The sequence below is a fragment of the Streptomyces sp. NWU339 genome (genome assembly GCF_003143855.1).
Classification (GTDB): domain Bacteria; phylum Actinomycetota; class Actinomycetes; order Streptomycetales; family Streptomycetaceae; genus Streptomyces.
On sequence record NZ_QFRK01000051.1, the window covers coordinates 1 to 42,229 of the forward strand.

General features: G+C 71.3%; 39 protein-coding genes, 1 tRNA gene, 1 rRNA gene, 2 pseudogenes and 1 riboswitch. Of the genes and pseudogenes, 24 read left to right on the plus strand and 19 right to left on the minus strand.

Features of this window, described 5'->3' with window-relative positions:
- The 5 genes and pseudogenes from DIZ27_RS35960 to DIZ27_RS48550 form a co-directional block, all read left to right on the plus strand.
- Window positions 1-287, plus strand: a 287-nt coding sequence (locus DIZ27_RS35960; RefSeq protein ID WP_146229051.1) for an integrase core domain-containing protein, incomplete at its 5' end; no start/stop codon positions are given.
- 238 nt (window positions 288-525) lie between these two features.
- Window positions 526-969 (plus strand): DUF6214 family protein, encoded by a 444-nt coding sequence (locus DIZ27_RS46605; protein WP_375232040.1) that lies wholly within the window; start codon window positions 526-528, stop codon window positions 967-969.
- Between the two features lie 238 nt (window positions 970-1,207).
- Window positions 1,208-1,591: pseudogene (locus tag DIZ27_RS47795) on the plus strand (transposase); the annotation flags it as partial.
- Window positions 1,592-1,787: 196 nt separating this feature from the next.
- Window positions 1,788-2,045, plus strand: a complete 258-nt coding sequence (locus DIZ27_RS48545) for a transposase (RefSeq protein ID WP_309074944.1) — start codon at window positions 1,788-1,790, stop codon at window positions 2,043-2,045.
- 15 nt (window positions 2,046-2,060) lie between these two features.
- Window positions 2,061-2,264 carry a transposase gene (locus DIZ27_RS48550; RefSeq protein ID WP_309074942.1) on the plus strand — a complete coding sequence of 68 codons (204 nt, stop codon included), beginning with the start codon at window positions 2,061-2,063 and terminating at the stop codon, window positions 2,262-2,264.
- A gap of 16 nt (window positions 2,265-2,280) precedes the next feature.
- Here the strand turns inward: DIZ27_RS48550 and DIZ27_RS35980 are convergent, their stop codons facing one another.
- The gene (locus DIZ27_RS35980; RefSeq protein ID WP_181383853.1) at window positions 2,281-2,757 is read right to left on the minus strand and encodes a transposase; all 477 of its coding nucleotides are present in this window, start codon (window positions 2,755-2,757) and stop codon (window positions 2,281-2,283) included.
- 473 nt (window positions 2,758-3,230) lie between these two features.
- Between DIZ27_RS35980 and DIZ27_RS47800 the strand changes: the two genes are divergently transcribed.
- Window positions 3,231-3,464: a hypothetical protein gene (locus DIZ27_RS47800; protein ID WP_109382240.1), complete on the plus strand. Its 234-nt coding sequence runs from the start codon at window positions 3,231-3,233 to the stop codon at window positions 3,462-3,464.
- Here DIZ27_RS47800 and DIZ27_RS46140 read toward each other — a convergent pair.
- Complete coding sequence (locus tag DIZ27_RS46140; protein WP_181383854.1) at window positions 3,455-3,829, minus strand: hypothetical protein; 375 nt, start codon at window positions 3,827-3,829, stop codon at window positions 3,455-3,457. The two genes, DIZ27_RS47800 and DIZ27_RS46140, sit on opposite strands and share 10 nt — an antisense overlap.
- A gap of 305 nt (window positions 3,830-4,134) precedes the next feature.
- On the opposite strand from DIZ27_RS46140, the gene DIZ27_RS48555 reads away from it, so the two are divergent.
- From DIZ27_RS48555 to DIZ27_RS45310, 3 genes are all read left to right on the plus strand, one after another.
- A complete protein-coding gene (locus tag DIZ27_RS48555; RefSeq protein ID WP_309074943.1) occupies window positions 4,135-4,929 on the plus strand; it encodes a helicase associated domain-containing protein in 795 nt (264 codons plus the stop codon).
- A 163-nt stretch (window positions 4,930-5,092) separates the two neighbouring features.
- Window positions 5,093-5,440: a hypothetical protein gene (locus DIZ27_RS36000; RefSeq protein WP_109382620.1), complete on the plus strand. Its 348-nt coding sequence runs from the start codon at window positions 5,093-5,095 to the stop codon at window positions 5,438-5,440.
- Window positions 5,441-5,677: 237 nt separating this feature from the next.
- Entirely contained in the window at window positions 5,678-5,986 is a 309-nt protein-coding gene (locus DIZ27_RS45310; protein WP_146229052.1) for a hypothetical protein, read from the plus strand.
- Between the two features lie 293 nt (window positions 5,987-6,279).
- Here DIZ27_RS45310 and DIZ27_RS36005 read toward each other — a convergent pair whose 3' ends face one another.
- From DIZ27_RS36005 to DIZ27_RS36015, 3 genes are all read right to left on the minus strand, one after another.
- Window positions 6,280-6,486, minus strand: a complete 207-nt coding sequence (locus DIZ27_RS36005) for a cold-shock protein (protein ID WP_109382621.1) — start codon at window positions 6,484-6,486, stop codon at window positions 6,280-6,282.
- A 440-nt stretch (window positions 6,487-6,926) separates the two neighbouring features.
- Window positions 6,927-7,226, minus strand: a complete 300-nt coding sequence (locus tag DIZ27_RS36010; RefSeq protein WP_109382622.1) for a hypothetical protein — start codon at window positions 7,224-7,226, stop codon at window positions 6,927-6,929.
- A 419-nt stretch (window positions 7,227-7,645) separates the two neighbouring features.
- Window positions 7,646-8,014 (minus strand): S8 family serine peptidase, encoded by a 369-nt coding sequence (locus DIZ27_RS36015; RefSeq protein ID WP_109382623.1) that lies wholly within the window; start codon window positions 8,012-8,014, stop codon window positions 7,646-7,648.
- A 176-nt stretch (window positions 8,015-8,190) separates the two neighbouring features.
- Between DIZ27_RS36015 and DIZ27_RS36020 the strand changes: the two genes are divergently transcribed.
- Both DIZ27_RS36020 and DIZ27_RS36025 read left to right on the plus strand, forming a co-directional pair.
- Window positions 8,191-8,910 carry an IS6 family transposase gene (locus DIZ27_RS36020; RefSeq protein WP_109382624.1) on the plus strand — a complete coding sequence of 240 codons (720 nt, stop codon included), beginning with the start codon at window positions 8,191-8,193 and terminating at the stop codon, window positions 8,908-8,910.
- A gap of 222 nt (window positions 8,911-9,132) precedes the next feature.
- Window positions 9,133-10,149 carry a DNA-directed RNA polymerase subunit alpha gene (locus DIZ27_RS36025; protein ID WP_109382625.1) on the plus strand — a complete coding sequence of 339 codons (1,017 nt, stop codon included), beginning with the start codon at window positions 9,133-9,135 and terminating at the stop codon, window positions 10,147-10,149.
- Window positions 10,150-10,362: 213 nt separating this feature from the next.
- On the opposite strand, the gene DIZ27_RS36030 is transcribed toward DIZ27_RS36025, so the two are convergent.
- Window positions 10,363-11,565, minus strand: coding sequence for an IS110 family transposase (locus DIZ27_RS36030; protein ID WP_109382626.1), 1,203 nt, complete (start codon window positions 11,563-11,565; stop codon window positions 10,363-10,365).
- 748 nt (window positions 11,566-12,313) lie between these two features.
- Between DIZ27_RS36030 and DIZ27_RS36035 the strand changes: the two genes are divergently transcribed.
- Both DIZ27_RS36035 and DIZ27_RS36040 read left to right on the plus strand, forming a co-directional pair.
- Window positions 12,314-13,033, plus strand: coding sequence for an IS6 family transposase (locus DIZ27_RS36035; RefSeq protein WP_109382627.1), 720 nt, complete (start codon window positions 12,314-12,316; stop codon window positions 13,031-13,033).
- A gap of 969 nt (window positions 13,034-14,002) precedes the next feature.
- Entirely contained in the window at window positions 14,003-14,341 is a 339-nt protein-coding gene (locus DIZ27_RS36040) for a MerR family transcriptional regulator (RefSeq protein ID WP_109376423.1), read from the plus strand.
- 328 nt (window positions 14,342-14,669) lie between these two features.
- On the opposite strand, the gene DIZ27_RS36045 is transcribed toward DIZ27_RS36040, so the two are convergent.
- Window positions 14,670-15,503 (minus strand): hemolysin III family protein, encoded by an 834-nt coding sequence (locus DIZ27_RS36045; RefSeq protein WP_109382628.1) that lies wholly within the window; start codon window positions 15,501-15,503, stop codon window positions 14,670-14,672.
- 661 nt (window positions 15,504-16,164) lie between these two features.
- Between DIZ27_RS36045 and DIZ27_RS36050 the strand changes: the two are divergent.
- Window positions 16,165-16,296: pseudogene (locus tag DIZ27_RS36050) on the plus strand (DNA-binding response regulator); the annotation flags it as partial.
- 56 nt (window positions 16,297-16,352) lie between these two features.
- Here the strand turns inward: DIZ27_RS36050 and DIZ27_RS36055 are convergent.
- From DIZ27_RS36055 to DIZ27_RS36075, 5 genes are all read right to left on the minus strand, one after another.
- On the minus strand, window positions 16,353-16,718 hold the full coding sequence (locus tag DIZ27_RS36055; RefSeq protein ID WP_109382629.1) for a hypothetical protein: 366 nt from the start codon (window positions 16,716-16,718) through the stop codon (window positions 16,353-16,355).
- A 1-nt stretch (window position 16,719) separates the two neighbouring features.
- Entirely contained in the window at window positions 16,720-17,208 is a 489-nt protein-coding gene (locus tag DIZ27_RS36060; protein ID WP_109382645.1) for a TetR/AcrR family transcriptional regulator, read from the minus strand.
- Between the two features lie 97 nt (window positions 17,209-17,305).
- A complete protein-coding gene (locus DIZ27_RS36065; RefSeq protein WP_109382630.1) occupies window positions 17,306-17,731 on the minus strand; it encodes a DUF4118 domain-containing protein in 426 nt (141 codons plus the stop codon).
- Between the two features lie 112 nt (window positions 17,732-17,843).
- Window positions 17,844-19,061, minus strand: coding sequence for a cation:proton antiporter (locus DIZ27_RS36070; RefSeq protein ID WP_258308692.1), 1,218 nt, complete (start codon window positions 19,059-19,061; stop codon window positions 17,844-17,846).
- Between the two features lie 627 nt (window positions 19,062-19,688).
- On the minus strand, window positions 19,689-19,979 hold the full coding sequence (locus DIZ27_RS36075) for a DUF3040 domain-containing protein (RefSeq protein WP_109382631.1): 291 nt from the start codon (window positions 19,977-19,979) through the stop codon (window positions 19,689-19,691).
- 498 nt (window positions 19,980-20,477) lie between these two features.
- On the opposite strand from DIZ27_RS36075, the gene DIZ27_RS36080 reads away from it, so the two are divergent.
- Window positions 20,478-21,479: a histidine kinase gene (locus DIZ27_RS36080; RefSeq protein ID WP_109382632.1), complete on the plus strand. Its 1,002-nt coding sequence runs from the start codon at window positions 20,478-20,480 to the stop codon at window positions 21,477-21,479.
- Window positions 21,480-21,481: 2 nt separating this feature from the next.
- On the plus strand, window positions 21,482-22,180 hold the full coding sequence (locus DIZ27_RS36085; protein WP_109382633.1) for a response regulator transcription factor: 699 nt from the start codon (window positions 21,482-21,484) through the stop codon (window positions 22,178-22,180).
- 36 nt (window positions 22,181-22,216) lie between these two features.
- On the opposite strand, the gene DIZ27_RS36090 is transcribed toward DIZ27_RS36085, so the two are convergent.
- Window positions 22,217-23,524 carry a cation:proton antiporter gene (locus DIZ27_RS36090; protein WP_109382634.1) on the minus strand — a complete coding sequence of 436 codons (1,308 nt, stop codon included), beginning with the start codon at window positions 23,522-23,524 and terminating at the stop codon, window positions 22,217-22,219.
- A gap of 347 nt (window positions 23,525-23,871) precedes the next feature.
- Here DIZ27_RS36090 and DIZ27_RS36095 point away from each other — a divergent pair, with 347 nt between their 5' ends.
- The 3 genes from DIZ27_RS36095 (at window position 23,872) to DIZ27_RS36105 (ending at window position 26,684) form a co-directional block, all read left to right on the plus strand.
- Window positions 23,872-25,005, plus strand: a complete 1,134-nt coding sequence (locus DIZ27_RS36095) for a dihydrofolate reductase family protein (RefSeq protein ID WP_109382635.1) — start codon at window positions 23,872-23,874, stop codon at window positions 25,003-25,005.
- Between the two features lie 74 nt (window positions 25,006-25,079).
- Window positions 25,080-25,153 (plus strand) — tRNA-Met (locus DIZ27_RS36100).
- Window positions 25,154-25,480: 327 nt separating this feature from the next.
- Window positions 25,481-25,638: riboswitch (cyclic di-AMP (ydaO/yuaA leader) on the plus strand.
- Window positions 25,639-25,649: 11 nt separating this feature from the next.
- Window positions 25,650-26,684: a M23 family metallopeptidase gene (locus tag DIZ27_RS36105; protein WP_109382636.1), complete on the plus strand. Its 1,035-nt coding sequence runs from the start codon at window positions 25,650-25,652 to the stop codon at window positions 26,682-26,684.
- 64 nt (window positions 26,685-26,748) lie between these two features.
- Here DIZ27_RS36105 and DIZ27_RS36110 read toward each other — a convergent pair whose 3' ends face one another.
- From DIZ27_RS36110 to DIZ27_RS36125, 4 genes are all read right to left on the minus strand, one after another.
- Window positions 26,749-28,089, minus strand: a complete 1,341-nt coding sequence (locus DIZ27_RS36110) for a PrsW family intramembrane metalloprotease (RefSeq protein ID WP_109382646.1) — start codon at window positions 28,087-28,089, stop codon at window positions 26,749-26,751.
- 91 nt (window positions 28,090-28,180) lie between these two features.
- Complete coding sequence (gene trmB, locus DIZ27_RS36115; protein WP_375232039.1) at window positions 28,181-29,041, minus strand: tRNA (guanosine(46)-N7)-methyltransferase TrmB; 861 nt, start codon at window positions 29,039-29,041, stop codon at window positions 28,181-28,183.
- Window positions 29,042-29,078: 37 nt separating this feature from the next.
- Window positions 29,079-30,362 carry an L-2-hydroxyglutarate oxidase gene (gene lhgO, locus DIZ27_RS36120; RefSeq protein ID WP_258308694.1) on the minus strand — a complete coding sequence of 428 codons (1,284 nt, stop codon included), beginning with the start codon at window positions 30,360-30,362 and terminating at the stop codon, window positions 29,079-29,081.
- A gap of 88 nt (window positions 30,363-30,450) precedes the next feature.
- Window positions 30,451-31,875: an MFS transporter gene (locus tag DIZ27_RS36125; RefSeq protein ID WP_109382637.1), complete on the minus strand. Its 1,425-nt coding sequence runs from the start codon at window positions 31,873-31,875 to the stop codon at window positions 30,451-30,453.
- A 716-nt stretch (window positions 31,876-32,591) separates the two neighbouring features.
- Between DIZ27_RS36125 and DIZ27_RS36130 the strand changes: the two genes are divergently transcribed.
- Complete coding sequence (locus DIZ27_RS36130; RefSeq protein WP_109382638.1) at window positions 32,592-34,715, plus strand: asparagine synthase-related protein; 2,124 nt, start codon at window positions 32,592-32,594, stop codon at window positions 34,713-34,715.
- A gap of 265 nt (window positions 34,716-34,980) precedes the next feature.
- Here the strand turns inward: DIZ27_RS36130 and DIZ27_RS36135 are convergent, their stop codons facing one another.
- Window positions 34,981-35,739 carry a TetR/AcrR family transcriptional regulator gene (locus DIZ27_RS36135; RefSeq protein WP_109382639.1) on the minus strand — a complete coding sequence of 253 codons (759 nt, stop codon included), beginning with the start codon at window positions 35,737-35,739 and terminating at the stop codon, window positions 34,981-34,983.
- Between the two features lie 377 nt (window positions 35,740-36,116).
- Between DIZ27_RS36135 and DIZ27_RS36140 the strand changes: the two genes are divergently transcribed.
- Complete coding sequence (locus tag DIZ27_RS36140) at window positions 36,117-37,499, plus strand: NAD(P)/FAD-dependent oxidoreductase (protein WP_109382640.1); 1,383 nt, start codon at window positions 36,117-36,119, stop codon at window positions 37,497-37,499.
- A 173-nt stretch (window positions 37,500-37,672) separates the two neighbouring features.
- Entirely contained in the window at window positions 37,673-39,364 is a 1,692-nt protein-coding gene (locus DIZ27_RS36145) for a SpoIIE family protein phosphatase (RefSeq protein ID WP_109382641.1), read from the plus strand.
- A 39-nt stretch (window positions 39,365-39,403) separates the two neighbouring features.
- Here the strand turns inward: DIZ27_RS36145 and DIZ27_RS36150 are convergent, their stop codons facing one another.
- Window positions 39,404-40,681: an MFS transporter gene (locus DIZ27_RS36150; protein ID WP_109382642.1), complete on the minus strand. Its 1,278-nt coding sequence runs from the start codon at window positions 40,679-40,681 to the stop codon at window positions 39,404-39,406.
- A gap of 136 nt (window positions 40,682-40,817) precedes the next feature.
- Between DIZ27_RS36150 and DIZ27_RS36155 the strand changes: the two genes are divergently transcribed.
- Together DIZ27_RS36155 and DIZ27_RS36165 are read left to right on the plus strand one after the other, a co-directional pair.
- On the plus strand, window positions 40,818-41,375 hold the full coding sequence (locus DIZ27_RS36155; RefSeq protein ID WP_109382643.1) for a MarR family winged helix-turn-helix transcriptional regulator: 558 nt from the start codon (window positions 40,818-40,820) through the stop codon (window positions 41,373-41,375).
- Between the two features lie 704 nt (window positions 41,376-42,079).
- Window positions 42,080-42,229: ribosomal RNA gene (locus tag DIZ27_RS36165) — 16S ribosomal RNA — on the plus strand; the annotation flags it as partial.

The following is a 42,229-nucleotide window of genomic DNA, read 5'->3' on the forward strand; positions in this document are numbered from 1 at the left end:
CCTCCGATGAACTCCGAGGTGAAATAGGCCGGTTGGGACTGCGGCAGAGCATGGGCCGCACCGGCTCATGCTTCGACAACGCCGCCGCCGAGTCATTCTTCGCACTGCTGAAGGAGGAGATCGGAACCCGCCGCTGGCCCGATCGGTCCAGCGCCCGCGCGGACATCTTCGCTTTCGTCGAGACCTTCTACAACCGACAGCGCCTACGCCGCCATCCACGCTGGGGCTACCTCACCCCGCTGGAGACCCGGCAGCGCCTCGAACAAGAACACGCCCTCGTGGCGTAAGCATCGAGTGTCCAAGATCACGGGGAAGCTTCAGCGGAACTCCTCACCCCACGGACCGACAGGAGATCGCTGATGTCTCCAGCATCGCACCACCGGTGCTCCGCTGACAGGGTGCCGTCCGCCACGAGGGGTGCGTGTTCGCTCGCCTGGAAAGTGACCACACGCTTACGTTGCGTGTGCGCTTGAGGCATCCTTCCTTCATCTTTCCGATCGTTCTCCGGCGGACGGCGCGGTGTCCGTGTGGCCCGCGTGGGAGATGCGGGAGGGCGAGCGCGTGACGCGCTGGTTGCATGTGCGGCTGGCCTTCGCCGACGGGGCGTCGGTCGAGGCGCTCGCGACGGTGTCCGAGCAGTGCGTCTGTGTCGAGGACGTGCGGGCCCGCCCCGCGCTGTCCCTGGACGACCTGGCGCTGTTCGCCGACTGGATCGAGGGACCGCTGGCGCGGGCGTGCGGTGCCGGCGCCGAGCCCGGCCCCGAGGACCGGGCCACGGCGGCGGGGCGTGGTCGACGGGCGGCTCGCCCTCGCCCGCATACGGGTCGGGTATCCGGTACAGAGGCCGCGGGCCGGTCTCACGCACCGCACGCCACCAGCCCCAGCTCGGCTTGCCTCCCGCATCTGGGGCGACCGAGGGACGGGCTCCCCACCCCCGCTCGGAACGTGGGTCGTAGACCTCGCCGGTGAAGTCTGGGCGTGCGGGGGTTGTCCCGCGCTGGTGGATTCGCTCGAGGATCCGCCGAGTGTCGCAGCGCTGGTAGCGATCGGTGATCTCAGCCAGGTACATGTACCTGCGGCCTGCGCCGATGGCCTTCCCGCTGTTTACTGACTTCGGCGTTTTGGGGTCTGGCTGGGGCTGACCCTGTTGGCGTCCCCCGGATGCGGCGGTAGACCGGGAGGTATGAGGTACGCAGACGGCGGCGGGATGAACGCCAAAGAGCGTGCACGACGCGAGGCGGTGCGCCTGCGGGCGGCCGAGCTGTTCGCGGCCGGGGTCGGCGTCCCGGAGGTGGCCCGACAACTGCGGGTGCCGCCGAAGTCGGCCTACCAGTGGCGGCGGGGCTGGGCCGCCGGCGGCCCAGCGGCCCTGCCCTCCACCGGGCCGGGCGGGCAGCGCTGCAAACTCGGCCCGGCCCTGCGCGAGGAACCGGCCGCCATGCTGGACCAGGGCCCGGCCGCACATGGCGGGGACGAGGACCAGGTGTGGACCGGTGCCCGGATGGCGACCCTGATCGGCCGGACGTTCCACATCGCCTCCAGCGTCTCGGGGGCGACCCGGCTGATGCGCCGACTCGGCTTCACCCCGCAGATGTCCGGGCGGCGGGCCGCCGAGCGCGACGAGGCGGCGGTGACCGTCTGGAAGGAAGGCACCTGGCCGGAGGTGAAAGGACCCGGGCGGCCACCGGCGGCTGGATCTGCTTCGAGGACGAGGCCGGCCGGCAGCAGCGGCCGCCCACCGGGCACACTCCCCCAGGGGCCGGCGGGGCCGCACCCCGGTGGTGACGGTGTCCGGCCGCCGGTCGGGGCGGATCTCCCTGGCGGGCCTGATCGCGCTGCGGCCCGGTTCTCGGACCCGGCTGTGCTACCGGGGCCGTGTCCACCACGGTCGCCGGGGCGAGCGGCGCAGCCTGTCGGAGGCCGACTACCTGCGGCTGGTCGACGGCACCCACCAACTGCTGCGGGCGCCGATCGTGCTGGTCTGGGACCGGCTCGGCACCCATGTCTCGAAGGCGATGCGGCACCTGGTGGCCGCCCGCCCGTGACTGACCGTCTTCCTGCTGCCCGCGTACGCACCGGAGTTGAATCCGGTGGAGGGTGTGTGGGCGCACTGCCGGCACAGGCTGGCCCATCTCACCGCCGGGACGGTCGACCGGCTGGAGGTCCTGGTCCGCAACCGGCCCAAACGCCTGCAGTACCGGCCCGCGGCCCTGGACGGCTTCGTGGCCGAGACCGGACTCCAACTCGAGTCACCACCACCCTGACCACAAAACACCGAAGTCAGTAAAGGGCCCGGTCGATGACCACCCGCGCCGAGTCGGTCACCGCGGCCAGGTGCACGGCGACCTGGCAGAGCCCGACGCCCCTGATCGCGCCGGAGTACTGGCGGCCGGCACCCACGCAGCCGGTCGAGGATTTCGCGTCCCCGGTCTCGTCCGCGACCAGCACCACGTCCTGACCTGCGAGTTCCCGCACCACCAGGCGGGCGATCTCCTCCCGGGCCCGGTCGTGGTCAAACCGCGCGCGTGACAGCAGGTGCTGCAGCCGGTGGGGGCCTGGGTGCCCCAGCGCCTGAGCCAGGGTCCAGCAGTTCCGGGTGTCCACCTCCGTCAACAAGCCCATGATCATCTCCGCCGCCGTCGAGCGGGTCTCAGGCCGTGCGAAACAGTCTGCGATCGCCTTCATCGCCGCTTCGAACACCCGGTCCCAGACAGCCTGGGCTATCGTGACCTCCACGGCCACTTGCTCTTGATACATCGTCACAAACATTCATGACCATGGTGGCCGTACCCATGCCCGCACCCACCCTCACGAGCTGCTGACCAGCACAGACGTCGGAACTACAGCTGCCGTGACTGACATCACCATGCCGAACCCCCACCGAAAAAAATTACAGATCCTCAGGCGGCGGTCGAGCTGGTGGCGGGGAGGCGGATGCCGCGCTCGGGAGGCACCCATAGCCCCGCGATGTCGGCGCCACAGCGCCGGCCGGCGCACTGCTGTGGTCAGCAGATACGCCGCGTCATGGATGGACGACGGGCTGCCAGGCCGAGGCGGAGCGGCCGCCACACCCATAGCGTCTTCCCGCGCCCAGCAGAGTGATTTCGGGTATGCCGGTCGGGCRCGGGCCGACGTGCCGCCCGAAGCGCTGTGCGCCTTGTCGCTACCTTCCAGTGACGCCGAGGCAGGCACTCCGGCTTGTCCATGCAACAACGAGGAGTTGACCATTCATGGCCGTGTGCGAGGTTTGCCAAAACGACTACGAGAGCTCGTTCGAAGTGCACGCCGCAGGAGCAGTCCACACCTTCGACAGCATCGAGTGYGCCGCCCAGAAGATGGCACCGGTCTGCGACAACTGCCAGTGCCGCATCCTCGGCCACGGCCTGCAAGCGGACGGGCAGTACTTCTGCTGTGCGCACTGCGCCCGCCAGAAGGGYTTCGCGCAACTCGTGGATCAYGCCTGACGGACGACGGATCCCGCGGTGGCCGTCGACAGGGAGGCGTTGGTGACCTCACTCGTCACCCGTAGGGTCAGCCCGCCGTCCGCCGTCCGCCGTCCGGCGCACCCGCACCGGTAAGGGCGAMGCCACGAACACTTGCTGGTGCGCGAGCAGCCGGGTGAGATGCGGTGCGCTGTGTCCGGCTCGGCGAGGCACTGCGGCAGGCACACCGCGACCTGGGCGACTGCCGGCGGCTGCTGGGCCATGCCCTTCAGCTTGCCGCCAGGGTGCAGCACGCGCACCCTGGCCTTGTGACGCGGTCTCACGGCACGCTGGCGCACCGGCTCATCGTCGATCATCTCGTCGACGGGCGGATGGAACCAGGACACGAGATCGGGCTGCGGATCGACCAGACCCTCACTCAGGACGCCACCGGCACCCTGGTGATGCAGGAACTGGAGTGCGAATCTGCACCGGAAGGACACGCCGCGACCTGCAGCAACCTCACGAGCCGGCACCGCAAAAACCGCACCCCGATGTCACCACCACCCCACACCGCACGGCGAACCTCCCAGCTCACCGCCCGGACACCAGCGCTGGAGGGCACTGGTGTCACCACTACAGAAACCGGTGACATGGAGATGCAGATTCGCACGTGGCCTTCCAGCGCGGTGTGGAGGCCCTCGCCCAGTACATCGCTCGGGAGGGCAAGGTCGTCGTGGGTAGGGCGCATGTTGAAGAGCTGCCGGATGGCACGATGATCAAGCTGGGTGTGTTTCTCAGCAATCAGAAGGCCAGGCGTGACCGGCTGGATGCGCAGCAACGGGCGGCCCTCGCCGAGCTGGGCTACGCCTGGGCTGCAGAGGCGAAGGCATGGATGTCGGCTCGTCGGCAGGCGGAGGGGCCCCATACCGACGGCACCGGGGGCGGGCCGACAGAACTACGAGGCCGCGCGGCAGTTCTACGAGCGCGAGGGGCGCCTCGGGTACTGAGGAAGCGCGTCGAGCGGATCGTCGTCGGCGGCGACAGGGGCGGCGGGAACGGTCAAGACCAGGAGGTCCGAGAGCTGAAGCTGGGGCCATGGATCGGTAACCAGCGCTCGCGGGCCGCCACGCTGACACCGGAGCGGATGGAGCAGCTCTCCGCCATCGGCAGGCGATGGCGGAGAGCCGGGGCATGTCAGCGACGCCGATGCACCCACAGCCACACACCAGCCACTACCGCCAGACCCACAAGGAAGCTCCAGAGCGTCACCGCCCGGTGGGGGCCGGCCGTCAAAGCCAATGAGGTCATGAACACCCTCTGCCCCGACGAACTCTTGCCATTCGACGATGGCCGGGGCACCGGCGCACCCCGCCCCGGACCGGCCACGGAGACCGTCGTCCCGGGGCGTCCGTCACCACGGGGGGCCGGGTCGTGCCGTCGGGATTCCGTCCGTCTCCCGGACGGGTGGCCGTTCCGCAACTCGCCAGCCCTAGAGGTTCGTTGACAGGGGGCGTCGCCGGGCGTTGACTGGCGGGACGGTGGAGGCCGACCAGGCGGGCCATGAGCGTCAAGGGCTTTCGTTCGGCTCAGCCCCCGCGAGCCCGGCTTGATCCAGACGAGAGCCGGGTGGCACTCGGCCGGCGCGACGCACAGGGAAGTGGTACACGATGATGTACGACCAGGCACGCGCCCAGCAGCCTCCGGACAAGGGTGTCAAAGCCGCCGCACGCCGGGTTCCGGGGCCTGAGCCGTTGCTGCCCGCCGAGGAGCGGGACCGGGTCTCCCAGCGCCTGCGGCAGGCCCTCCTCGACTTCGCTGACACCCCGCGTGAGGCGCTGGAGGCGGCCGAGAGCGCCTTCGACGAGATCACTGCAGGGCTCGCGAGCGCCCTTGCGGAACGGCGACGCGTCCTGCGTGCGGGCTGGCAGGACCAGGACGCCCAGGCGCAGGCGGAGGAGTTCCGGCACGCGCTGCGGCAGTACCGGGAGATCACGGAGCGACTCCTGCGCCTGTAGACAGGCCCGGCCAGCGGCAGGTCACCGCCGCACAGGTCGCCGCCGCCCCAAGCCGGGTGACGCCAGTCGCAGGAGGGCTGATGCGGGTGGGTGCACGCTCACATGCCACCTTCCGGAAGGGCGACTCCGGCGTGTTTTGCCGAAGTCGTTGTCTTGGCCGTTGGCGCGACAGCTCAGGTGACGCCAACTCCAGCACTCGCTCGCGGACCGGGCCGGTGCCCCGCTCAGGAAGGGGGCATGACTCAAGCAGCCGACATCCGCGAGTGGCGCGATTACGTCGTCGTCATGCGCCCCCCCACTGGCGGTACGGCAGCATCGATGTCCGACTGGATCGACACCGACGCCCAGCTCTACGCCCACACCCATACGCACCGTCGCCTCCTCGGTGGGGATGCCCCCGATGGCAAGCAGAGCGCGCGCGGCCGCCGTCTTCTGATCTTGATGCTGCACCACGCCCTCCGCGGCCGACGGGGCAAAAGCCGGCCCGCCTCGCTTCCCCCACGACCAGGGGCGGCCCCCTCAGGAGACCGTGTGGGACTCGAATAGTCATCGCCGCTGGTCAAGAGACGTATCGGTACTCGCTGATCACATCGCTGAGGACGCGGGTGCGGAGGACTCTGCGGGCGGCCGACGCTGGGACCGGAGGCGGTTGTTCCTGGGCTTCGGGCGGTAGTTGGTTTCGGCTGCGGTGGGGGGCGGTGCGCGTTGTGGTGCTTCTGGTATTCGGCCAAGACCGGTCGGCAACGCATCGCCTTCCACGAGCAGTGCGCTCCGGCAAAGCCAGGCCGGTCAGAACGGGATCCTCGTGGGCCCGCCCGGTTGCGGAGGGCGTCAGCCGGCTACGGCTCAACGACGACGTTCTCCGCCTGAGGGCCCTTCGGCCCCTGGGTGACGTCGTAGGAGACGCGGTCGTCTTCGTGCAGTTCCTTGAATCCGGTGCTCTGGATGGCGGAGAAGTGGACGAACACGTCCGGACCGCCGCCGTCCTGCTGGATGAAGCCGAAGCCCTTGTCCGCGTTGAACCACTTCACCTTGCCAGTCGCCATGCTGCTCTCCTCCCATGGATTCCGGGTACGTGGGAGCGCTTTCGGGAGCGCCCCCGAACAGCACTCGCAGCACACAGTATGCATTCAGGCACACTGTGCGACGTCAAGATCGAGTCGCCATTGCCCACAGGTCGCCTCCGGGCAGGGCGCTGCACCATGACGACCACGCAACGGGCAGCGCCCGGAAGACGCAGAAGGCGCCACCTGGCAACGACTCCCCCAGGGCCGCCGCCAGGTGACGCGCTTCGAGCCCTCGCGGGCCACGGCCCGCCCGCAACCACCAGCGCCTCCACTCCTGCGCGGACGCAGCGGCCGGACGATGGGAGACGGGAACGCGGCCGGAGGAGAAACCCGCCGGCGCGTTCTCCTCCGGCCGCACGGAAGGGGCATCATCCGTCGATGTCCGTGACGGTTATCGCCGTGCAGGGGCGGGACCGCCCTTACGCGCCCTCGGACGACTCCTCGCCCTCGGCCGCCGGTGCCTCTGCCTCCTCTGTCTCCGATTCGGCTGTGGGCTGCTCGTCTTCGGACGGGGCCGCTTCGGCTTCCGCGGTCTCGCCGGCCGCGGGCGCCTCTGCCTCCTCCGTCTCCGGTTCGGCCGCCGGCTCCTCACCTTCGGACGGGGCCGCTTCGGCTTCCGCGGTCTCGCCGGCCGCGGGGGCTTCCGTCTCGGCCGCCGGCTCCTCGCCTTCCGTCGGGGTCACCGCGGGTTCCTGGGGCGCCTGTTCGGTGTCGTTCATGTGTTCACCTCCTTTTTGCGGTGCGCAGTTGGGGAGTGCTGGCGTGGGCCGCCTGGAGTCACCGAGATCAGGCAACATGCATTTTTGCGCTTTACAGCTTTTGTCCTATTCCTTGAGGGTGTGGATGTCAACGGGTCCTGGGGTGAGAGGTCCCGGCTCGAACACGGGGCGATGGCGGCGTACCGCGTGGCTCCCTGTCGGCGTCGGTTGAACTCGGCCGCCGGCGAGACCCCTTGGCTGGTGGGAACGGGTCAGCGCGGCGGGCTCTTGCGCAATGTGGGGGCTCGCTGAAGTCCGCAACTGCCGGCACCCCGGTGTGGGCGTTCGTCCGCCGCCCTGACGGCGGCCGTGGCACGCGGCTCTGATCCACTCCTGGTGGCCCCGCAGGGGGAGTCTCGCTTGCCCCCGCGTGGAGCCGGTCAGAGGCCGGTGTCTTGCCCTGCGGTGCGCAGGGTCGGCGATGTCGATGTCATGGGTGGTGCGGTAGGCCAGGGTGCGCAGCAGGTCGCTGACGCGGCCGCCGGGGTGGAGCTTGCGGGCGGGCAGTTCGGCCTCCGGGGCGGCGCCGACGATGCCGGCGGGGTTGCGGCGGCGGCGGTGACTCCGGTGCACCAGGTGCCGTGGCCGGTGGTGTCGGCGTTCCAAGTGCGCTCGGAGCCGGTGGTGAAGTCGTATCCGGTGCTGACGGCGGACTTGAGGTCCGGGTGGCTGCTGCCGACGCCTGAGTCGAGCAGCGCGATCTTGGTGCCGTGGCCGCGGTAGGTCGGCGGGAGCTGGTTCAGGCGCATGATCTGCTGTCCCCGGCCGGTCGGGGGAGCCCTCGAAGGTCTCCGACAGTGGCCGCATGGCGTCGTCACTGCCACCGGGCAGCTGCTGAACGCCCTGGCAGACGTGGAGAAGGCGCTGTCACGTTGGCTGGGACGTGGGATGATCTTGAAGTGATCGTTCCGGGAAGGGTTCGTTCGTGCCGTCGACGCCGCCGTCCTACAAGGGCCACCGCTACCCGGCCGAGGTCATCTCCCACTGCGTGTGGCGGTCCTTCCGCTTCCCGCTCAGCTTCCGCGAGGCCGGGAAGCTGCTGCCCGGGCGCGGCGTGCTCGTCTCCCACGAGACCGTGCGCCGCTGGTGCGCCACGTTCGGTCAGGGCTACGCCGACGCACTGCGTCGCCGACGGCCCGGGCCCGGCGACACGTGGCACCTGGACGAGGTCTTCGTGAGGATCAACGGTGTGCGGCAGTACCGGTGGCGGGCCGTCGACGCCGACGGCACCGTGCCCGGCCTCCTGGTCCAGGGCCGAAGGGACGCCGCTGCGGCCCGGCGGTTCTTCCGCAAGCTGCTCACAAAGACCTGCTCGGTGCCGAGGGTGATCGTCACCGACCAGCTGCGCCCCTGCGGCACCGCCCACCGGGAGCTGATGCCCTCGGTCGGGCACCGCTCGCACCGGGGCCTGAACAACGGGGCCGAGAACTCCCACCGGCCGACGAGGCAGCGCGAGCGCGCGATGACAGGCTTCCGCTCCGCCGGCGGAGCTCAGCGGTTCCTGGCCGCGTTCCGCGGCATCTCACCCCACGTCCGGCCCCGCCGCCACCGGATGACCGCCCCCGAATACCGCATCGAGATGACCCTCCGCTTCGCCATCCGGGAGCAGGTGACCGGCGTGGCCGGCCGGCCCGCCGCGGCCTGAGCACGAAAGCCGGAACCCGGCCCCACCGCAGCCGACACCCCGTCAGGCACTCACACCCTCCACAACGTGACAGCGCCCACTCCAGCAAGGGCTGAGCCTGCCGACCGGCCGGCAGACGGGCGGTGTCGGGCGGTTCGGCCGCCTGGGCGGCCGAACCGCCCGTACCCTTCGTGGTGTCTACGGCGTCACATGGCGGGCGCCACACACTGGAGGCCATACCTCGTGCTGATCGCTCAGCGTCCCTCGTTGACCGAAGAGGTCGTCGACGAGTTCCGCTCCCGGTTCGTGATCGAGCCGCTGGAGCCGGGCTTCGGCTACACCCTCGGCAACTCCCTGCGCCGCACCCTGCTGTCGTCGATCCCCGGTGCCGCCGTCACCAGCATCCGCATCGACGGCGTCCTGCACGAGTTCACCACCGTGCCGGGCGTCAAGGAGGACGTCACCGACCTGATCCTCAACATCAAGCAGCTGGTCGTGTCCTCCGAGCACGACGAGCCCGTGGTGATGTACCTGCGCAAGCAGGGCCCGGGCCAGGTCACCGCCGCCGACATCGCGCCCCCGGCCGGTGTCGAGGTGCACGACCCCGACCTCGTCCTCGCCACGCTCAACGGCAAGGGCCAGCTGGAGATGGAGCTGACCGTCGAGCGCGGGCGCGGCTACGTCTCCGCCGTGCAGAACAAGCAGGTGGGCCAGGAGATCGGCCGGATYCCGGTCGACTCCATCTACAGCCCCGTGCTGAAGGTCACGTACAAGGTCGAGGCGACCCGTGTCGAGCAGCGCACCGACTTCGACAAGCTGATCGTCGACGTCGAGACCAAGCAGGCCATGCGTCCGCGKGATGCCATGGCGTCGGCCGGCAAGACCCTGGTCGAGCTGTTCGGTCTGGCCCGSGAGCTGAACATCGACGCCGAGGGCATCGACATGGGGCCGTCCCCGACGGACGCCGCYCTCGCCGCCGATCTGGCGCTGCCGATCGAGGAGCTGGAGCTCACCGTCCGCTCCTACAACTGCCTCAAGCGGGAGGGCATCCACTCCGTGGGTGAGCTCCTGGCGCGCTCCGAGGCGGACCTCCTCGACATTCGCAACTTCGGTGCGAAGTCGATCGACGAGGTCAAGGCGAAGCTGGCCGGCCTGGGCCTTGCCCTCAAAGACAGCCCGCCCGGCTTCGACCCCACCGCCGCTGCCTTCGGCGCGGACGACAACGCGAGCACGGGTTTCGTGGAGACCGAGCAGTACTGAACGCTGCGCCGGGCCGCGGGGGAGCCAGGAAGGCGGCGGAGCTGGCGATGAGCACCGGCCGACCGCACCCGGCTCCCCGAGGGCCCACCGGCGGAGATGCAGACGCCCCAAGCCCTCCGAGCCTGAGCAGGATGGCGAAGGCGGCCGCCGTCTCTGCCTTGTCTTGCCTTCTGTCCCCCCGTGTGCGGCCGAGAACGCTTCCCAATCTTGAAGTCAAGCCGCATGAGGGGCTGGAGGAGGCGTGACTTGGTAGCACCGCCGGTCACGGATCAGAGCCCAGAAGACGTTGACGCGACGGCGGGCGAGGGCCATCACGGCCTGGACGTGACGCTTGCCCTCGGCTCGCTTCCTGTCATGGAAGCGGCGCGAGTTGGGGTCACAGCGAATGCTGATGAGGGCGGAGGTGTAGAAGACGCGTTGCAGTCGCCGGTGGTATCGCTGTGGCCGGTGCAGATTGCCGCTGACCTGCCCGGAGTCACGAGGGGCAGGGGCGACCCCAGCGAAGGCCGCAAGCCGATCCGGGGTGGGGAAGGCGTCCAGGCTGCCGCCGATGCCGGCCAGGAACTCGGCGCCCAGGATCGCTCCGACGCCGGGCATGGACAGGATCACCTCGGCGAGTTCGTGCTCGCGAAACCGGCCCTCGATGAGCTTGTCGGTCTCGGCGATCTTCTCGTTGAGGGCCATCACCTCCTTCGCGAGGGTGTGCACCATCTTGGCGATGGCTTGCTCACCCGCAACGGCGGTGTGCTGACGCTCGGCGGCCTCGACCGCCTTCGATGCGATCGCCTCGGGACTGCGGACCTTCCGGTTGCGCAACCACGTCGTCAGGCGCCGGGTGCCTGTCCGGCGGATCGCGGCGGGCGTCTGGTAGCCGCTCAGCAGGATCAAAGGGCCGGTGCTTCCGCCGAGGTCGACAGCCCGCTCCAGGGCCGGGAACATGCTGGTCGGCAGGGACCGGAGCCGGTTGATGGTGCGGGTGCGGTCTCCGACGAGGTCGATGCGGCGGTCGGTCAGCAACCGCAGCTCGATGGTGGCTTCGTCGCCGGGCCGGATCGGCTCCAGGTCCAGCCGCATGCGGGCCTGATCGGCGATCACTCTTGCGTCGCGTGCGTCGGTCTTGTCGGCGCCGCGGTAGCTGTCGGTGGCCCGGTTGACTGCGATGCCGGGGAGGTAGACGAGCTCCTGGCCATGGTTGACCAGCAGGGCGATCAGCAGAGCGGGCTCGCCGCCAGTCATGTCCAGGGCCCAGGTCACCTGGTCGCCCCCGGCCAGGTCTAGGACGTCACCGAGGAGTTTCAGCAGCTCCGGCTCGTCGTTGGCCACTCGCCGCGACAGCAGCGTGTCGCCCTCGGCGTCCAGTACCAGGCAGTGGTGGTGGGTCTTCCCGCAGTCGGTCCCCGCCCATATCCGGCTCATCGTGCTCCAGTCGTTCGTACTCGTCTTGCGTGCCACGGACGACCTCGCCGGCATTGCTCTACACAGCGACCTGTTCGCATTTCCCAATCGGCGGCCGAGTCGTCGTGGGGAGCCGGGCGGCGAAGCGTGCTGAGCCACGGTCGGCAGCCGCCTGAGAGCCACACCCGGCACCCCTGGGCGCCCTCACCCTACGAATGGGAGGACCAGCCCGATCAAGAAGGTAGAGCCGCCTGACGCGCTGTCCCCCGCTGGTACCCCGGGGCACGAAACAACCCCCTCGGAGATCGCTCCGAGGGGGCTGTTCGATACACATTGCCTGGTCAGACACAGTGCCCCGGGGGGCGAGGAGACCGCCCGCCGCAGGTTCTCGGCGTGGGTGGGGGAGTACGGCAGTATGCCCGGCGCCCGCATCACCCTCACCGACGAGCAGCACAGCAGCGTGTTGAGGACGTGGCCCGACTCCGACGGAAATGCTGTGTCACGTTGACCGGCTCCACGGTGGACCACAACACCGCCACGGCCGCCGGCGGAGACGGAGGCGGCGGCATCTGCAACGAGTCCACCACGGTGTAGGTGATCGGGTTCCGGGTGTTCGCCAATACCCCGGACAACTGCGGCCCGCCTGGCGCTGTGCTCGGCTGCACCGGCTGCACGGGTGGCGGAAACGGCGGCCCCGGCTGATGGCGCTGTCACGTTGGTTGACCGGGTGGGATGATCTTCGGGTTGATCATGGTGGAGGGGGTCGTCCGTGGGCAGTACGCCGCCGTCGTACAGGGGGCACCGGTATCCGGCCGAGGTGATCTCCCCCTGCGTGTGGCTGTACTTCCGCTTCCCGTTGTCATTCCGCGAGGTGGAGGAGCTGATGCTGCAGCGCGGCGTCATCGTGTCCCACGAGACGATCCGCCGGTGGTGTCTGAAATTCGGACAGTCCTACGCCAACGCGCTGCGCCGCCGACGTCCCCGCCCCGGTGACAAGTGGCACCTGGACGAGGTCTTCGTGAAGATCAACGGGATGCGGCACTACCGGTGGCGCGCGGTCGACCAGGACGGCACCGTGCTGGACATCCTCGTCCAGAACCGGCGGGACACCGCTGCGGCCCGGCGGTTCTTCCGCACACTGCTCACAAAGACCTGCTCGGTGCCGCGGGTGGTGGTCACCGACAAGCTCCGCTCCTACGGCACCGCCCACCGGGAGCTGATGCCCTCGGTCGAGCACCGCTCGCACAAAGGCCTGAACAACCGGGCTGAGAACTCCCACCAGCCGACGAGGCAGCGCGAACGGGCCATGAAGGGCTTCCGCAGCATCGGGGGAGCCCAGCGGTTCCTGGCCGCGTTCAGCGGCATCTCACCCCACTTCCGGCCCCGCCGGCACCGGATGACCGCCCCCGGCTACCGCACCGAGATGACCGTCCGCTTCGCGATCTGGGACCAGATCACCGGCGCTGCCAACCTGCCCACCACGGCCTGAACACAGGCCCAGGCTGCGGGCCCACCCCGCCCCGACGCACCATCAGACAGTCACGCACCCAACAACGTGACAACGCCGATGGGACGGCTGGGCCGGTATGGGGGAGCAGTCACCGTGTCGTGACGCTCGTTGCCCACGGGGCGGCTTTGCTCCCTTGCCGGCTCGTGGGTCCTGTCTGCCCGGTGCTGGTGCCCCGGCCCGGCCCGTCAACCGGGCGGTGACGGTCGTGCGCCTGTCCCATCGCTGTTCGAGGTCGATTACCTCGCCGTCGAACACGCGGAAATCTATGGCGGTCGCAGTAGACATTGGATGGTGGTGTGGTTATGGTTTCTCCCGTAGCCGAGATCAACAGGGCCCGGCAGAGACGAACTGCCGGGCAGCAGGACCCGCAGTTGCAGGATGCAGGACGGTGCGGTGGTGGAGTTCCGAAGCCAGAGCTTGCAGGACGGCGACGGGACTGACGACCGGACCGGGTGGCCCGCAGTGATCAGGGGCCGCCGTGAGCAGTACCCCGCAGCGAAGTAAAGAGGCAGCACCCCGGTGAAGGCGTCGGCTGCGGACGCGCGCACCGGGAGGTTCGGCAGTGGGGTTCCAACGCCAGAGCAGACGCAGGACGGGCGACGGGGCCGGCTGCCGAAGGGTGGCGCTGTCACAGGCCACAGAGCAGGTCGCATCACCAGCAGTACCAGCAGTAGGCAAGTGATTGATCCCAGAGGGAAGAACGGAGGAGCCGAGCGCCATCAGGATCGCCCGGGCGGACGTCTGAGCCCGGGTACCGCAGGACATCGATAGTGAGGTGGTCTCCGGTCAAGCAACCGCGATCCCCGCACCCCCGGCAGCATCTCGGCCGGGTCTGCGGACACAGGAGGCCGGCGCAGGATCAGGGCCGGCAGATGGTGTAGTAGTTCCTTCGGGGCCCTGGTGCCATTGGCACCGGGGCCCCTCCCCGCGTTTTACCGAGAGGTGCAAGTGACCGCAGACGACTCCTTCGGCCGGCTCGATGATGACGACTACCCCGCCTACACCATGGGCCGGGCCGCCGAGATGCTCGGCACCAGCCCGGGCTTCCTGCGCGCCCTCGGCGAAGCCCGCCTGATCACCCCGCTGCGCTCCGAGGGCGGCCACCGCCGCTACTCCCGCTACCAGCTGCGCATCGCCGCCCGCGCCCGGGAACTCGTCGACCAGGGCACCGCCATCGAGGCCGCCTGCCGCATCATCATCCTCGAAGACCAGCTCGAGGAGGCCCAGCGCCTCAACGCCGCATACCGCCGCACCGCCGGATCGTCCAATCCATCGGCCGGGGCCTGAGGTGAGCGGGCCCGCCGGTATCGGCGGTCCCTTACACGCGCGCATGGCCGGAATGTGACGCGCAGGGATGGTCCTCGTGTCCGAACGGTTCTCCTGGCACTTCGCTCGTCTCCGGCCCCGGTTGCGGCGCCGCCACAGCGCGTGAGATGGCCGGCAGGCTCCATACCCGAAGTTCCGGGGGGATCTCGCCCTCCTCACCAACTGCCTCGAGAAACGGTTGCTTGCTGCCTTTCCTTCAGGACACCCCCCGTACGGCCGCAGTCCCTGATCGGGCCGCGAGCGCGGCGAGAGCACCGTGCCGCAGGAGTGAATGTGCCTGCTGTTGTGGTCAGTAGGCGGCGAGAGAGATGGCGATGTAGTGCGCGGCGAAGGCTGCCACGGTCAGGGCGTGGAACACCTCGTGGAAGCCAAACCAGCGGGGCGAGGGGTCGGGGCGTTGGACGGCGTAGACCACCGCGCCCACGCTGTAGAGGAGACCGCCGGTCACTATCAGGGTGAGTACGGCCACCCCGCCGGTGTGCAGGAAGTCGGGCAGGTAACGCACCGGTGCCCACCCCAGGGCCAGGTAGCAGGGGGTGTACAGCCAGCGGGGAGCTTTGACCCACAGGACACGGAAGGCGATGCCGGCCAGCGCGCCCGTCCATACGATCCACAGCAGCAGGGCTCGCCGGTCAGGGGGGAGGAGTAGTACGGCCAGAGGGGTGCAGGTGCCGGCGGTGATCAGAAAGATGTTGGCGTGGTCGAGGCGACGCAGCACGGCCTCGCCCAGTGGCCCCCAGGTGCCCAGGTGGTAGACGGCGCTCGTCCCGAACAGCAGCCAGGCGGTAACGGAGTACACGGTGCAGGCCAGGGCCGCCTGCTGGGTCCGGGCCAGGCAGATCAGGACGATGCCGGCGCTCAACGAGGCGGGGACCATCGCGGCGTGGAGCCAGCCACGCAGCTTCGGCTTGATCGGCTCGACCAGTTCGGCCGCCCACTCAACCAGGTCGGCAACAGGGTGAGGGCTCTCCCCGGCATTGCCATGGTGTGATCCGCGGGAGAGACCGGCTGAAGTGGCCCCCTCTCCTTTCACCCGCGCGGGGGCAACGCCTCCGCCGTCGGTGTCGTCGCGGGACACAACTTCCCGTCCTGTCTCGGACTTCTGGTCATCACTGGCAACCATGCGGTCATGCTAGGAGCCTGCCCGCAACAGCGTTGGAGGTCGGCCCTCGTGCCGCCAGGCCGGCATCACCGGACGTGGCCTGCTCGGCCACCAGGTGAGCGCCGGCCCCTGCGACCTGCCACCAACTGGGCCTACAGAAGCGGTGTAAGCCGACTGACCATGGGAAAGATCAAGGTTCCCGAGCGCGCATCTCCGCCCCCTTACGCCCAAGGACCGCCGGTGCTTCCCGAGTTCCGCTCCGACGCATCCGCCCCCTCGCACATCAGCTGGGACAGAGATTGGGACTGCCCCACAGTTCGAAGCCGGCCGTCTCGACCTTTAGGGCCGTCTGGAAGACAAAGCAGCACCAGGGGGAGTGAACATACTGGTCAGCAGCCCTTTATGCGTGAGCGGACAGTGCGGCACGAGTCGCCACGACGCGGATCGCACCTCACAGCGAATGTGCTCTGACCTGGTGGGTCCGGACGCCGAAGCACCGCCCGGACCCACCCCCCCACATTCCCACCAGGACTTTTAATCCATTGGTTGTGGGTTCGAGTCCCACAGGGCCTACCGGTGCGGGAGAGGGGCAGCCCCCTCCGACCTGCTCTTCGGCGTCCGGGTCGGCTTCGGCCGACCCGGACGCCGTTTCGTTGTCCCGTTGTCGGGCCCCTGAACGGGCCGGCTGGTGATCAGCCCGTTGACCGCGAAGACCCACATCGACCGGGGCAGCTCCAAGCTCCGAGCCCGTGACCGGGCCCAACTGGTGGTCCTGGCCTACGGATCCGGCCTGGTGACCCCGCGCGACACGTGACGTCGACGGCCTTCTACGCCCGCACACCAGTGCGTCGTGGCGCGGTGCGGGTTCGTTCAGCCGCGGGAGACGGACTGTTCGATGAGGTCCACGGTGGCGCGGGGGTTGTCGACCTCGAGGACGAGCCGGTCGTAGTGCTCGGCGTCGGCGAGTTCGATGACGATCGCCTTGTCCGGGTTCTTCACGTCCCAGAACAGGCGTTCACCGTTGCGGCGGAAGCGGCCCGCGGTGATCAGTCCGGGGAAATAGGAGCCGGCGACGCGGACGCCCTTGGGTTCGCGGGCCATACCGGGGTCGTGGGTGGCGCCGCGTACGTGGGCGAGGGGGATCTCCAGGCGGCTCTTGAGGGTCCAGAGCTTGTCGAGGCCCTGGAACTCGGCGGTCAGTATGCCGCGTTCGCGGTCGATGGAGATCAGGGCCATGTCAGTGCTCCTTGGGAGTGGTGGCCGGCAGGGCGCGCAGGCGCAGGCGGGTACCGAGGACGGTGGAGGCGAGTCGGGGGGCGGCGTCACCGTGGGAGGGGCGCAGGGCGTCCTCCAGTGCTGCGATCCCTTCCGCGACCAGTGCGGCGACCTCCGGGTCGTGGGGTGCGCGTTCGGCGGCGGCGAGGAGGAGGAGTCCGGCGGCCGGACCGTTGTCGTACGAGGCAGTGGCGGTGGCCAGTGCCTGCGCGGGGTCGGTGAGGGTGGCGATGGCCGCGGTGGCCGGGTGGATCTCGTGGTCGAGGTGCCGGCGGAGCGCGGTCAGGTGCAGGCTCCGTTTCGAGCCGAAGACCTTGTAGAGGCTGCCCCGGTGGATGCCGGTGGCGGTGACCAGGTCGTCCACCGAGGTGCCCTCGAAGCCGTGGGTGGCGAAGAGGGCGGCTGCGGTGCTGACGGCCTGGTCGGTGTCGAAGGCGCGTGGTCGTCCCATGGCCATGACGGTACGGGGTATGAGAACGATCGGTCAAGAACGAGCGTTCTTGAATTGGGTCGCACCGGGTCGCACCGGGCCGCAAGGCTGCGGGCGGTCAGGCCGGGTGGCCGTCCTCGGGGTCCGTCCGGAGGGTGAGGCGGTGGTGGGCCGCGCGGGCGTGGGCCAGGCGGGAGGCGGTCGTGCCGACGAGGGCGGCGGCGAGCAGGCAGCCGAGCCAGAACGTGTCCCTGGGGCCGGCCCAGGTGAGGGTGCCGGTGGGCGGTGTCGCGAAGCCGTTGAGGAACAGCCAGCACAGGACGGCCGTGCCGGGGGCCGCGGTGAACCGTGCGCACACGCCGAGGACGGCGGCGAGCAGGGACAGGGCCACCAGGAAGAGCCCGGGGCGGTGCGGGCCCACGACCGTGTGGAGGAGCGCCACCAGGGCCGGCGCGCCGCCGAAGGCGCCCGCCCATATCAGCGGAGTGGCGACGGGCCGGGGGACCGGCCGCGGGCCGGTGCCGACGGTGACCCACTCGATCATGCCGGTGCCTTGGTCGTCATGCTGCCGCTTCCCTGGAGTGCACCCCGGGTTCTCCGGGTTTCCCGGGCTGATCTTCGCACCACCGGCGTCGCGAACGGGCCGTCGTGTGTGGTCAGCCGCTCGCATGGGCCGGTTCCGTCTGGTCGACCGGTGCGGCGGTGCCCTGCCGCTCGTCCGGCCTGCGGCGCGTGAGACGGCCGGCCAGCGGTTCGGTCCAGCGGGCGGTGAGGGGGCCGAGGACGACCAGGATCAGGACGTACGCCGTGGCCAGCGGGCCGATCCGTGGTTCCGTGCCGACGGCGAGACCGGCGATGACGATCGAGAACTCGCCGCGCGCCACCAACGTGCCCCCGGCCCGCCAGCGGCCCTTGGCCGGGATGCCCGCCCGCCGGGCGGCGAACCAGCCGGTGGCGATCTTCGTCAGCATGGTGACGACGGCCAGCGCGAGCGCCGGGAGCAGCACCGGCGGGATGTCCGCCGGGTCGGTGTGCAGCCCGAAGAAGACGAAGAACACCGCCGCGAACAGGTCCCGCAGCGGGGACAGCAGGCCGTGCGCGCCCTCGGCGACCTCCTCGGACAGCGCGATGCCGACCAGGAACGCGCCCACCGCCGCCGACACCTGGAGGTGCTGGGCGACGCCCGCGACCAGCAGGGTCAGCCCCAGCACCACCAGCAGCAGCATCTCGGCGTTGTCGGAGGAGACCGCGCGGCTGACGACGCGTCCGTGACGCAGGGCGATGTAGAGGACGGCGCCGACCGTGCCCAGGGAGATCAGCAGTGTGACGCTGCCGCCCGCGAGACTCACACCGGCCAGCAGGGCGGTGAGGATCGGCAGGTAGACGGCCATGGCGAGGTCCTCCAGGACCAGTACGCCGAGCACGACCGGTGTTTCGCGGTTGCCCAGGCGCCCGAGGTCGCCGAGCACTTTGGCGATGACCCCGGAGGAGGAGATCCAGGTGACGCCGGCGAGGGCGACGGCGGCGACCGGGCCCCAGCCCAGCAGCAGCGCGGCGACGGCGCCGGGGGCGGCGTTGAGGACGAAGTCGACCGCGCCCGACGGGTACTGGGTCTTGAGGGTGGTGACGAGGTCCGACGCGCTGTACTCCAGCCCGAGCATGAGCAGTAGCAGGATGACACCGATCTCGGCGCCGGTGGCGACGAACTCCTCGCTGGCCTGCAGCGGCAGGATCCCGCCATGGCCGAAGGCGAGGCCGGCGAGCAGATAGAGGGGTATGGGGGAGAAGCCCACCCGTCCGGCGAGGCGGCCCAGGATCCCGAGGGCGAGGATGATCGCTCCGAGTTCGATGAGCATGGCGGTGGTGTTGTGCACGGGCGGCTGACCTCCGTGGATCGGTTCGGTGGCGGCGTCTGTGCCTGAGGGCTGGGGCTCGCTGGGCTGGAAGGCGGATCCCGGGAGTCGGGAGCCGGGCGTCGGGAGTCGGAAGCCGGGGAACCAGGTGCCGGGGTGAGGTGCTGCGGGGTCGACTGTCGGGTGCAGGGGGTGGAGTGGGAGCGTCCGGTGTGTCCCCTGCGGGCGGGTCGTCCCCTACGGGGGTGAGGAGCCGGTGCCGGGCCTCGAGCAGGGGGCGGAGAGGGCGTGGGACAGGCGCTAGGGCCGGAAGGCGGTGCCGCCGGTATCGGGAACGGCGTCACGGGCGGCGTTGTCGACACGCACGGGGATCACTCGACCCATGTCACGCCCCCGTTCTCGTCTTCTCGTCGTCGGCCCAACCGGACATCAGCACTCGACGCTCGACGGCCGACGCCGGGCAGCCAGTGCTCGGCGCTCGACGTTCAGCGGTCAACGCTCAACGGAGGAGCGGAACGCTGCTCAACGGAGCGTAAGCGCTTGGTAAAAATTTTAGCGCACCTCAAACTGGGGTGCGCTATGAGGAAAGCCGCTCAACGTGACAAAGCGGCGGTCGTGAATCGTGTCTGAATACGGGTTCGAGCCGTATCAGCGAGCCGAGTTCCGGTGCCGACTGCCCCTCCGGGGCGGGTAGGGGTCGAACAGCTGAACGCCGATTCCGCTGAGGACCAGACCGGTCGCGATGAGCAGCCCGTGGGGCATGACCAGACCGATGAACAGCAGGACCACGCCGATTCCCAGTACCCACCAAGCGCGGGTGTGCCGGTACTCGCGCGGCTTGGCCGGCCGACCGCTGGACAGGGAGCGCGCGAAGTGCGGGTCGTCCTGCTCGATTCGGGCCGCGAGATCGACGAGGCGCTTGTCGTCGGACTGGGGCACGTCTCCTCCTTCCCGAACGGTGGCAGCACGGGGAGACCTCCGACCGCCACCTGAAAAACACCTCCGGGCGTCGGTTCCATGACACCGACGCCGGGGGCGGAAAAGTGAGCCGTCGGCCCGCGAACCGGGGCCGACACAGGGGAGCTTGCCCGGGTGCCGAGGTCATCACCCGCCCGGTGCGAGTGGCTCGGCGGGGCCGGGCCCGCGTCCACTTCAAGGATCACCCGCCGGGTGCCTCGAGACCATCGGGTCCGGCCCTCATCTTCGTGGGGGTCGACGATGTACGTGGGGCGCCCGGACACCCAGGGGCCCGTGAAAAAATGGGGGCTGGCACGGATGGCGCACAGTCGGAACAGCGCTCACGCTGGGTCGTGGCGGCCCGCGTGCCCGCGCCCCCGGAACCGATGGGCCGCCGGGACGCTCCCGCCGCACCGGGAGCCTACGACAGACAGTACGGCAGACGGCGCACGGTGAGCAGGGGTGAGGAGGTGGTACTGAGTGCCACTGTTCTGGCGGATCTTTCTGCTGAACGCCGTCGTGCTGATCACGGCCACCGCCCTGCTGCTCGGACCGGTCACCGTCTCCACCCCGGTCCTGCTCACCGAGGCCGCCGTACTCACCGTGGGGCTGGCCGCCATGCTCTTCGCCAACGCGCTGCTGGTGCGCGTCGGCCTCGCCCCGTTGCAGCGCGTCACCCGCGCCATGTCCACCACCGACCTGCTCCGCCCGGGGCAGCGCCCCGAGGTCGCCGGGCGCGGGGAGATCGCCGAGCTGATCAGCACGTACAACACGATGCTCGACCGGCTGGAGGACGAACGCGCCACGAGCAGCGCACGCGCCCTCTCCGCGCAGGAGGACGAACGCCGCCGCATCGCCCAGGAACTGCACGACGAGGTCGGCCAGAGCCTCACCGCCGTCCTGCTCCAGCTCAAGCGGGTCGCCGACCACGCCCCGGTGGAGCTGCGCGAGGAGCTGAGCCTGGTGCAGGAGACCACTCGGAGCAGCCTGGACGAGATCCGGCGCATCGCCCGCCGGCTGCGCCCCGGTGTCCTGGACGAACTCGGGCTTGCCAGCGCCCTCAAGGCCCTCACCACCGAGTTCGGCGGCTCCACCGGCCTGATGGTCCAGCACCGTCTCGACCCCGACCTGCCCGACCTGGGGCCGGAGGCCGAACTGGTCCTCTACCGGGTGGCCCAGGAAGGGCTCACCAACATCGCCCGGCACGCGCAGGCCCGCCGCGCGGAGGTCTCCCTGCGCCGCACCCCCGCCGGAGTCGATCTCCAGGTCCGGGACGACGGCCACGGCATCGGTGCCGCGTCCGAGGGCGCCGGTATCCGGGGGATGCGTGAACGGGCCCTGCTCGTCGGCGCCGACCTCGATGTGGGTCCCGCTCCCGGCGGCGGGACCCGGGTGCGCCTCGCCGTACCCGTCCCCGTACGGGGCCCCGCGCCCGTGCGGGCCATGCCGCCCGTGACCGCCGCTCCCGACCGGAAACGCTGACCATGACCGACCCGGCCCCCGCCAGCACTCCCACCGGCCCCGCCGCGGGCCCGTCCCCCACCCGGATCCTCCTCGCCGACGACCACGCGCTGGTCCGCCGAGGCGTACGCCTCATCCTCGACGGCGAACCGGACCTGACCGTCGTCGCCGAGGCCGACAACGGGGCCGAAGCCATCGAGCAGGCCCGCGCCCACGAACCCGACCTGGCCATCCTCGACATCGCCATGCCCCGCCTGACCGGCCTCCAGGCGGCCCGCGAGCTCTCCCGCACCCTCCCGCAGACGCGGATCCTCATCCTGACCATGTACGACAACGAGCAGTTCTTCTTCGAGGCGCTCGGCGCCGGCGCCTCCGGGTACGTCCTCAAGTCCGTCGCCGACCGCGACCTGGTGGAGGCCTGCCGGGCCACCATGCGCGGCGAGCCGTTCCTCTACCCGGGTGCCGTCAACGCCCTCATCCGCAACTACCTCGAACTCGCCCGGGACGGCCGGAACCTGCCCGCCAAGGCCATCACGGACCGGGAGGAGGAGATCCTCAAACTGGTCGCCGAGGGGCACACCTCGCAGCAGATCGCCGACCTCCTCGTCATCAGTCCCAAGACCGTGGAGCGCCACCGCGCCAACCTGCTGGCCAAACTCGACCTGAAGGACCGGCTGGAACTCACCCGGTACGCCATCCGCGTCGGCCTGATCGAGCCCTGACCGCCACCGGCGTCGACGCGGGCGCCCGGACCGGCCCTACCGCTCGGCCTCGGCGGGCAGGGGCTCCGCCTCCCGGCCGTGCCCGGCGTCCAGGTCGGGTGCGGGTCCGTCGTCCGGGGCGTCGGGTGCGGGGCCGTGACCCGGGGCGTCGGGCGGGGGCCCGTGGGCGGACCGCCGCGCCTGTACGGCGCGCAGGGCGCGCGCGAGCAGGCCGGCCCGTCCGGCGAGCACCGGGCCGAGGACGGCGAGGACGAGCACGTATCCGGCGATGAACGCGGTGAGCCGGCCGTCCAGCCCCGCGCCGGTGGCCATGGCGGCCAGGATCAGCGCGAACTCACCACGGGCGACGAGCGTGGTCGCGATGTCGGCGGCGATGTCGACGCCGTAGCGGTACAGGCGGGCGACCAGCAGGCCCGCGGCCAGGTTCATGGTGAGGGTCAGCGCCACGGCGACGGACACCGGACCGGCGACGGAGGCGATGTCGCCGGGGTCGATGGCCAGCCCGAAGGCGAAGAAGAAGATCGCGGCGAAGGCGTCGCGCAGCGGATGCACCAGGGTGCGGATCCGGGGCGCGGAGGGGGTGCCGGCCACGATCAGACCGACCATGAACGCGCCGATGGCGTCGACGACCCCGAGCACCTCGGAGACGCCCGCGACCAGGATCGCGGTGCCGAGGAAGGTGACGACCAGCAACTCGTTGTCGCGCACGGCCAGCAGCCGGCCGAACAGCCGGCCGCCGAAGCGGGCGGCGACGGCGAGCACCATCAGGAAGCCGAACGCCTTGGCCGCCTGGAGCGCCATGTCCGTGAGGCCCTGGGCGTCGCTGAGGACGGGCTGCAGAGCGGCGAGATAGAGGGCGAGGAAGATGTCCTCGACGACGGTGACGCCGAGGATGAGACGGGTCTCGGGCCGGCCGATGTGGCCCAGCTCGATGAGGATCTTCGTGACGATCGCCGAGGAGGAGATGCCCAGCACCCCGGCGAGCAGCAGGGCCTCCCGTGCCCCCCAGCCGAGGGCGAACCCGAAGCCCAGCCCCGCGCCGACGTTGAGCAGCAGGTAGATGCCACCGGCGGTGAGCAGCCGTCTGCCGCCCCGTCTCAGATCGTCGAGGTGGAACTCCAGGCCCAGGTAGAAGAGCAGCAGGACGAGACCGAGAGCCGAGAGCATCCCGAAGTCGTGCGCGTCCTCGACCAAAACCGGGCCCGGGGTGTGCGGGCCGAGCAGAATGCCGGCCAGCATGAACAGGGGGATGGTCGGCAGCCCGATCCGGCTGCCGAGGCGGGCGAGGAAAGCGGCGGCGAGGAAGGCGCCACCCATGGCGAGCAGTGTGTCGGCATGTCCCACGGGTCACCACCTTCCACAGCATGGGAACGGAGCGTGATCTCATCGACTGAGCCGAGTGGGGACCGCTCCTTCGCGTTGATGGGGGTTCTTCGCCATACGGGGCTGCGGCCGGTGCGTCACGGGACAGGGGTCCGGGGGGTTCGTCGTGTCTGTCCCATCTTTCGACGTTGCTTCCACGCTCGCATCCGCCCCCGCGCGATGACCATCCGTAGTGCCACCCAAACGGGATGGGGGACGACCCTCATAGGGGCCCACCCCGTCCCGCGATCCGGTTGTCAGACTTGAATCAGTTCAGCGGTCCGCAGTTCCCGCGGTTCCCGCAGCCCCGTCCTCCCAGGAGCGCGTAGATGCCCCACCCGTACGTCTTGTTGTCCGCCGCCGTCTCCCTGGACGGCTACCTCGACGACACCGGCCCCGAGCGGCTGCTGCTGTCCGGCCCGGCCGACTTCGACCGGGTCGACGAGGTACGGGCGTCGGTCGACGCGATCCTGATCGGCGCCGGCACGATCCGCGCCGACAACCCCCGCCTGCTGGTCAACTCGCCCGAGCGGCGGGCCGCCCGGGTCGCCGAGGGCCGGCCCGAGTACCCGCTGAAGGTCACCGTCAGCGGCTCCGGCGACCTGGACCCGGCGGCGCGGTTCTGGCACACCGGCGGCGAGAAGGTCCTCTACACGACCGACGAGGGTGCCGAGCGCGCCCGCGCGCACGGCCTCGCCACCGACGTCGTACCGCTCGGCGCCGCACTCGACTGGCGGCGGCTCCTCACGCACCTGTACGACGTGTACGGCGTCCGGCGGCTCATGGTGGAGGGCGGCGGCCTGATCCACACCCAGCTCCTCACCCAGGGCCTCGCCGACGAGCTCCAGTTGGTCCTCGCCCCGCTCTTCGTCGGCGACCCGGAGGCCGCCCGCCTCTTCGGCCCCGGTGCCTACCAGGGCGGACGGCTGCGGCTGCTGGAGACCCGCCCGGTCGGCGACGTCGTCCTCATGCGCTACGAGCCCACCGCCCCCGGCACCGGCCCGCTCCCCGTCGCCGCCGACCACCACTGGCTGGCCCTCGCCTGCGAACTGGCGGCTCAGTGCCCGCCGTCGGAGACGGCCTTCAGCGTGGGCGCGGTGGTGGTCGCGGCCGACGGCACCGAGCTGGCCCGCGGCCACTCCCGGGAGGGCGGCGACCCGGTGGTGCACGCCGAGGAGGCCGCCCTCGCCAAGGCCGACCCCACGGATCCGCGGCTCGCGACCGCCACCGTGTACTCCAGCCTGGAACCCTGCGCGCGCCGCGCCTCGCGTCCGGCGCCCTGTGCGCGGCTGATCCTGGACGCGGGGGTACGGCGGGTGGTCACCGCCTGGCGGGAGCCGGACACCTTCGTGGCGGACGCCGACGGCAGCGGAGTGCTGACCGCCGGGGGCGCCCGGGTCGTCGTGCTGCCCGAGCACGAGGAGGCCGCCACGGCGCCGAACGGCCATCTGATCGGCCGGTGACGCGACGGCGACGACGGCGACGACAAGGAGTGTGCGGAGTGCCCCCCGCATGCCGTATGCTGGTGACACAACGACGCGGGGTGGAGCAGCTCGGTAGCTCGCTGGGCTCATAACCCAGAGGTCGCAGGTTCAAATCCTGTCCCCGCTACTGAAGGCCGAGGGCCGGAATCCGAAAGGGTTCCGGCCCTCGGCCGTTCCTGGCTTCCGCCCCGTCGTCCCGGCTTGTCGTCCCGCCCTCCGCGCCGTTGTGACGCCGGGTGATCGAGTCACCGCGCTGCGCATAACAACTGATAAACCGTCAGATTCAGTGTGACGCGCGAGGCACGGTCAACTCGCCCGTTTTCGCCCGGTCATGGCGCTTAAGTCCGTGCGGAAATCGTTAACGATCAAGAGGAACGGCTTGGAATCCGACCCCTACCTCTATTAACGTTCGATAACGCAGCGCGGTCGTCCCAGCCGTCACACGAGTCGGCTCCGTGCGCACGCGCCGAATCCCGCAAGGGAACCGGGGAACCAACATCTTGGGGTGAATCGCGTGGATGCCCCCGTGGAGACACGGAGGGTATACGCGCGTAGGAGACCTTCCTGCTCCGAACCCGTCAGCTAACCCGGTAGGCGAGAAGGAAGGAAAGGAGTACGCCCACGTGGCGTCGAACCGGCCTGCTCCCGAGGCCCCCTTCATGCCGAGCCAGTACGACGGCGACACCTTCGTCTACGGCGGCGTCCGCCCCACCGAGGGCCCCTTCGAGGAGTGGAACCCCACCGAGGAGTCCGTCCGCCCCGTGCGCGGCCGGCACCGCGTCGGCAAGCAGCGCGGCGGAGGCCTCGCCCGCAGCTCCACGGTCCTGGGCGTCGGTGTCATAGCCGCCGTCGCCGGTGGCGGCATGGCCAGCGCCCAGACCGGCAAGCCGCCGGTCTCGATCTCGATGCCGGACCTTCCCTCTGTCGGTTCCCTCATCTCCGACGAGGAAACCCCCGAGGGCTCCGCCACCGCGCTCAGCGACATCGGTGTGGTGGCCGACGAGGCCACCGAACAGGGCGCCTCCGACGCCGGCGAGGCGCTGCACGCCCGGATCATGGCCCAGGTCGAGCAGCAGCAGAGCCAGGCCGAGGACAAGGCCGCCGCCGAGGCCGCCGCCGCCGCGGAGAAGGAGGCCGAGGAGAAGGCCGCCGCCGCGAAGAAGGAGGCGGAGGAGAAGGCCGCCGAGGCGAAGCGGAAGGCGGAGGAGGAGGCCAAGAAGAAGGCCGAGGCCGAGCGCCTCGCCGAGCTGGCCCGGCAGTACGCGCTGCCCACCTCCTCGTACACCGTCTCCTCGACCTTCGGTCAGGCCGGCGCCTACTGGTCCTCCGGCCAGCACACCGGCCTGGACTTCGCCGCCCCCACGGGCACGCTGATCAAGGCGGTCCACACCGGCACGATCACCTCCGCCGGCTGGGACGGCTCCTACGGCTACAAGACCGTGCTGACGCTCGACGACGGCACCGAGATCTGGTACGCCCACCAGTCCTCCATCAACGTCAGCGTCGGCCAGCAGGTCAACACCGGCGACGTGATCGGCCGCGTCGGCTCCACCGGCAACTCCACCGGCGCCCACCTCCACCTGGAGGTCCACACCGCCGGCTCCGGCGCGGGCATCGACCCGATGGCCTGGCTCCAGTCGAAGGGCCTCACCGTCTGAGACGACCACAGCCCCGGCAGTCCTGACGACGACCCCCCGACGTCAGGGCTGCCGGTCAGGCGTTTCAGGGGTGGTGCGGGTACGCGTACGGGTTCGGCCGGTACGCGGAATGCCCGAGGTGCGCGGGGTACGGGGCATACGCGAGGCTCGTCGCGCCGTGCACGCCGTGCACGCCGTATGCGCCGTACACAGGCCAGGGCGGCACGGGCGGCGCGGTGGCGCGGGCCGCGTGCTCCAGGGCCGGGCGGGCCGCGTCGCGGCGGCGCCACAGTTCCCGCAGCAGCTCCCCCTCCCGTGCGGCGAAGTCCGTGCCCACGCGGCCGCGGCGCGCCCGGTGCCGCAGGAACGCCAGGGACGTGGCGTACGCCTCGTACCGCGCCACCGTCCGTGCCGCCGCCCGGCCCCCGTGCCGGCGCGCGTACCGCCGGGCGATGCGCCGGGCCCGCATCGAGCCGAGCGCGAACGGCTGGGCCGGAGTCAGCCAGCCGGCGGCGACGTACACGGGCAGTTCCGTGCGCACGGTCCGCAGCTCGCGCTGCCGTGTCCACACCACCAGCCAGGTCAGCAGGCCGAACGACGGCACCATGAACGCCCCGTACACGGCGAAGAAGCCGTACTCGCCGAGGACCGAGGAGCCGTTCCACAGCGCGTGCATGCCCATCGCGAGCAGCAGACCGCCCAGGGGCGGCAGGACGCGCCCCAGGCGCCGTCGTTCGGTGGCGAGCGCGGAGATGCCGAAGCCGATGCCGGTGAGCACGGTGAAGAGCGGGTGCGCGAACGGCGACATGACGACGCGGACGAAGAAGGTCGCCGCGGTGACGGAGGCGACACCGCTGCCGCCAATGAGCTGATCGGTGCCGAAGGCGTTGCCCAGATAGAGGATGTTCTCGGTGAAGGCGAAGCCGGTGGCGGTGATCCCGGCTGTCACCACGCCGTCGAGGATTCCGGTGAAGTCGCGTCTGCGGAAGAGGAAGACCAGCAGGACGGCGGCCGCCTTCGCCGACTCCTCCACGACGGGGGCTATGACGGTCGCACCGAGGGTGTCGGCGCGGGACGGGTCCGCCGTCTCCGTCGCTATCCACTGGGTGGCGAAGCTGTTGGCGACGATCGCCATCAGCGCGGCGGCGCAGGCGCCCCAGGCGAAGGAGAAGACGAGGTTGCGCCAGGGGGCCGGTGCGACGCGGTCCAGCCAGCGGAAGGCGGCTATGAGCAGCGGCACCGGGAGGACGGCGAGGCCGAGGCCGACCAGGAAGCCCTCCGTGCCGGTCTGCTCGCGGACCAGACCCAGGATGACCAGGCCGGAGAGCGCGAGGAGGGCGATCAGCGCTCCGTAGCGCACCCAGGGCCGCTGCCACCAGTGCACGTGCCGCGGGGCCCGCCGGGGCGGCCCGGCGGGGTGCGCCACCGGGCTGGGCTGCGTCGGGTACGGACGGCTGGTGTCCACGACATTGACCCTAACGAGGGAAGGGCGCTGCCCGCAGGTACGCCGGGTGGGCTCAGGGGCCGGCGGGGGGCTGCCCGGCGGGTCGGCCACCGGGTCGGTCGTCGTGCGGTACGCGACGGAAGAGCAGGTCGTTCACCACATGGCCCTTCTCCAGCCCCTGCCCCTCGAAACGGGTCAGCGGGCGGAACTCCGGACGCGGTGCGAAACCGCCGTCCGCCAGGGTGTTCTCGAAGGCGGGATGCGCGGTCAGCACCTCGAGCATCTGCTGGGCGTACGGCTCCCAGTCGGTCGCGCAGTGCACGACCGCGCCCGGTGCCAGACGGGTCGCGGCGAGGGTGAGGAAGTCGGGCTGGATCAGCCGGCGCTTGTGGTGCCGCTTCTTGGGCCAGGGGTCGGGGAAGAAGACGCGCAGCCCGCTCAGGGAGTCGGGGGTGAGCATCTCGCGGAGCAGGATGATCGCGTCGCCGTTGCCGACGCGCACGTTGTCCAGGCCGTGCTGGTCGGCGAGGCCGAGCAGATGGCCCTGGCCGGGTGTGTGGACGTCCACGGCGAGGATGTTGGTGCCGGGGTCGGCGGCGGCCATGCGCACGGTGGCCTCACCCATGCCGAAGCCGATCTCGAGGACGACGGGGCGGTCGTTGCCGAAGAAGTCGGCGAGGTCGAGCAGGCGGCGTCCGTCGACGTCGAAGCCCCACCGGTGCCACAGCCGCTGCAGCGCGTCCGCCTGCCCGGCGGTGACCCGGCTCCGGCGCGGCTGGAAACTCCGGATCCGCCGCTCGAAGTGCGACCCGGCGGGATCGGCCTTCGGCCCGTCGGGGAAGCGGGGCTCCCCCCTCTCCCGGGTACGGCGGATCGACACACCGGGCGCGTGCTCGGCGTGCGGGGCTGCGGAGGCGTTCAAGGAGTCAGACACAGTGCTCTCGATTTTACGGCGGCCCGCACGGCGGCCCTCACGGTGACTTCGCGGTCGCGTCGGCGCCCCGCCGCGTCGGGTCGGCCAGGGTGGTCAGCGCTCGGCGGGCGATCTCCCGGCCGATGGGCAGGGACGCCGTCGCGGCGGGGGAGGGGGCGTTGAGCACGTGGATCGCGCGGGGGGTCTCCCGGATCAGGAAGTCGTCGGCAAGGGTGCCGTCCCGCAGGACGGCCTGCGCCCGCACGCCGGCCGGGGCGGGGATCAGGTCGGCCTCCCGGACCGCGGGCAGGAGCCGGCGGACCGCCTCGGTGAAGGCCCGCCGGGACAGGGAGCGGTGCAGTTCACCCGTGCCGTGCCGCCAGTGGCGGCGGGCCAGGTGCCGGGAGCCCGGCCAGGCCAGGGTGGCGGCCAGCTCGCGCGGGCGGACCGTGCGCCGGTCGTAGCCCTCGCGGGCCAGCGCCGGTACGGCGTTGGGGCCGACGTGGACGCCGCCGTCGACGCCGCGCGTGAGGTGGACGCCGAGGAACGGGAACGCCGGGTCGGGCACCGGGTAGACCAGGCCGCGGATCAGCTCCGGCCGGGTCAGCTCGTAGTATTCGCCGCGGAACGGCACGATGCGCATACCGGGATCGTCACCGGTGAGGCGGGCGATCTCGTCGCAGTACAGCCCGGCGCAGTTCACCAGGACCCGGCCGCGCACGACGTCCCCGGCGGCGGTCAGGGCCGCGACGCCCAGTTCCGGGCGGCGGTCGACGCGGACGACCCGCGCGCCGTAGCGGATCTCCGCGCCGGACGCCTCCGCCAGGTGGCGGGCCACCGCCGCGAAGTCGCAGACGCCGGTGGTGCCGACGTGGATGGCGGCCAGGCCCTCGATCTCCGGCTCGTACTCGGCGATCTGCGTCGCGCCCAGTTCGCGGACCGGCAGCCCGTTCTCCCGGCCGCGCTGGACCAGGGCGTGCAGCCGGGGCAGTTCGTCCCGGTCGGTGGCGACGATCAGCTTGCCCGTCACGGCGTGCGGGATGCCGTACTCCGCGCAGAACTTGACCATCTCCGCCGCGCCCCGCACCGCGTACCGCGCCTTGAGGGAGCCGGGTCGGTAGTAGATGCCGCTGTGGATGACGCCGCTGTTGCGGCCCGTCTGGTGCCGGGCGGGGCCGGGCTCCTTCTCCAGCACCGTGACCCGCGTGCCCGGCGCCGCGCGGGTGATCGCGTACGCCGTCGACAGGCCGACGATGCCGCCGCCGATCACCAGTACGTCGCAGTCGTACGACCGCCGCACCGCCCGCACCACTCGCACCACCTCCCGCTCCCGATAGTGCACCACGCCACTGACAACGCCCGTGAACCCGGCGGCGTCGGGGACGCCGGCTTCGGCGAGGCGGCCCCGACGGCCCGGGCGGGCGGGGCTCTCAGGCAGGTGTCATCAGCAGCGGCCGGGCCCGCTCGCGCAGCTCGACCACGCGGGGTTCGTCGCCGTAGGGCTCCAGGCGGTGCAGGAGGTCCTTGACGTACTCGGTGGTGCGGGCGGACGAGATGCGGCCGGCCACCTCCACCGCGCGCACGCCCTGCTCGCAGGCGGCGTCCAGGTTGCCCGACTCCAGCTCGGCGACCGCCGAGACGACGAGCCGCAGACCGTGCGAGCGCACGAACTCCTCCGTCGGACGCGACAGCGCCTGCTCGGTGAAGCGGCGGACCTGGCGGGGCGCCTTCAGATCGCGGTAGCACTCCGCGGCGTCGGCGGCGAACCGGTCGTAGGAGTAGAAGCCGAGCCAGCCCGGGTCGCTGTCGCCGGGGCGGGAACGTTCCAGCCAGCCCTCGGCCGACTTCAGGGCCGCGCCGGCCGCCGGGGCGTCACCCGCGCGTGCGTGCGCGCGTGCCTCCACGAGCCGGAAGAAGCTCATGGTGCGGGCCGTGGCCAGGCCGCGGTTGCGCTCCAGCGCGGCCTGGGCGAGATCGACGCCCTCGTCGCCGAAACCGCGGTAGGTGGCCTGGAGGGACATGGAGGCCAGGACGTATCCCCCCAGGGGGACGTCAGCTGCCGCTCGGGCCAGGCGCAGGGCCTGGATGTAGTAGCGCTGGGCGGCCTCCTGCTGACCGGTGTCGAAGGCCATCCAGCCGGCGAGCCGGGTGAGTTCGGCGGACGCGCCGAACAGGGCGCGGCCGACGTCGTCGGCGTAGGAGCCCAGCAGCAGCGGCGCCGCCTCCACCCGCAGGCACTCGGGGACCATCGAGGAACGCCAGTCACCGCCGCCGTACTTGGAGTCCCAGCGCCGCGCGTCCTCGGCTGCCTCGCGCAGTTTGCGCACATCGCTGTGGCCGACTTTGGCCGGTGCGGCCGAGCCCTCCGCCGGGCTCACCTCGCGCGCGACCGAACTGTCGGCCGGGGTTATCAGCCAGCGCGAGGCGGGCGTCGCGTACGCGCTCACCGCGAAGGATCCGGCGAGCGACTGCCAGATGCCGCCGGACCCCGCTCTGCGGCCGGCCAGGTCCAGCCGGTACAGCTCGGTGGCGGACTTCACCGCCTGCCCGACGTCCCGGGGGAAGGCGAGGCCCACTTCGGGTGCGGGATCCGCGTCCGCCAGGCCGATCTCGTGGAGTGGCACCGGGCGGCCGAGTTTCTGGCCGATGGCGGCGGCGATCAGGTGCGGCGCCGTGCCCTGTGGCACCATCCCCTTCGACACCCAGCGCGCCACCGACGTCTTGTCGTAGCGCAAGGTCAATCCGCGTTGGGCGCCAAGGTCGTTGACGCGCCGCGCGAGGCCCGCGTTGGAGATTCCCGCGAGGGCGAGAACGGTGCCGAGCTTTTCGTTCGGCCCGCGTTGCTCCCTGGACATGCGCCACCCCTCGACACAGACGGCTGCCGCTCTGGCATAACCCGGCGGCATTCGTAAACCCAGCGTAGTTCGCCGCATCCCAAGCGTTAAGGGGCATTCTTCCGGATGGCGGGATTGTGGTCCGTACTGAAGTGCGGGTCCGATACGCGCGGTTGCGGCATGCTCCCGTCGTGTGGCCGTGCGCCCGTGTGTGCGCTCTACTCCGGCCATGGCGGGAACGGTTCCATGGTCGGGCGTGGGTCGGCCCGCTGTACTGGATCCAGTGGGCTGGGGGACACCGCCGCCTTCATCCCCGCGGGCGGCGGAGACGGTCCGGGAGGCGCACTCCGCCTCCCGGACCGTGCGACCGTTCAGCGGTGCGCAGAGCCTGTACGGAGCGTGTTCGAGGTTCTCCTCGCATCTCCGAATTGGCTGAAAATCGACCCCCTCGTTCGAGGGCTGTCACCGTGTCTATCCTGGCAGTTGAGGGCGCGTTAGAGGTTTTTGGGGCGCGCTGGGGGGCGCATTCGCGTCGCACTGGCAGGGACAGGTGCGCGGCCGCGGTCGGGCGATCTCCTCGCGTCGGGCGGGCGTTCGGAGCGAGGTGGGTGTATCCGCCGGGGCGCATTCGGCGGAGCACATGCGGCACCGGCACCCCTCTTGAGCGTCTCCTTCATGGCAGCATGGGGAACCGGTGCGCACGGCGCACTTGTTGTCCACAGCCTGTGGAGGCGTCGATGCGGTGGTTGGTGGGATGGAGCAGCACCGCCGCGGGTGCCCTGGCGTTCGGCTCCGCCGGCGCCACCGGGTCCGACGGCGAGACCGTGCAGCCGGTGGGTTCGCAACCGTTGTGGGGCGATCCCGATCCGCTGTGGGCGGTCGGCGACTGGCGCCCCGACGAGGTGCGGATGGTGTCCGCCGACCCCGAGACCCGGATCGCCGTCCTCGGCACCTGCGGCGCCACCGACGAGCAGCTGCGCGTCGCCCTGTTCGCCGCGCGCGGCGGTGCGCTCCGCCATCTGACCGCCTGGCCGGGCAGCTACACCGCCGTCGTGCGGGTGGGCCGCCGGATCACCGTCTGCGGCGACCTCGCGGGTGCCCGGCCGGTGTTCCACACCCCCTGGGAGGGCGGCACGGCGTTCGCGACCGCCGCGCTCCCGCTCGCCGACCTCGTCGAGGCCAACCTCGACTTCGGTCACCTCGCCGCGCTCCTCGCCGCCCCCGACGTGCCGGCCGCGCTGTACGACTCCACGCCGTACGACGGCGTGAAGCGCGTTCCGCCGGGGCATGCGCTGATCCTGCGCGCCGGGGCGCGCGAGATCGCCGGGTACGAGCCCGTCGCCTCGCTCGCCGTCGCCGCGCCTCCCGCCGACCCCGACAGCGCGGTGGACGCCGTCCGGGACGCGCTGGTCGAGGCGGTACGCACCCGGCTCGCCGCTCCCCGCCATGTACCCGGCGCCGACATCGACCCCGGCCCGGTCCCGGGCATGGGGCCCGCCGAACGGCGCGCGGCGCGCGGGATGCCGGTGCCCGGGATCGGGGCCGACCTGTCGGGCGGGCCCGCGTCCGGGACGCTGGCACTGCTCGCCGCCGGGCTGCCAGGCATGCCGGGGACCGTGCTGGGGCACGGCACGGGCGCGGGGGAACGGCTGCTCGCCGTCACCTTCAACGATCTCGCGGGGGGCTCCGCGGGTGGTCCGGCCGGTGGTCCACTCGGCGGGCGGGAGGACGAACTGGCGCGGGCCGGGGCGCTGGCCGCCAACCCCCGGCTGCACCACGTGGTGGTGGCGGGCGGCGAGGACACCCTGCCGTACGCCGATCTGGACGGGCCGCTGACGGACGAGCCGGGGCCTTCCCTCGTGATCGCGGCCCGGCACCGGGCGCGGCTGGCGGCGGGCAGCGCGGACCACTTCACCGGGTACGGGGCCCGGCAGGTGCTCGACGCGCATCCCGCCCGGCTCGCCGACCTGCTGATGGACCGCAAACGCCGCCATCTCGTACGGCCCGTCGCCGCGCTGGCGAAGGCGGACGGGTCCGTGATGGTGCCCGCGCGGGTGTACGCCGCGGCCCGGCGCCTCGCCCGTACGCCCTACCGCACGGGGCTGGAGGGCCTCGCGGAGCGGCTGCTGCGCCACCAGTCGGACGACGAGGCTCCCGGGGGTGCGGCGGACGCCTCGCTGGCCGCGCTCACCTGGGGAAGACCCGGGCCGGCGGCGCGCTGGCTGACCGGTGAGGCGCTCGCTGAAGTATCGGTTCGCCTCCAGGCCTCGACGAGCCGGTCCGAGGTGGGGCCGGGGCAGCGGCCCGGCGACTTCCGCGCGCGTGCGGCACTGGCCCGGTACGCGGCGGACCTGCGGGTGCTGGAGCAGGCCGCCGAGGTCCGCTTCCAGCGGTTGCACACGCCGTTCCTCGACAACCAGGTCGTCCGCGCGTGCCGGGCGCTGCCCGAGGCACTGCGGGTGCGGCCGGGGGCGCGCGCCGCGATTCTGCGGACCGTGCTGGAAGGCGCGGGCGTGCGGGAGTTGCCCGCCGGGTGGGGCGCACCGACCCAGGCGACCACGGCGGCCGCGGCGCGGACCGGGCTGCGGGTGGCCACGGACACGCTGATGGCACTGTTCGACACGCCGCTGCTGGCGGAGGCGGGACTGGTCGAGGCCCGGGTGGTGCGCAAGGCGCTGCGGGCGGCGGCGGAGGGAGAGCCGCTGCCGCTGGACGGGCTGGCGGACCTGGTCTCGCTGGAGCTGTGGCTGCGGCGGCTGCTGGCCCGGCGGGGCACCTGCTGGACGGGCACACCCGGGCGGCAGCGCGCGGTCCCCGAGGGCATCGCGCCACACCGGGGGGCGCTGGCCCGCGGAGCTTGAGCGGAGGCGCCTGCGGTGCTCGAGCAGGTGTGGGCCGGGTGCCGATGCGGGCCGGTGGGGCATCCGCCCTCGGCCCGGTGCGGAACCGGGTGACCGTGCGGTGACCGGCGTCGACGCGCCGACCACCGCGGGCGAACGCCCCCGCTCCGTCACCCTCCCGCCGTGGGCTATCCGAGCCCGCCCTGAACAGACTCACGTACAAGCGAGTCCGTCCGCCGGACAGGCCCGGCCCTGACCCCCGTTCGGACAGGGGACCTTACGCGTCTCACACCGGGCGTGAGCGCAGGCCCTCCAGCAGGATGTCCAGCAGACGCGCCGAGGCCGCCGCCTGCTGCGCCGGGTCCGGCAGCGAGGGCGCGGCCGTGGCGATCACCAGGAGCACGTCCGACACCGACACGTCCGGCCGCAGTGCGCCCGCCTCGCGGGCCCGCTCCACCAGCCGGCCGACGACGTCGAGGAGCTGTGCCGCGCCGGCGTCGTCCTCCGCACCGCCGGCCGACGGTTCCCCGGGCACCAGCCGCAGCTCACCCGTCGCGGGCTGCGCCCGCTGCTGAGGCACCCGCGCGTGGTCCGCCGCGCCGTGCTCGTCCGCCACACCCACCCGCAGCACCTGCGGCGGCAGCAGCCGCCCGGCGCCCGAGTCGACCGACGTGCGCAGGAAGCGGGACAGCGCCGACCACGGCCCGTCCTCCTGACCGAGCGCCGCACGCGCCTGGTCGGTCAGCCGGGAGATCTCCTCCTCGGCTATCCGCCGCACCAGGACGTCCTTGCTCGGGAAGCGCCGGTACACCGTGCCCACACCGACCCGTGCCCGGCGTGCCACGTCCTCCATCGGCGCGCCGTAGCCCAGCTCGCCGAAGACCTCGCGGGCCGCACGCAGCACGTGCTCCAGATTGCGCTGGGCGTCCACACGCAGCGGTGCCGTGCGCGGCCCGCCCGCTCGTCCGCGGCCCGACGGCGCGCTCAGCGCGGCGCCGGGCGCGACAGCGGACGCGGAAGACCAATGAGAATCCTGAACATGCATACGCTTTCCCCCGGTAATGATGACGTCTCCCCCCGGAGACTCCCCGCCATAGATGGCTGGGGTTCGAGGAACATGCCCGGTGGCCGGATCCGCCCGTCGCGGACCCGAAGAGCGCATCCCCCTACACCCCGTCGACGTACGAACATAGTTGAGTGAGGGTCAATTCAGAAGGGGCAGGTTCCGCACGGAGCGCCCCCCGATCGGAGCACGGAGCCCATTGATCCCGAATGCGCCCCCGGGACGGCACCGGAAAATCACCGCTGACCTGCGCACACGCCGTTCGGTCGGCCCATCCGGCTCCTCCGGCCCGCCCATGGCCTCCGGTCACACAATTCGTCGGGGCTGTGGACAAACGCGAGCGACGGGTGCGTCATGGGATGGTGAAGGAACGTGCGCGCATTCTTGTTGTCGGCGGTGGATACGTCGGGATGTACACGGCCCTGCGCCTGCAGCGGAAGCTGAAACGGGAACTCGCCCGGGGCGCCGTCGAGATCACCGTGGTCACACCGGACCCGTACATGACGTACCAGCCCTTTCTCCCGGAAGCGGCCGCCGGTGCCATTTCTCCTCAGCATGTCGTCGTACCGCTGCGTCGTGTCCTCGACCGGTGCCACATCGTCATCGGCGAGGTCACCGCCCTCGACCACGCCGCCCGCACCGCCACCGTCGCCACGCTCGCCAGCGAGGAGGAGGGCAGCGGCGGCGGCCGGCCGATGGCGTACGACGAACTCGTCCTCGCGCCCGGCTCCGTCTCACGCACCCTGCCGATCCCCGGTCTCGCCGACCACGCCATCGGCTTCAAGACCCTCGAGGAGGCCGTCGGGCTGCGCAACCACGTCCTCGAGCAGATGGACATCGCCTCCTCCACCCGCGACCCCGACGTCCGCGACGCGGCCCTCACCTTCGTCTTCGTCGGCGGCGGCTACGCGGGCGTCGAGGCACTCGGCGAGCTGGAGGACATGGCCCGCTACGCCACGCGGTACTACCACAACCTCCGCCCCGAGGACATGAAGTGGATCCTCGTCGAGGCCTCGAACCGCATCCTGCCCGAGGTCGGCGAGGCGATGGGCCGGTACACGGTCAGCGAACTGCGCCGCCGCAACATCGACGTACGACTCGAGACCCGCCTCGAGTCCTGCGCCGACCGCGTCGCCGTGCTCAGCGACGGCGCCCGGTTCCCCACCCGCACCGTCGTGTGGACCGCCGGGGTCAAACCGCATCCCGTTCTCGCCGCCACCGACCTGGCGCGCGACGAGCGCGGGCGGCTGAAGTGCACCGCCGAACTCGCCGTGGAGGGCGCCACGCACGCGTGGGCCGCGGGCGACGCCGCCGCCGTCCCCGACATCACCTCGAAGCAGCCCGGCCGGGAGTGCGCCCCCAACGCGCAGCACGCACTCCGCCAGGCCAAACTCCTCGCCGACAACGTCGCGCACTCCCTGCGCGGCGAACCCCTGGAGAAATACGCCCACTCCTACGCCGGGTCGGTCGCCTCCCTGGGACTGCACAAGGGCGTCGCCCACGTCTACGGGCGCAAACTCAAGGGCTACCCGGCCTGGTTCATGCACCGCACCTACCACCTGAGCCGCGTCCCCACCTTCAACCGCAAGGCGCGCGTGGCCGCCGAATGGACCCTCGCCGGGCTCTTCAAACGGGAGATCGTCTCCCTGGGTTCACTCGAACACCCGCGGGCCGAGTTCGAACTGGCGGCCGGTGGAAAGCCTTCTCAGGGCCCCCCGCACAACCCGAAGGGGTCGTCCTGACCGGACCCAGGAACTCCACCGACCGGCCCGACGTCTGACGGATGTCGGCCCGGTCGGCAGCCTGCCAGACTGGTCCACCACCGGGGGCGGGCGGCCGTCCGCCCCCGGTGCGGCCCCGAGGCCCCGGCCGGTCCCGGTTTCCGGCCGCCGACAACTACACGAGGCAAGGATTCGTGAACTTCACGCGCTGGAGCGCCCGGCTCCCCGGAACGCAGCGCCGCGCCGCAGCGCGCAGCGAGCACACGGTCTCCCCGAACCGGCGGGGAGAGGGCTCCGTGCCCGCCGCCCGCGCCGAACAACCCGCCGACCGACCACCGCCCGTGCCCGCCGTCGACGACCTCAGGGTGCGCGAGGTCCTCGACCACGTCCCCTCCCTCGTCGCCCTGGTGCACGGTCCCGACCACCGCATCGCCTACCTCAACGACGCCTACACGGCCGCCTTCGGCCCCCGCCCGGTCGGCGCCCCCGCGCGAACAGCGCTCCCGGAACTCGACGAACTCGGCCTGCTCACCCTCCTCGACCAGGTCCTGCGCAGCGGCAAGCCCCGCACGGTCAAGTCCCGCAAGGCCCCCGACGGCCGCTCCTACACCTTCACCTGCACCCCGGTCACCGACGGCCACGCCGACGGGGCCGGGGGCGGCGGACGCGGCCGTGGCGGCCGCGGGCGCGGTGTGCTGGTCTTCGCCACCGACGTCACCGACCACGCCGAGGCCGCGGAACGGCTGCGCGCGAGCGAACGCCGCCAGCGCGAGACCGCCGTCACCCTCCAGCGCTCCCTCCTCCCGCAGGAACTCGAAGAGCCCGACGACCTGCGGGTCGCCGCCACCTACCACCCCGGCGGCACCGAGGCCGCGGTCGGCGGCGACTGGTACGACGTGATCACCCTCGGCGGCGGGCGCACCGCCCTGGTCATCGGCGACGTCATGGGCCGGGGCGTCCGCGCGGCGGCCGTCATGGGCCAGCTCCGCACGGCGGTGCGTGCCTACGCCCGCCTCGACCTCCCCCCGCACGAGGTCCTCCAACTGCTCGACGGCCTCGCCATGGAGATCGACGCCAACCAGATCGCCACGTGCGCGTACGCCATCCACGACCCCAACGAGGGCACCCTCGTCTACGCCTCCGCCGGCCACCTGCCCATCCTGGTCCGCGACGAGCAGGGCACCGTCCAGCGCGCCGACGAACCGACCGGGCCCCCGCTCGGCACCGGCGGCTGGATGCACTCCTCCGGCTCGATCCCGCTGGGCCCCGGCTCCACCGCCGTCCTCTACACGGACGGCCTGGTCGAGCGCCGTGACGAGGACCTCGACGAGGGCATCGCGGCCCTGGAGCGCGCCCTGGCCGGCGCGACCGGCACCCCCCAGGTGGTCTGCGACCGCCTGGTCCGCTCGGCGGGTGTGACCCCGGACCACGACGACGACGTCGCCGTGCTGGTGCTCCAGCACCCCGCCCGCAAGGGCCCGGAGAGCGAGCTCTTCCGCAACGCGGCCCTGGAGCTGCTGGGCGGCGTCGAAGCGGCCCCACGCGCGCGTGCCTTCGCCTCCGGTGTGCTGACCAGCTGGCGGTTCCCCGCCGACCTGCACGACCTGGGCGTCCTGGCCGCCAGCGAGCTCGTCGCCAACTCCCTCCAGCACGGCACACCGCCCATGCGACTGCGCCTGCGCCGCACCGACCGCCGACTGATCGTCGAGGTCACCGACGGCGACGACCACCTCCCGAGGCGCCGCCGCGCGGAACCCGCCGACGAGTCCGGCCGGGGGATCGCGATCGTCGCGACGATCGCCTCCAACTGGGGAAGCAGGCGCACCCCGGGCGGCGGCAAGGCCGTCTGGTGCGAGTTCGCCCTGCCGAAGCCGACGGGTTCGTAGGGCGGGCCCGTAGCGAAGCCCTCCGACGGGGCGGGTACGTCAGGCGGGTGCCGGAGCCTGCTCCGCCGCGGCGCTGCCGCCCTGCGTCACCACCAGGCTCCGCGCCGCCGACGGCTGGTTCTGCACGTCCGTGAGCTGCCGGCCCAGCCGCAGCGCGAGCACGGTGATCCCCAGCGAGACCAGCACGAAGACCACGATGTACGGCGCGTGCAACGAGGCACCCATCGGCCCGCCCACCGCCGGACCGATGGCCAGCGCGAGCTGCTTCACCAGGGCGAAAGCCGCGTTGTACTGCCCCGCGAGACCGGTCGGCGCGAGATCCGCCACCAGCGGGGCGAGCGTCGGCGACAGCAACGACTCACCCAGCCCGAACAGCGCGTACGTCGAGATGAAGGCGGCGGTGGCCATCGCCTGGCTGCCGTTGCCGAGGCCCGCGTACCCGGCCACGGCCCACGCCACGGCCCAGAGCAGCCCCACCGACGCGATCACGCGGGTGCGCCTGCGGCGCTCCACGAACCGCAGCACCAGGAACTGCGCGATCACGATGACCAGCGTGTTCGCCGCCAGCGCCGTCCCCAGGGTGGACGGCGAGATGCCGGCCGCCTCGACCCCGTACGCGCTCAGTCCCGACTCGAACTGCCCGTAACAGGCGAAGAACACCACAAAGCCCAGGACGCACAGCTGCACCATGGCCCGGTTGCCCATCAGCTGCTTCCAGTTGCCCTTCGCCGATGCCGCCGGAGCGCCCGCGACCCGCGGCGAGTGCGGCATCCGCACCGTGGCCATCACCCCGACCAGCAGCAGGAACATCGCCGCCTCGATCGAGAACAGCAGGGTGAAGGAGCCGGGTTTCGTGGTGTCGACGAGGTGTCCGCCGATGAGACCGCCGATCCCGAGCCCCAGATTCTGCAGGAAGAACTGCATGGCGAACGCCCGCGACCGGGTCTCCGCGGTGGAGCAGTCCACGATCATCGTCGCCAGCGCAGGCTGCATCACGGCCTGCCCGGCCCCGAGCGCCGCCGCCGACAGCAGCACGCTCGGCGCACCGTTCGACAGACCCAGGCTCAGCGCGCCGACGGCGGCCGTGAACAGGGCGACGAGCAGCACCGGCAGCGGGCCCCGCCGGACGATGGCCCGCCCGGCGAACGGCAGCACGATCAGTGCGGCCACGGCGAAGACGGCGAGCACCAGCCCCGCCGTCATGGGCCCGAGCCCCCGCACCTGCGCCACATAGACGTACAGGTAGGGGACGGTGAAACCGAGCCCGAACGCACTGAGTGCGTTGCCCACGTGGATCCGGCGCATCGCAGCGCCCATCGCCCTGGTCACGTTCACCTCTCTCATCAAGTTAGGCGTGAAGACTTAGAAGCTAAAGTTCGAAGGTAAAGAGTACACATCGAACGGCTTCAGCACGAAGGGCTTCAGGATGAAGGTGACGTGTCATACTGCGGCCATGGGCGACACTCCCGGCCCCGGTGGGCTGACAGAGCCGACACTCGAAGAGCAGCTCGCCGCGTACCAGCGCGAGTTCCAGGGCCTCGACCCCCAGGTCGAGAAGATCGTCTCGGCACTGTCCCGCCTCAACCGCCGTATGAACGTGGCCTACGGCCGCCAGACCGCCGAGCTCGGCATCACCAACGCCGACTGGGAGGTCCTCAAGGCCCTCGTCCTCTCCGGTGCCCCCTACCGCATGGGGCCCAGCGACCTCGCCAAGCGGCTGGGCCTGACGCCGGCCGCCATGACCCACCGGATCGACCGCATGGTCGCCGAAGGACTCGTCAGCCGGGACCGGGACGAGACGAACCGGGTACGGGTCATCGTCGAGATCACGGACGCCGGCCGCGAGAAGTGGATGGAGGTGATGCGCATGGCGACGGTCTTCGAGGGGGACCTCCTCCAGGACCTCTCCGCGGACGAGCGGACCGCCCTGGGGGAGATGCTCACCCGCCTCCTGCGCAGGGTGGAGGACGCCCAGCCCGACGCCGGCGGACGCCTCACGGACCTGGACTGACGGCCTCGAGCCGACGGGTCGGCCGGGCAGCTCCGGCCGACTGAAAAGATCTTGACAGGGCTCGCTTGACACTCCCCTGCCCGATCCGTAGTGTTCTTCGAGTTGCCATCAGGCCGTAACGGTTCTACGGCAGCACCTCCGCCGCGACAGCGGCACTCACACCAACAGCATGACCTCCCAAGCGGACCGATTTCGGCGTGCCCGAATTCAATTCGTACGGGACTCTGCGACTCGATTCGGATCCGAACAGCTCCGATTTGAGAAGCAGCGAGAGGGTCCGCTAAGGTTTGAGACGTCGGAACGGCCCAACGGCCGGAAAGACAAACCCCGCTGACTGGGGGTCAGGTCGAGAAAGAAGATCTGATAGAGTCGGATCCGCCGGAAAGGGAAACGCGGAAAGCGCGGCCCCGGAAGGCGAAAGCCCGAGGAAATCGGATCGGAAAGATCTGATAGAGTCGGAAACGCAAGACCGAAGGAAAGCGCCCGGAGGAAAACCCGCAGGGGTGAGTACGAAGGAAGCGTCCGTTCCTTGAGAACTCAACAGCGTGCCAAAAATCAACGCCAGATATGTTGATACCCCGTCTCCGGCCGTCCGGCCGGGACGAGGTTCCTTTGAAGAAAATACAGCGAGGACGCTGTGAACCGCCGGATCATTCCTCCGGCGGTTCCGCTCCCGTGTGTGTCACCGGGACATCCCGGAAGCATTCACGGAGAGTTTGATCCTGGCTCAGGACGAACGCTGGCGGCGTGCTTAACACATGCAAGTCGAACGATGAACCACCTCGGTGGGGATTAGTGGCGAACGGGTGAGTAACACGTGGGCAATCTGCCCTGCACTTCGGGACAAGCCCTGG

Excerpts from the sequence above, each read along its gene's own strand:
- DIZ27_RS36135 (WP_109382639.1), bottom strand. The coding sequence starts at position 35,739 with ATGCATGTTCAGGATTCTCATTGGTCTTCCGCGTCCGCTGTCGCGCCC.
- DIZ27_RS36085 (WP_109382633.1), top strand. The coding sequence starts at position 21,482 with ATGACCGACCCGGCCCCCGCCAGCACTCCCACCGGCCCCGCCGCGGGC.
- DIZ27_RS36010 (WP_109382622.1), bottom strand. The coding sequence starts at position 7,226 with ATGAACGACACCGAACAGGCGCCCCAGGAACCCGCGGTGACCCCGACG.
- DIZ27_RS36005 (WP_109382621.1), bottom strand. The coding sequence starts at position 6,486 with ATGGCGACTGGCAAGGTGAAGTGGTTCAACGCGGACAAGGGCTTCGGC.
- DIZ27_RS36140 (WP_109382640.1), top strand. The coding sequence starts at position 36,117 with ATGGTGAAGGAACGTGCGCGCATTCTTGTTGTCGGCGGTGGATACGTC.
- DIZ27_RS36000 (WP_109382620.1), top strand. The coding sequence starts at position 5,093 with ATGATGTACGACCAGGCACGCGCCCAGCAGCCTCCGGACAAGGGTGTC.
- DIZ27_RS36055 (WP_109382629.1), bottom strand. The coding sequence starts at position 16,718 with ATGGCCCTGATCTCCATCGACCGCGAACGCGGCATACTGACCGCCGAG.
- DIZ27_RS36060 (WP_109382645.1), bottom strand. The coding sequence starts at position 17,208 with ATGGGACGACCACGCGCCTTCGACACCGACCAGGCCGTCAGCACCGCA.
- DIZ27_RS35980 (WP_181383853.1), bottom strand. The coding sequence starts at position 2,757 with ATGTATCAAGAGCAAGTGGCCGTGGAGGTCACGATAGCCCAGGCTGTC.
- DIZ27_RS36125 (WP_109382637.1), bottom strand. The coding sequence starts at position 31,875 with ATGTCCAGGGAGCAACGCGGGCCGAACGAAAAGCTCGGCACCGTTCTC.
- DIZ27_RS36155 (WP_109382643.1), top strand. The coding sequence starts at position 40,818 with ATGGGCGACACTCCCGGCCCCGGTGGGCTGACAGAGCCGACACTCGAA.
- DIZ27_RS36130 (WP_109382638.1), top strand. The coding sequence starts at position 32,592 with ATGCGGTGGTTGGTGGGATGGAGCAGCACCGCCGCGGGTGCCCTGGCG.
- DIZ27_RS36150 (WP_109382642.1), bottom strand. The coding sequence starts at position 40,681 with ATGGGCGCTGCGATGCGCCGGATCCACGTGGGCAACGCACTCAGTGCG.
- DIZ27_RS36045 (WP_109382628.1), bottom strand. The coding sequence starts at position 15,503 with ATGGTTGCCAGTGATGACCAGAAGTCCGAGACAGGACGGGAAGTTGTG.
- DIZ27_RS45310 (WP_146229052.1), top strand. The coding sequence starts at position 5,678 with ATGACTCAAGCAGCCGACATCCGCGAGTGGCGCGATTACGTCGTCGTC.
- DIZ27_RS36030 (WP_109382626.1), bottom strand. The coding sequence starts at position 11,565 with ATGAGCCGGATATGGGCGGGGACCGACTGCGGGAAGACCCACCACCAC.
- DIZ27_RS36065 (WP_109382630.1), bottom strand. The coding sequence starts at position 17,731 with ATGATCGAGTGGGTCACCGTCGGCACCGGCCCGCGGCCGGTCCCCCGG.
- DIZ27_RS36015 (WP_109382623.1), bottom strand. The coding sequence starts at position 8,014 with ATGCGCCTGAACCAGCTCCCGCCGACCTACCGCGGCCACGGCACCAAG.
- DIZ27_RS36095 (WP_109382635.1), top strand. The coding sequence starts at position 23,872 with ATGCCCCACCCGTACGTCTTGTTGTCCGCCGCCGTCTCCCTGGACGGC.